Below are 56,295 nucleotides of genomic sequence, written 5' to 3'. Positions count from 1 at the left end.
TACGCCGATACCGCGGCAGGTACCGCACAATCTCCGGCCGAGCTGGCCGCGGTCAGTGATCTGGTGTGCGTGTGTGTCGTCGGCGATGCCGATGTCCGTGAGGTCGTCACCGGCGACAAGGGGGTGCTCGCCGCAATGGCACCCGGAACAACGCTTGCCATCCACTCGACGGTGCACCCGAATACCTGTCGGAAGATCGCCGAACTAGCCGCGCCCCTTGGTGTTTCAGTTATGGATGCCCCGGTGAGTGGTGGTGGTCCCGCAGCTGCCGAGGGCAGACTGTTGGTGATGGTCGGCGGTGCCGTCGAAGCGGTCGAGGCCGCGCGACCGGTTTTCGCGACCTACGCCGATCCGATCGTGCACCTCGGCGAGGTGGGCGCCGGACAGTTCGCCAAGCTGCTGAACAACCTGCTGTTCACCGCGAATCTGGCTACCGCACAAGGGACTTTGCGTCTCGGGGCCGAACTCGGTGTCGACCCCGGACGACTCGGGGAAGTCATCACCCACGGCACCGCCAGCAGTTTCGCGCTGGGCCGGGTCGTCGCCGCGGGCGGCACCCTCGACGCGCTGGCCACCCGAGCCGGTGACCTGCTGCGCAAGGATGTCGGCCTGATCGCCGAATTGGCCGACGCCGCGGGCGCCGCACCGGGAATCGAACTGGGTGCCGCCGATGCCGCGCTGGCCGTGATGCACCGCGAGCGTGCCGCGATACCGAGCCGGTAGGAGCCGGCATGCGTGTGGGATTCGTAGGCGCGGGGCGGATGGGCCGCCCGATGGTCGCGCAATTGGTCGCGGCCGGGCACACGGTGCGTGTACTGGCCCGCAGCGACCGGGCACACGCGGAGTTGGCGGCGCTGGGCGCTACTCCCGTGAACTCGGCGATCAAGGTGGCCCAGGCCGCGGAGGTCGTGCTCGTCTGTGTGTTCACCGACGAGCAGGTTCGCGAAATATGCTTGGACGGAACACTTCTCGGAGGACTTCCACGCGGAGCACTGATCGTCCTGCACACCACCGGCAGCCCCGAGACGGCCGATGCCGTCGCCGCCAGGGCGCGCGACCGAGGTATCGGCGTGGTCGATGCCCCGGTCAGTGGCGGCCCGCACGATATCGCCGCTGGCACGCTGACCGTGTTCCTCGGCGGCGCCGAATCCGATGTCGCCACCGCCGAGGCCGTTGTGGGCGCGTATGCCGACCCGATGCTGCACGTCGGAGCACTCGGGTCCGGTCAGCGCGTGAAGCTGGTGAACAACATCTTGTTCGCGGCACAGATCGGCTTGGTCGCCGAGGCCGTGCGCGTCGGCACCCAACTCGGCCTACCCGAGTCCGCCCTACTCGCCGCACTCCCCCACGCCAGCAGCGGCGGGCGGGCTATCTCGAGTGTCTCGGCCCGTGGATCGGTCGACGAGTTCCGTTCCACCGTCGGCGAATTCTTGCGCAAGGACATCGCGGTAGCCCATGATCTCGCCGCGACGCTCGGCGCCGATCTCGGCTTGCTGGGCCCCGCGCTACAAGCAGGCCTCGCCCCCATCGCATCCCGAGCTCCCACCGCGTAGCCTCCCGGACCGCTCGGCCCACGAACAGATCGCCCCTCAACCGGCTCGACCGATCGCCCACTCGGGTACCCGTGGTGCACCAGCACCACCGATGGCGGCGTACCGGTACGTCAGCGCCGAAGACCTCGACGACCTGGCCAGCTCCACCCTGCGCACCCGACCCCGGACCGCACTGGAGGCACTGCTCACCGGCGCCACCAACGGACCGGCCCATCAACCACTCACCCGCACGAACAGACCGGCCGGGGTGGATCACGCTGTGGTGCAGCATGATTCACCCGGCCGGTTGTTGTCGCTCACTCGATGACGATCGCACTCTCCGGGCAGGCGGAGACGGCGTCGGCCACCGCGTCCTCCAGGTGGGCGGGCACCGCGCCCGCGGCAGCTTCGGCGTATCCGCTGTCGGTCAGGGTGAAAACTTCCGGGCACAGCCCGAGGCAGGCACCGTGGCCGCGGCAGCGATCCGCGTCGACACTCACCTTCATCGGGCGTCCTCGGTCAGGTCCACTTCCAGATGCAGCGACGTGAGCCCCCGGAGGATGAAGGTGGGCAGATAGTGGTACTTGCGCGCGTCGGCCGGTCCGTGCACGCTCTCATCGATCCGCAGGTCGGTGGTGCGATCCAGCAGTCGCTCGATGGCGATCCTGGCCTCCGCGCGAGCCAGCGGCGCACCGGGGCAGGTGTGCACGCCACGTCCGAATGCGATGTGCTGGCGGGCATTATGGCGCGCCGGATCGAACGTCGACGGGTCGTCGAAGCGGCGCGGGTCACGGTTGGCGGCGCCGTTGACGACCATCAGCACCGTTCCCACCGGCACGTCGGTGCCACCGACCGTCGTGGTCGACTTCGCGAGCCGGAAGTCGCCCTTCACCGGGCTCTCCATCCGCAACGCCTCCTCGATGAAATTCTGGATGCGGCTCTTGTCCTCGCGCAGGTGCGCCTGGATATCGGGGCGTTCGGCGATCAATCTCATTGCCGAGCTGAGCAATCGGACCGTGGTCTCCTGACCGGCGGAGAAGACATTGGCGGCCACCCGCACGACATCGAGAACCTCCGGCTGCGAACCATCCGGGAACGTCGCGGTCGCCAGGCTGGTGAGGACGTCGTTGCGCGGGTTGCGCCGGCGATCCTCGATATAGGCCGAGAACCTGGCGTACAGGAACTCGATCGGGTTGTGGGACATGCCCTCCCCCTCGGTGCTGCCGACGTTGGCGCCTTCCCGGTGGGGGTCGCGCTGCAGCGTGTGCAGGAACTCCTCCTGGTCGTCGGCGGGGACACCGAGCAGATCCGCGATCACGTACAGCGTGAAGGGACCGGCGAACTCCCGCATGTAGTCACCGCCGTTGGCCAGGTAGTGATCGAGCATGCGGTCGGCCATCGACCACATCGCCTCCTCGTTCTCCTTGAGCCGCTTCGGGGTGATCAGCCGCATGAGCAGCGCGCGGTGCTCGGCGTGCATCGGCGGATCCATCGTCGGCAGCTGATCGCTCATCGGCAGGCTGTCGCGATGCTGTTCGATCAGGGCACCGACATCGCTGCTCTCGTCGAGCGGGACCGGGAACCCGGGGAAGGGGCCCGTCACAGCGATACACGAGGAGAAGCGTTCGACGTCGTTGTAGACCTCGAGCGCCTCGTCGTAGCCGGTCACCATCATCACCTCGTGATGGGGTTCCCGTGCTACCGGGCATTGTTCCCGCAGCGCATCGAAGTAGGGGTAGGGGTCTGCCACCAATTCCTGTCCGAGGAAGAAGTCCAGATCCTGGAAGTTGTTCACCACGCGACGGTCCCTTCGAGATTCCGGTCGACGCCACCCAGAGGCTGTCAGTGCCGGTTGACTTCCGTGATTGAGAATAAGCCTCTCACATGTGAGTATGAGATTTCCACAATGGCAGCTTCGCGTCAACCGGAGGACCGACCCCATGCCCCACGATCCCACCGCGGACCAGCGGTTTTTCCAGATGACCACCCGAGATTTCCTCGCAGGCACCGTCCCGATCGCCACCGTGCGCGTGCTCGCCGAAGCCGGTACCGGTTTCGATCGGGACTGGTGGCGGCGGGGTGCCGAGCTGGGCTGGACCGCCATGCTGGCGCCCGAGAGTCACGGCGGCGGCTCGGTCTCGGGCCATCCGATGACCGAACTCGCCCTGGTGGCAACCGAACTCGGCCGCGGCGCCGCACCCGGACCGTTCGTCACCACCAGCGCGGTACTCGCCGGGCTCGGCACCGCCGGCGACCGCTTCGCCGAGACGGTGGGCGCGATCGTGACCGGCGACACCGTCGCCACCTGGGCGGTCTACGAGCCCGGCATGGGTTTCGGCCCGCTCACCGGCACCGCCTACGGCACCCGCGCGGTGGCGACCGGTGACGGCTTCCGGCTGACCGGCGTCAAGGACCGGGTGGAGGCGGCCGATCAGGCGGACCTGTTCCTGGTCACGGCCACGGGCGACGACGGCCCGCTACAGGTGCTGGTGCCCGCCGACGCGCCGGGTGTCACCGTCAGCCCCAGCTGGACCGTCGATCTCACCCGCCGTACCTCGCGGGTCGCCTTCGACGATGTCGTCCTCGGCGCGGAGTCGGTGACACACACCGGAACCGAGGCCGTCACCGCCCTGCGCGCGCAGGCCGGAGCGGCCGCGCTGCTCACCGCGGCGGAATCCGCCGGTGCCGCCGACCGGGCGCTCGACAGCACGCTGACCTGGCTGTTCGAGCGCTACACCTTCGGCCGCCCGTTGGCCTCGTACCAGGCACTCAAGCACCGCATGGCCGACAACAAGACCTGGCTGGAGGCCTGCCACGCCACCGCGTTCGCCGGCGCGGCGGCGTGGGACGCCGGCGCGCCGGAAACCGCCGAGTACATCAGCATCGCGAAATCCTATGTCGGCGCCAAAGCCCCTGTGATCGCCCAGGATTGCGTGCAGTTGCACGGCGGCATCGGCGTCACCTGGGAACACGATCTGCACCTGTACCTGCGCCGGATCACCCTCGGCCGCGCGCTGTACGGCACGCCGGAGGAGCACCGCCGCCACATCACCGATCTGCTCGACACCGCGGCATGACCGCACCGTCCACCGAGGAAGGCTTCGCAGCTATGACCACCGAGATCGAGCCCGTCGCCCAGTTCCGTACCAGAGCACGGAATTGGTTGCGGGCCAACATGCCCCCGGCACCGGCGGTGGCGCCGCCGTCCGACACCGAGGCGGCCTGGGATCGCGCTCGCCAGTTGCAGCGCTTGCTCCACGACGGTGGTTTCGCCGGCATCTGTTTCCCCACCGAGTACGGCGGGCTCGGGCTGACCACCGACCATCAGGACGCGTTCACCGACGAGTCCCTCCCCTACGAGATGCCGCTGCTGCTGAACGTGCCCACCCTGGCCATCTGCGCCGCCAGCCTGCTCGATCTCGGCACCGAGGAACAGAAGCGAACCCACCTGCCCGCGGTGTTGCGCGGCGACGAGATCCTGGTGCAGTTCCTGTCCGAGCCGCGCGGCGGGTCGGATCTGGCTGGTCTCACCTCCCGCGCCGACCGCGACGGTGATCGCTGGGTCCTCAACGGTTCCAAGATCTGGAGCTCGGGCGCCTACGCCGCCGACTACGCCCTGTGCCTGGCCCGCACCGACTGGTCGGTGCCGAAACATCAAGGCCTGACCCTGTTCCTGGTCCCGGTGCACGCCGAGGGCGTTACGGTGCGGCGGATCAAGCAGGTCACCGGGTCGACCGAGTTCTGCCAGGAGTTCTTCGACGATGTCGAGCTCCCGGCGGACGCGGTGGTCGGTGAGGTCGACGCGGGCTGGGCCGCTGCCTCACGCCTGCTCTTCCACGAACGGGCCGCGCTCGGCGGCACCTCGCCCTACACCAGTGGCGCCCGGCCGCACCTCGGCGGCGAGGCCGACCAGTTGCTTCGCCTGGCGAAAGCCACTGGCCAACAAGATAATTCGCGGGTTCGCGAGGACATCGGCGAGGCACGGGCGATGAATGTCGTACGCGACCAGCTCATCTCGCACGTGACCCAGTCGATCACGACGGGCGCGCTACCTCCCGCGGCGGGCGCCATCCCCCGGCTCTTCTCCGCCGAGAACGCCTGGCTGCAAACCGATACGGCGGTGCGCATCGCCGGGCCGATGGCGGCCACACACACCCAGGGAGACGGCGCCGACACCGAAACCGTCGGACTCGACTATCTGTTCCGCGCGGCGTGGAGCCTGGCCGGTGGGAGCACCGAGATGGCGCGCAATGTGATCAGCGAACGTGTGCTCGGGATGCCGAGGGAGTCGGCTGCCGATCGCGATGTGCCGTTCAACGAGGTTCCGCACGGACGGTGAGTTCGCGGCTCCTCGCCTCCGTGGCGAGGAGCCGCCCCGCCAGCGGTGGAGCCGTTGTATTCGATGGTGAGTGTTTCGCTGCACGGCTGTTTCACCGAAGTGGTACTGACCGAGTTCCTCCGGCTCTCGGACTGACAGGTGAGCGTAATAGCCCTGCGCGCCATCGTCATCGGTGAGCGATGGACTTCCTTTCGATGAAGTTCGGGCGGTGGTTCGCGCTCAGGTACCGGTCCAGTGGGGTGCGCGCTTGTCTGCGAACGCCCGCGGGCCTTCTTGGGCGTCCGAGCTGTGGTAGCAGTGTGTCGAGGCGTGCCGTGCCGCCTGTAGTGCAGCCGATCGGCCCATTTCGGTGGCGAGCATGACCGTCTCCCTGGCGGCGCGCACCGACAGCGGGGCACCGGCCGCGATCTCCCGTGCCAGGTCGAGCGCGGCGGTCAGCAGGTCGGCGGGCTCGGCCAGGCGGTTCACCAGGCCGATCTCATAGGCCCGTCGCGCGTCGATCGACTTGCCGGTCAACAGGATCTCCATCATGATCCGCTGCGGGATCATGTGGATCAGCGGCGCGGCCCACGGCGAGCTGCGCCCCACCTTCACTTCGGTGATCGCGAAGGACGCGGTCGTCGAGGCGACACACAGATCGCACGCCTGGGCGATCATCCAGCCCCCGGCGAAGGCGACACCGTTCACCGCCGCGATCGTCGGTTTACTCAGTGCCACAGTGTCATACGGCACAGGGAACATGTCCGGTGGCGGCACCGTCATCGCGGTCTCCACCATTTCCTTCAGATCGCCGCCGGCGCAGAAGGCCGACCCGGCGCCGGTGAGCACGGCGACCCGCAGCGCGGGGTCGTCCTCGAATCGCGCCCAAGCGTCGAACAGCCCGGCCCGGACATCACGGGAAAGACAGTTGCGAGTTTCGGGGCGGTTCAAGGTGATCACCGCGATCCCGTCCGGGCGGGCCTCGAACAGCACAGCATCGTCGGTCATCAGAATCCTCTCCGCTGGATCTCGCGCGCCGCACGGTCCAGGTCGTCGCGAAAATCGGGGTGCGCGATCGCGATCAGCGCGCGCGCACGTTCGGCCAGCGTGCGGCCGACGAGTTCGGCGGCACCGAATTCGGTGACGATCACGTCCACCTCGGTGCGTGCGGTGGTCACCGGGCCGGACAGGGTGGCGGCGATCCGGCTGACCGTCCCGCCGCGCGCCGTGGACTGCAGGGCGATCACCGACCGCCCACCCGGCGATCGCACACCGGCTCGTACGAAATCGACCTGTCCGCCGGTGCCACCGAAATAGGCGGTGCCGCTCTGTTCGGCGTTGACCTGGCCGGTGAGGTCCACCTCCACGGCCGAGTTCACGGTGACCAGCCCACTGAGCCGGGCGAGGACGGCGGGGTCGTGGGTGTAGGCGGTGCTGCACATCCGGATTTGTGGGTTGCCGTCGGCGAAACGGTAGAGCTGCTCGGTGCCGATCAGGGCGCCGGTGATCGATACCCCGCGGTCGATCTCCTTGCGCGCGTTGGTGATCACCCCCGCCTGCACCAGGTCGACCAGGCTGTCGCCGATCATCCCGGAGTGCACGCCGAGATCGGTGCGGTCGCGCAGCAGACGCAGGACGGCGTCGGGGACCGCGCCGATGCCGACCTGCAGCACCGCGCCGTCGGCGATGAATTCGGCGACGTGCCGGGCGATCGCGTCGTCCGCGGGCCCGATGGTCGCGGGTGCCACGGACACCGGGTCACGCGACACCCGAACCGCGTAATCGATGTCGTCGGCGTGGATGCGCTCGCCCATCGTGCGCGGCACCCGGTCGTTCACCTCGGCCACGACCACCCGGGCCGCCCGCACCGCGGCACGCACGTGATCGCTGATCAAGCCGAGGCTGTGCGTCCCGTCCGCGGCGGCAGGCGCTACCTGGACGAAGGCGACGTCGCAGGCGAGCTCGCCCGCCTCGATCATCGGACCGATCCGGCTGACATGACACGGCACCACGCCCAGCCGATGCACCGCCGACAGTGACCGCAGCGCACCGATGGCGCCCATGCTCACCGGCTCGAACACCGCTGCCGCCGCCGGAGTGATCAACCCCGAGAAGCTGGTCGCGATGAACAGCGACAGATCTGGGATATCGCCACCCTGCGCGATGAGCAGCTCGATCAGGGAGGTCGGCTCGCCGCACGCCTGCCCCGCGACGATCCGGTCACCGGGACGCAGGATCGCCCGCAGATCGAGGTCGGCGGCGGACAACACAGCCGTCATCGGGCCCACCCACCACGGACGACCTGCTGGGCGGGCACCTCGCCGGCATTCCTCGACAACGCCGGTCCGGTGACCGCCGAACGTCCGAGGACCTCATCGGTATCGGCGCCGAGTCGGGGCGCCGGGCCAGCGACTCGACCCGGTGTCCGCGAGAACCAGGCGGGCGGGCCGGGAAAGCGAACCGGTCCGTGGGGAGTGTCAACGGTCTCGAAGAAGCCGACCGCGGCGAGGTGGTCGTTGTCGAAAAGCTCGTTGAGGGAGCGCACCGGCGCGGCCGGAATATCAAGGGCGCGTAGCAGTGTCAGCCATTCGGCGGTGGTCCGCTGGGCGAAGATCTCGCTGAGCCCGGCGTAGATGGTATCGATCCGCGCCGCGCGCTGGGCCAGCGTGGCGAACTCCGGGCCGGCCCATGGTGGGCGCACCGCGTCGACGAACGCTGTCCAATGTTTGTCGTTGTAGACCAGTGCCGCCAGGTATCCGTCGGCGGTGCGGTAGGGCCTGCGGTCGGGCGTGACCGCCCGTGGATAGACCGCGGGGCCGAGCGGTGGGTCGAACATGGCACCGTTGGCGTGCTCGACGAGCATGAACGCCGCCATGGTCTCGAACATGGCGACCTCGACCTCCTGGCCCTCGCCGGTGCGCTCGCGATGCAGCAGCGCCATCGTGGTGGCGTACACGGCGGTCAGTCCGGCGACCTTGTCGGCGATGATGCTGCCCACGTAACCCGGTGTGCCGGTGAGCATTTCCTGCGCGTAGGGCAGTCCGCACTCGGCCTGGACGGTGTCGTCGTAGGCGGGACGATCGGAGTCCGGGCCGCCGCGGCCGTAGCCGTAGCAGTTGGTGTAGACAATATTCGGGTTCACCTTCGCCACGTCCTGGTAGCCGAAGCCGAGACGCTCGATCGCCGCGGCCCGCATGGAATGGACGAACACATCGGCACCGGCGATCAGCGCACGCAGCGCGGCGGCGTCCTGCTCGGTGCGCAGGTCCAGCACGACACTGCGCTTACCCCGGTTGACGTTGACGAACACCCCGCTCATGCCCGGCTCCGGACCCACCGAGATGTAGCGGGTGTCGTCACCGCGCGGTGGTTCGACCTTGATCACGTCGGCGCCCATGTCGGCCATGATCTGCGTGCAGTAGGGGCCCATCACCATCGCCGTCAGGTCGATGACCCGCATCCCCGACAGCGGACCTGTGTGTTCCATCGTGTCCCCTTCGCCCATCACGCCCGTTCGGGCTAACTAGTGAATCCTTGCAAGGATAGTGCTATGAAAGAAGGCGTGGACAGCAACATCGGCAAAATCCGTGCTCCGCGCCCCATCGCGACGGTGCTCGACACCCCCCTGCGCACCCGCCCCGACGCCACCGCGCTGATCGCCGCGTCGGGCGCGTGGAGCTACGCCGAACTCGACGAGCAGGGGGCGCGGGCGGCCGGTGCGCTGTGGTCGCTCGGGGTCCGCCCCGGCGCCCGGGTCGCGGCCTGCCTGCCCAATGACCTCGGCATCGTCGCCGCGTTCCACGGCGCGCAGCGGATCGGCGCGATCTGGGCGGGTATCGGCGAGGCGAACGCCCCGGCCGAACAGCAGTACCTGCACGATCTCTGCGATCCCACCGTGGTTCTGGCCGGTCCGCAGTGGCGCGCCACCTCACCGCGAGCCGTGGATCCGGATTGCTGGGCCGACGAGCTCGCCCGCGCCGAACCCGCGCCCGAGATCACCCACGACATCGACGCCGCCGCGGGCATCGCGTTCACCAGCGGCACCTCCGGGCGACCAAAGGCCGTGGTGCACAGCCAGCGCAATCTGATGCTGCCCGGCGCCGTCACGGTCGACACTCGCGGGTGGGGCCCTGACCTGCGCCGGGGCGACAGTTTCCCGCTCACCATCCTGAACATGATGGTGTTGTCCACGCTCACCACGGCCCAGGCGGGTGGTTGCGCGGTGATCATGGACCGTCGCGACGTGGCCGGGGTGGCCGAGTGGATCGCCGAGCACCGGGTGACGGTGTGGAACGGCGCCCCGGCCCAGCTCTACGACCTGGCGCGCCGTCCGGACGCGAATCTCCTCTCCCTGCAAGAGATCTGGAGCGGCGGCAGCGATACCCCGGACGCGGTTCGCACCACCTTCGCCGACGCTCACGGGCTCGTACCCCGAACGACCTACGGCCTCACCGAGGCACCGACGGTGGTCGCCATCGACCCGCCCGGCACCGACTGGACGCGGGGGAGCAGCGGCCGGGTGCTCCCCCACCTCGACGTGGCTGCCTACGACGACGAGGGCCATCGCCTCCCACCGGGTGCACTGGGCGAGCTCTGCCTGACCGCAGCGAGCGACGGCCTGTGGGCCGGACTCTGGCGACCTCCGCTCGGCCACTGGTCCGACGGTGAGATACACCCACTTCCCTTGGGCCCCTTGGCTACCGGCGACATCGGCACGGTCGACCCGGCCGGACAGCTCGCGGTGCTTGACCGGAAGAAGATGGTGATCATCCGCGGTGGCGCGAACGTCTACCCACTCGAAGTGGAGCGGGTGCTGGCGATCCACCCCGACGTCACCAAGGTGGCGGTATGCCCCGTGCCGGACGAACGACTCGGACAGAAGGTCGCCGCTCTTGTCGAAACAAGCTCTACCACTATCGATTTCGATGAACTCGCGGCGCTGTGCCGACGCGAACTCGCCGGTTACAAGGTGCCCGAGATCTGGACGAGAGTGGATGCGCTGCCGATGAACGCCATGGGCAAGATCGAGCGCACCGGGCTCACCGCACTCGCGCAGCGGGCGCAGCGATGAGCGCCCTGCGGTTGTTCGATTTGACCGGCCGGGTCGCGGTGGTGACCGGCGCGTCGTCGGGACTCGGCGCCGCGGTGGCCGAGGCACTCGCCGAGCTCGGCGCCAGCGTCGCGGTCCTCGCCCGCCGCGCCGACCGGCTGACCGACCTCGCTACCCGCATCGACGGACTAGCGGCGGTCTGCGATCTGGCCGATCCGGCGCAGATCGCCACCGTGGTACCGACTGTCGCCGAACAACTCGGCCCGCCGACGATCCTGGTGAACGCGGCGGGCAACAGATTCACCACCGAGCGCGCCGAAGACGAACCACTCGACGCCGTCGAGCGCACCCTCGGCCTCAACCTGGTGGCCCCGCTCCTGCTGGCCCAGGCGATTTTCGCGCACATGCGCGACGCCGGGGGCGGTTCAGTCGTCAATGTTTCCTCGATCAGCGGCCGGGTGGGCATTCCTGGTATCCCCCAGGCCTCGTACGCGGCGAGCAAGGCCGGATTGTCCGGGCTCACCACCGAACTCGCGGTGCAGTGGGCCCGGCACTCGATCCGGGTGAACACCGTCGCGCCCGGCTTCTTCCGCAGCGAGATCACCGACAGCCTCTACGACAGCCCCCGCGGCGCCGAGTACCTGCGCCGCAACACCCCACTGCCCAGCGAAGGCACGGCGCAGGACCTGGTCGGCGCCATCACCTGGCTCGCCGGCGACGCCGCGCGCTACGTGACCGGACAAACCATCGTGGTCGACGGCGGCTGGACCGCGCGCTGACACCACCTCCGCCGACGGCGGGTTGACACCGAACACACCTGATGAAAGCATGATTATACCTAGTGGAGAATGTGATTCTCCACCTAGTGGAAGGGCCCTCCCGATGTTCTCGGCAATACTCCTCGATAAGAGCGGTTCGGAAACGAAGGTCTCGTTGACCCGTGTGTCCGACAACGAGCTCCCCGACGGTGACGTCACCGTCGACGTCGCGTACTCCACCCTCAACTACAAAGACGCGCTCGCCATCACCGGAAAATCGCCGGTGGTCCGATCGTTTCCCATGGTGCCCGGCATCGACCTGGCAGGCGTGGTCGCCGAGAGCAGCCACCCCAGCTGGTCCCCCGGCGACGCGGTGGTGCTCAACGGCTGGGGCGTCGGCGAAACCCACTGGGGCGGTCTCGCACAACGCGCCCGGCTGCGCGGCGACTGGCTGATCCCACTCCCGGACGCGTTCACCGCACGGCAGGCGATGGCGATCGGCACCGCCGGATACACCGCGAGTCTGTGCGTGGAAGCGCTGGTACGACACGGCGTCGATCCCGACGACGGCGAGGTCCTGGTGACCGGCGCGACCGGTGGTGTCGGCAGTGTTGCCATCGCCCTGCTCACCGCGATCGGCTACACCGTGGCCGCGGCCACCGGCAAGCCCGCCGAGGCCGGCTATCTGAAGGATCTCGGCGCGAGCACCATCATCGACCGAGCCGAACTCGTCGAGCGTGGAAAGGCATTGCAGAAAGAGCGCTGGGCGGGTGTGGTCGAGGCCGCGGGCAGCCACACGCTGGTGAACGCGCTCGCGCAGACCCGCTACGACGGTGCCGTCGCCGCGTGCGGTCTGGCCCACGGCATGGATCTGCCCGGCACGGTCGCCCCGTTCATTCTTCGCGGGGTCACCCTCTACGGCATCGACAGCGTGCAGGCGCCCACACCGCGCCGCACGCAGGCGTGGGCGCGGCTGGCCCGCGACCTCGATCCGGCCGCACTCGAATCCATCGCCACCGAAGTGCCGCTGGGCGAGGCGATCTCGGCCGCGAACCAATTCTTCGACGGCACCGTGCGTGGCCGTCTCGTCGTCGACGTCAACCGCTGAACTGGAGAATCCTGTGGCCACGAAAAGGCGCACCGCCGCAATCGAACTCGACCTCACAGATGTGGACCACCGCGTCGGCAAGCCGGTCGGTGGCGGGCAACTATGGGATCCGTGCAGCACCTCCGACATCCGCCGCTGGGTGATGGCGATGGACTACCCGAACCCGCTGCACTGGGATCACGAATTCGCGGGCAGTTCCCGCTACGGCGGGCTCGTCGCGCCCCAATCCATCGCGGTAGCACTGGATTACGGACACGGAGCCCAGCCCGCGTGTGTCGGGCGCATCCCGGGCAGCCATCTGATCTTCGGTGGCGAGGAGTGGTGGTTCTACGGCGCGCCGGTGCGCCCCGGCGACACCCTGTTCCAGGAGCGGCGTTTCCACGACTACTCGGTGGCCGACACGAAGTTCGCCGGACCCACGATGTTCTCGCGCGGTGACACCACCCACCGCAATCAGCACGGCGTGCTCGTCGCCAGGGAGCGCTCCACCGCCATCCGCTATCTCGCCGCGGAGGCCACCAAGCGTGGCATGTACGACAACCAGCTCGGTGCGGTGAAGCGGTGGACCCAGGACGAACTCGTCGATGTCGACCGCCTGCGCCACGAGTGGATCCTGTCCAACCGCGACGGGATCTCACCGCGTTTCGACGAGGTGAAGGTGGGCGACGTGCTCCCGCGCCGGGTGATCGGCCCGCACAGCATCGCCAGTTTCACCACCGAGTATCGGGCGTTCCTGTTCAACATCTGGGGCACCTTCGGCTGGACGGCGCCCGAGGGGCTCGATGACCCGTGGATCAATCAGGATCCCGGCTGGACCGACGGATTCGGGTTCGACGAGGAAGGCGCGCGGATCGACCCGCGCAAGCGCGACGGCCTCTACGTCGGCCCCTCGCGCGGCCATATCGATGCCGACAAGGCCGGTGAGGTCGGGATGGCGAGGGCCTATGGGTACGGCGCGACGATGGGTGCCTGGTGTACCGACTATCTCGCGTACTGGGCGGGCAACGACGGTCTGGTCCGGCACACCAAGGCCGACTTCCGTGGTCCGGCGTTCGAAGGCGACGTGACCTATTTCGACGCCGAGATCATCGGCAAGGAACCCGATTCCGCGTGGGGTGTACCCCTGGTCCAGGTGCGACTGAAACTCACCAACCAGGACAACGCCACGCTGGTGACCTGCACCGCCGAGATCGAACTGCCATGCTGAATTCGCCTGCCGCCGCGGCGATCGCGGTCGGCCCGCCGCTCTCCGACGAACCCGGCCTGGGAACGCTCACCCTGCCCGGTTTTCTGCGCGAGGTGACCGAGCGGTTCGGCGACCGGCAGGCGCTGCGCGCGCACGATGGCACCGGTGTGACCAGCTGGACCTACCTCGAGCTGTGGGACCGTGCGGTCGAGGTGGCGCGTGCCCTGCGTGCCTGCGGTGTCGGCAAGGACACGCGGGTCGGGGTCCTGATGACGAACCGGCCGGAGTGGCTGGCCGCGGTCTTCGGTACTTCCCTGGCAGGTGGGGTCGCCGTCGCACTGAGTACCTTCTCCACCTCCGCCGAGCTCGACCATTTGTTGCGGGTTTCCGATGTCTCGGTGTTGCTGTTCGAACGGCAGGTCGCGCGAACCGATTTCGTCTCGGTGCTCACCGAACTCGAACCGGCACTGGGTGATTCGTCTGGGGCCAGGTCAACGGCGTACCCGTTTCTGCGGCACCTCGCCGTAGTCGGTGAGTCGGCACCCGATACCGCGATCGAGACGTGGTCCGACTTCCTGGCTCGGGGCACGTCCGAACCGGCCGAACTGATTGCGGCCACCGCGAATTCGGTCCAGCCCAGCGACACCGCGGTGATCTTCTTCTCGTCCGGCACCACCAGCAAACCCAAGGGCATTCGCAGCGCCCATCGTGGTGTCGCGGTGCAGATGTGGCGATTCGGGCGCATGTTCGCCTTCGACCCACACGACACCGTGCGATGCTGGGCCGCCAACGGCTTCTTCTGGTCCGGCAATTTCGGGCAGGCGCTGGGCGCGACGCTGGCGGTGGGCGGAACCCTGGTGCTACAGCGCCTGTTCGACGCCGCCGAGGCGGTCGCGCTGTTCGAATCGGAGCAGGTCACCTTCCCGGTGGCCTGGCCGCACCAGTGGGCCCAGCTCGCCGCCGCGCCGAACTGGCCGGACGCCGATCTGAGCAGCCTGACATTCGTGGATCGCGGCACGCCGGCCGGCACGCACCCCACGGTGCGGACCGACTGGACCGAATGCGGCCACGCCTACGGCAACACCGAAACGTTCACGATCTCCACCTGCTACCCCGCCTGCACACCCGACGAGGTGCATGCGGGCAGCAGCGGAATTCCGCTGCCGGGGGTGCGGGTGAAGATCGCCGACCCGCTCACCGGGGCTGTCCTCGACCGCGGTGACAGCGGTGAGATCTGCATCAAAGGGCCCACACTCATGCTCGGGTACCTCGGCACCCCGCTGGACGAAACCCTCGACACCGAAGGCTATTTCCACACCGGCGACGGCGGTTACCTCGACGACGAGGACCGGCTGTACTGGACGGGCAGGCTTACCGACATCATCAAAACCGGTGGGGCCAACGTCTCGCCGCTCGAGGTGGACGAACAACTGGCCCGCTATCCCGGAGTGAAGATCGGGCGCACCGTCGGCGTTCCGCACGACACCCTCGGTGAGGTGGTCGTCGCCTGCGTGGTGCCGCGACCGGACACCCACCTCGACGGTGAGCTGCTGCGCGGATTCCTGCGTGAACGTCTCGCCAGCTACAAGGTGCCCCGGCATGTGCTGCTCTTCGCCGAGGACGACTTCTCGCTCACCGGCAGCGCCAAGATCAAGTCGGCCGACCTGCGGGAGCTCGCCGCCGCACGGCTGGCGCAGTAGCCCGGCACAGTCACCGAGCCGCACCCGCGGCGCCGACGATGTCGCCGCGGTACCGCCCGGTGATTGTGCGCGCGAGGGGTTCCCACGCCGACAACGGAGTCGGGGTCGGAGCCTCTCGCGCTTCGGCATCACCGCCCCGACGCGTCCAGCGGGACCAACGCGTCGCGTCCAGCGGCAACTACGCTTCGCGCGCAGCGGGACTACTGGTAGCTGGCGGGCTGTGTCTACTAGTGTGCCGAAGAAACTACGCGTCGCGCGCAGCAGAACTACGCGCAGCGCAACTACGGGCAGTGGGCAGTGGGCAGTGGGCAGTGGGCAGTGGAAACTTACACGTAGCGGGCAGCCAGTGTCTTCCGGTGGGTCGCCGGTGTGCCGAAGAGTGCGCGGTTCAGGGTCGCGCGTTTGAGGTGGACGTGTACGCCGCTGTCCCAGGTGTAGCCGTATCCGCCGTGCAATTGCATCGCGGCCCCGGCCACCCGCACCGCGGCACCGGTTGTGTACGCCTTGGCCACCGCTGCGGCGACTGCCGCGTCCGCCGCGCCGTCGACGATCGCGCGGACAGCGGCGTCCACCAGGTGCCGCGCGAGGGTCACCTGGACCAGCATGTCCGCGCAGGCGTGCTTCACCGCTTGGAACGAGCCCACCGGTCGGCCGAATTGTTCACGCACGCGCACATATTCGACCGTCGCCGCCAGCATGGCATCGGCCGAACCGAGGGAGTCGCACGCGATGGCCACGGCGGCTCGCGCCCGCAGATCCGCCGGTGTGCCTCGGAAACGCCACACGGCCCGCACCGCGGCTCGGTCGGCGATCACCGTTGCCGCCGACCGGGTGGCATCGACGAGTGGTACCGGAGTGATCGACAGGCCGGGGGTACCGGGCGCCACGGCGACGAGCAGCCAGGTCCCCGCATTCTCGCGCACGGGAACGAGCAGCAGGTCGGCCGCCGACGCGTCGAGCACGAACTCCGCCGAGCCGCTCAATCGAGGTTTGGCGGCGGATTCGAGGACGAATGCCGGGTCGGCGTCACTGCTCGCGTCTAGTACCAGCACCGGCAGCACTACCCCGGCGATCGTCTCGCGTACTACCCTGTCGCGCAGCGCATCCGCTGCCACATCGACCAGCGCGGGCACCGACAATGCCAGCACGGTGGGTAGTGCGGTAGCAGCCGCGGCGCGCCCCACCTCATCGAGCAGCACCGCCACTTCGGCGAAAGTGGCTCCCGCGCCGTCGAATTCGACCGGCGCCGCCAAGCCGGGCCACCCGGCACGAGTGACGGTCGCCCACGACACCGGATCGGGTCCCGCCTTCTTCAGCACTTCCCGTGCGAGAGTGCGTAGTTCGTCGTGGAACTCGGCGAATTCGTTCATCGTTGCCCCGCTGCTGGTTCCCGAGGCAGCCCGAGGCCGCGCTCGGCGATGATGGTCCGCTGGATTTCGCTGGTGCCACCGGGAATGGTCCACTCCCAGGAGCCGACGAAGTCCAGCACCCACGCACCGGACTCCCAACCGCCCGACATCGGCTTGCGCAATACCGTGTGCGCGCCGACACCGCCCAGCTCGGCGCCGAAATCGGTCATGCGTTGCAGCAGTTCGCTGTAGTACAGCTTGATGATGGACGCGTCGGCCGGGCCGACCGTGTTCGTTTCGTGCCGCAGCACCAGGTCACGGCACATCGCGCGCAGTCCGGTGAGCTCGATCTCCAACTCGGCGAGACGATCGCCGACCACCGGATCGTCCAGCGCCCGACCACCGGGGCCGATCCGCGCGGCATCGGCGACCAGCCACCGGAAGCCGGCATTGCCGAGTCGTTCGGCCAGTTCGAGCATGGTCAGCCCGCGCTCGGCGCCGAGCGTGCGCTGGGCGACCTGCCATCCGGCGTTCTCGGCGCCGACCAGATTGCTCGCCGGAACCCGCACCTGATCCAGGAAGATCTCGCAGAAGTGGGATTCGCCGGTGGCCTGCCGAATCGGTCGCACCTCGATACCGGGGCTGCGCATGTCGACCAGGAAGTACGAAATCCCTTGTCGGGCAGGAGCAGACGGGTCGGAGCGGGCGAGCAGCAGGCACCAGTGCGCGTACTGCGCGCCGCTGGCCCACACCTTCTGCCCGGTGATCACCCAGTCGTCGCCGTCACGGCGGGCCGTGGTGCGCAGCGCGGCCAGGTCCGAGCCCGCGTCGGGTTCGGAGAAGCCCTGCACCCAGATCTCCCCGTCGAGAATGGCGGGCAGGTGTCGCGCCCGCTGTTCGTCGGTGCCGGCCGCGAGCAGCGTGGCGGCCGCGTGATGGATGGCGACGAACGCGAGCACCAGGCGCGGCGCGTCGTGCGCGGCCAGTTCCTGGTACAGCACGATCTGGTGCGACACCGGCATGCCACCGCCGAATTCGGCGGGCCAGTGCGGCACCGCGAACCCCGCCGCGCGTAAGCGCTGGAACCAATCCTGTTGGAACCGCGCGAATTCCGCGTCGGAGGCGCCGGTCTGGGTCTGCCGCCACTCCGCCGGAATGTGCTGGCGGCACCACCGGCGGACGTGCTCGCGGAACTCGTCGAGATCCTCGGGCCAGGCGTGGGGCTGGATTACGGCTCGCGTCATCGGGTGTGCCGTCGCAACCCGCGCAGGCGCTCGCGGTGTTCGTCGGTCTGCATCGACACCACCTCGGCGGCGAATCCCGCTTGCAGCGGACCGGCCAGCGCCTGGGTGAGGTACATGTTCACCACCCGCTTGGTGCCGCGGATCGCCTCGACCGGCTGAGCTGCCAGGCGGTGCGCGAGTGTACGTGCCTCGTCCAGCAGGGTGTCCGGGGGCGTCGTCCGGCTCGCCAGGCCCACCGAAACCGCCGTGGCAGCGTCGATTCGGTCACCGGTGTAGAGGAATTCGCGGGTACGCAGAATCGGGGTGAGCAACGGCCAGAAGGCGGCGCCACCGTCACCGGCCACCAGCCCGACCGCGACATGCGGATCGGCCAGATATGCCGTCTCCGACATCAGCACCACATCGCAGAGCACCGCGATGCTCGCGCCGAGACCGACCGCCGCACCGTTCACCGCGGCGATGACCGGCAGCGGGAAGCGCAGCATCTCTTCGATGATCTCCGCGCCTTCGCGGATGCTCTCGTCCCTGGCCGCCGGATCGTCGAGAAAGGAGGTGATCCAGGCCAGGTCGCCGCCGGCGCTGAAGGCCCGGCCCGCCCCGGTCAGGATGACCACCCTGGCCTCGGTGTCGGCGGCCAGCAGTCGCCATACCTGGGCCAGCGCGCGATGGAGGTCGGCGTTCACCGCGTTGAGTTCGTCAGGGCGGTCGATCAATACCGTGCGGACCGGGCCGTCGGCGGTCACGGTGAGTCCGGGGGGCAGTGTGTCGGTCATCGGTTCACGCTCCCTGTGGGTCGGAGAACGGCCCGGCCAGCCCGCGGGTGCCGATCCGACGGGTGAGCAGGTCCTCGGTGCCGGTGATTCCCAACGGCAATCGACGCAGCGGCAGACTGTGCCGCGACAGCCACGACAGCGGGGATTCGTCACAGAAACCGAGCGCGCCGTGCACCTGATGCGCGACACGGAAGACGATCTCGGCGGCTTCCAGCGCGGCCAGCCGCAGCGCGAGCGCGTCGGCCACGGCATCGGGTTGCCCGGTCTGAATGCTCCACAGCGCGTAGCGCGCGAGCATCTCCACGCCCTTGCGCTCCACTTCGGCGTCGGTCAGCTGGAACTGCACGGACTGGAACTCCGCCAGCCGCTTGCCGAACTGTTCGCGCACGAGCACGTGATCACCGGCCAAGGCGAGCGCGCGATCCAGCATGCCGAGCAACGTCCAACACGGCAGTGCCACAGCCAGAGCCAGGTCATCGATACCGTCGGCGTCCATCGGCCGCACCGCAATCGGGGTGACGAACGCCGTCTCGCGTGCCGTCCCCCTCGCGGGCAACGCGGTGACCGAACCACGCCGCCCATCAGGGTCGATCGCCATGATCCGCAGCGTGAGGCCACCTACCGCGGCAGCGGGTTGCGGCCCCGCCACAACGAACAGAGCGTCGGCCCCATCCGGCCGGGCGAGCCGCTCCGCCACCGGATATGGAGTGGCCCAGTAACCCGCACTGCGGCACAACGCCGCGGCCGCCTCCAGTTCCACCGGATCCCGGCGCGGCGCCAGCTCCCACGCACCGAGGCGCGACAGCACCGGCTCGACCAGTGCACTCCGGTTCGCTGGTTCGATCTCCGCGGCACGCACGAGCTCGTCCCCACCCGCGGCACCCAGCGCACGCAGCACCTGCGTACCGAATTCGATTGCCTCATCAGCCAATTCGAGGTTCATCGGCCCCTCTCCCCGCGGCGGAGGTACAGCCGCCATCACACGCGAGCCCCGGTCTCCCTCTTGCGGCACCGCTGCCATACCCATGCGAGAACCCCCCTCTCCATCCAGCGGCGGTGCCGCCACACCCACGCGGCGACCCTGCTCTCCCCTCGGCGGCGGAACGGCCGTACTCACGCCGGAACCCCAGCTCGCCGAGTGCCGAACAGCAACGCGCGTGCCAGCAGGATCTGCTGCATCTCGATACTCCCCGAGGCCACGGTCGCCGCGTTGGCGTACCGCCAGTGATCGTCGACCGCCCGGCGGAACAGTCGCCGCGCGCCCTGTTCGTCGGGCAGGTGCGCGGCGAGTTCGGACAGCAGGGCCGCGCTCTCCTGATCCAGCCGGGTGACCGCGATGCGGTAAGCGGCGGCGTCACCGGGCGCGACGGCGCCCGCGCTCTGGGTGGCCAGCACCTGATAGGCCAGCAGCCGGGCCCGCCGGGCCCGGATGAGCATGCGTGCCCACCGGCCACGCAGCGCTGCCGGAATGTCGTCCCAGCGCGCACCGATCACGGTCGGTGCCAGCTGCAACAGCCGTTCGCAGCGGGCGTAGCGAGCGATGCCGACCCGTTCGAAGGCCAGCACCTCCTGCACCACCGCCCAGCCTTCGTCCACCCGGCCGAGCACATCGGCTGCCATGGCGGGTACGTCGTCGAAGAACACCTCGTTGAGGTGGTGCGGTCCGAGCATGGAACGAATCGGGTGTACCTCGATGCCCGGCGCCGACATCGGCAGCAGAAACACCGTGAGCCCCTGCTGCTTACGGCCACCATCGGAGGTGCGGGCCAGCAGGAAGCACCACTGCGCCATCGTGGCGTAGGAGGTCCAGATCTTCTGCCCGCTGATGCGCCAGCCGTTTCCGACGCGGCGCGCCGAGGTGCGCAGCGAAGCCAGGTCCGAACCTGCGTCCGGCTCGGAAAACCCTTGGCACCAGATCACTTCACCGCCTGCGATCGGCGGCAGATGCTCGTGCTGCTGTTCGGCGCTGCCGTGCCGCATGATCGCCGGGCCCACCCAGTTGACGCCCATGTACTGGGCCCCGCGCGGTTCGTGATGGGCCCACATTTCCTCGCGGACCACGGTCTGCTCCCACACCGAACTGCCACGCCCGCCGTAGCGTTGCGGCCATGCCGCGCAGAGCAACCCACGATCGGCGAGCACGCCACAGAACCGCTGCGCCGTCGTGAGGTCCGCGGGCTCATCAGTGAACGCGCCGAGGAAACCGTCGGGAACCTGTGTGGCGATCAACTCGCGGAGCTCACCGCGGAGACCTGCGGCGGCATCACCCATGGTGAAGTCCATGCCACGCACGGTATCCAATCCTCATAAGGATAGCAATATTTGTGGGGTCACCGGCGTCGCGACTAGACTGCCCGCCATGGCGGATGCGACGACTCGGGGAGCGGCACGCACTGGGCGGGTCGCATGACAGGCGCACGCCAGACCAGGGTCCCGCAACGCCGAATCGCCGAGACGGTCGCCGACGAACTCCGCGCCCGCATCCTCACCGGGGACACCGACTACCGGCTACCGACCCAGGACCAACTGGTCCAGGATTTCGGTGTCAGCTACCCGTCGATCCGTGAGGCACTGCGCATTCTCGAGACCGAGGGCCTGGTCACCGTCCGCCGCGGCAATGTCGGCGGCGCGGAAGTGCACCGGCCGGACGAGACCTCGGCGGCCTACCATTTGGGCCTCGCCCTACAGGGCGCCCGCGTGACACTCGGCGACCTCGCCGCCGGACTTCGGATGCTCGAACCCTTGTGCGCGGCCGCTTGCGCCGACCGCGCCGACCGCGCCACCACAGTGGTGCCCGCACTGCTCGAGAATGTCGAAAAGTCGGCGGCGCTACTCGGCAACGGCGTCGAATTCACCCACACCGCCCGCGAATTCCACGATCTGATCGTGGCCCACACGCCTAATCTCACGGTGCGCAACATGGTCAGCGCCCTGGTCACACTGTGGTCCACACAGGAAGAGGCATGGGCGCTCGAGCTCACCCAGCAGGGTGAGTACCCGTCGCACGAGGGGGCGGACGCGGCCGTGCGCACCCACCGGCGCATCGCGGGCGAGATCGAGGCGGGTCGCGCCGCCGAGGCCGAGCGGCTCTACCGCAGCCATCTCGCGGCCACCCAGAGCCTGGTGCTCGATCGGTTCAACTCCGACATGATCACCGCGTCCAAGCAGGGCGCGCGGCCACGGTCGAACACTCGACCCTGAGCCCGGCACATCACCCATACCCGGCGATTCGCCGATATCCGCACGCCTTACTCCGGCCGTTCGATAATCTGATTCTCATGTTCTCGCATACGCTGTTCTTGCAATTTCGACCCGAATGACGGCGTAGGTCCAGGTCAGCGCACCCCAGTACGTCACCCGCCGGGGTCACCTTGGCACATACCCCCCTGAGCTGCACATTCGAGGGCAGAATCCGATATTGCAATCCTTATGAGGATTGCCGTACTGTGGCCCGCAACACATCTGATCCGACCGTATGGGAGGGCCCCGTAGTGACCCGAGGGGCGCGCTACAGCAGCGATACACCGTTCACCGTCGCCGAAGGCTGGCGCCTGCAACGACTAACACCGCCGAGCCGACTCTTCGGCGCCAACGGACTGCGCACCGGCGCCGACGACCGCATCTATGTGGCGCAGGTGGCGGGCAGCCAGATCAGCGCACTCGACGTCGCCACCGGCCGGCTCGAGACCATCAGTGCCAAGGGCGGTGACATCGTCGCCCCCGACGATCTCGTCTTCGACACCGAGGGCAATCTCATCGCCACCGAGTACATGGACGCCCGCGTCAGTGTGCGGCACCCCGACGGCACCACCCGCGTCCTGCGCGACGACCTGCCCGGCGCGAACGGCATCACGTTCCACGAGGGCAGACTGTTCGTCAACGAGTGCCGGATCGGCGGGCGGCTCATGGAACTGCCGCTCGACGGCAGCGCGCCGCGCGTACTGGTCGACAACCTCCCGATGCCCAACGCGATGGAATTCGGCCCCGACGGACTCCTCTACTACCCCGTCATGGGCACCAACGACATCTGGCGCGTCGACCCGAACGGCGGCGAGCCCGAACGTGTCGTCGGCGATCTCGGCGTCCCCGACTCGGTCAAGTTCGACGCCGCGGGCTTCCTGGTGTCCACCCAGGTCGGCACCGGTGAGGTGCTGCGCATCGACCCGCGCACCGGCGACCGGCAAGTGCTGGCGAATCTCGCTCCCGGACTGGACAATTGCACGTTCGTCGGCAACCGGCTGTTCGTGTCGAGCTTCACCGGCGCGATCACCGAGATCCTCAGCCACGGCGCCACCGCACCGATCCTGGCGGGCGGACTGATGTGGCCGCTCGATCTCACCTTCGGCCACGACGGCAACCTCTACGTCGCCGACGGCACGTACTTCTACGTCCTGCGGGCGGGCGAGCTCGAACCGGTCGCCTCGCTGTTCAGCGTCAACACCCCTGGTTACGTGCGCGGCGCCACCTCGGTCGGCCCCGGCGAGTTCCTCGTCTCGACCTCGTCGGGTGAGATCGCCTACTACCGGCTGGGTCCTGAGCCGAGCACCGAGATCGTGGCGCAGGGCTACGACCAGCTCTACGGCATCGCCACCACCGCCGATCACGTAATCGTCGTCGCCGAGTTCGGTGCCGGCCGGGTCATGTCGTTGCACGGCGGCCGGGCCGAGGCGATCGCGACCGGGCTCGCTGGTCCGCTTGGTGTGGCTTTCGGACCGGACGACGCGGTCCTGGTCTCCGAATCTGGTGCGGGGCAGGTTGTTTCGATCAAGGACGGCCATGTCGACGTCGTGGTCGACGACCTCGATACACCGCACGGCATCCTGGTGCGCGGCACGCAATTGTTCGTCGTCGACGTGGGTCTGAAGGCCGTCATCGTTGTCGATCTGGAGACCAAAGCGCGCCAGACGCTGGCCGCAGGGCTGCCGGTCGGCGTGCCAGAGGGTGTGGTCGCCAAGCCGCTGCTGGGCACCCCGCCGTTCTCCGGACCGATGGGCCCGTTCGCGGGCATCACCGCCGGACCGGACGGCACCCTCTACCTCTCGGCCGACGCCGAGGGCAGCGTCCTCACCCTGAATCAGGAAGCGTGACAACGGCTATGGCGCACGACGGCCTCGGCCTCGACGGACGCATCGTCATCGTATCCGGCGCTGGCGGCGGCGGCATCGGCACCGCCGTCACCGCCATGGCGGCCCGCGCCGGCGCGACCGTCATCGCGGTGAGCAGGTCGACCGAGAACCTCGACACCCACATCGCGCCCCTGGTCGCCGAGGGGCTCCCGGTGATCCCGGTCGCCGCCGACGCGGGCACCGACAAGGGGATCGCGACCGTGCTCGACCGGGTCGACGCGGTCCCCGGCACCCTGCACGGACTGGTGAACGTGGCCGGTGGCGCCGACCCGTCGCAATGGATGCCCGCCGTCCGGATCACCCGATCCGACTGGCACGACCTGTTCGCGCGCAACCTCGACACGATGTTCTTCATGAGCCAGGCGGTCGCCAGGGAGCTGCGCGCACGCGAACTACCCGGTTCCATCGTGTCGATCTCCTCGATCAGCGGCATGAACTCCGCACCGTTCCACCTCGCCTACGGCACCGCCAAGGCCGCCCTGGTCGCCGCGACCAGGACACTCGCGGTGGAACTCGCGCAGGACGGGATCCGGGTCAACGCGGTGGCGCCCGGCGTCACCGAGACACCGGCCTCTCGCGCCTACGTCGGCGAGGACCCCGACCGCGATCGCCGCGCCATCACCATGGGCAGGCGCGGGCAACCGGACGAACAGGCAGGCCCGATCCTGTTCCTGCTCTCCGATCTGTCCACCTACATCACCGGCCAGACGCTGCTCGTGGACGGCGGCCTGAACCTGCGCTGGACCCATCTCGGCGAGGACCACACCTCGCTGTTCCTCGAGAACGAGGACTTCCGCGCCGCCATCACCCGCTGACCACCCCACGGTTTCTCCAGGAGGACCTCATGACCGAAACCGCCGAGACCACCGGCGATCCCGCCGCGGATCCGCTGTCGACCCCGAAGACGATCGGCGTCGAGGCCTACATTTCCCCGGAGTACGCCAGGGCCGAGGGCGACCGCCTGTGGGCCAAGGTGTGGCAGCAGGTCTGCCGGGTAGAGGAGATTCCCCGGGTCGGCGACTATCTGACCTACGAGATCGCCGCCGACTCGATCATCGTGGTCCGCACCGCACCCGACACCTTGCGCGCCTACCACAATGTGTGCGCGCACCGGGGTCGCCGGCTGGTGGACACTCCCCCTGGCGCGCACGACGGCCGCGGCCAGACCCGCCAGTTCACCTGCAGCTTCCACGGCTGGCGCTACGACCTCGACGGCCGCAACACCTTCATCGCCGAACGCGACGACTGGCCGTGCGGTCTCACCGAACGCAACGACGGACTCGCCACGGTGCAGATCGACACGTGGGGCGGCTGGGTCTGGATCAATATGGACCCCGAGTGCGAGCCGCTGCGCGACTACCTCGAACCCGCCGCGGGCCTGCTCGAGCATTTCGAGCTGGAGAAGATGCGCTACCGGTGGCGCAAATGGCTGACCTTCGACTGCAATTGGAAGGTCGCCTTCGAGGCGTTCATGGAGACCTACCACGTCCCCTACACCCACCCGGAGTTCTCGAACTTCGGCTCCTTCCTCGGCTGGGCCCGCGCACAGGGCAAGCACAGCAATATCGGCTACGACGCGCCGAAGGGGATGGAAGAGAACCAGGCGAAACTGCGGGTGGGCGGCGGTGCCGACGCCAGGGTCTCCACGGCCCAGTTGCAGAACTTCACCTGGGAGAACGCCAATACCAACACCACCCGCACGCTGGTGGACGTGGCCAACCGGCTCGTCGACGAGCTGCCCGAGGGCACCCCGTCCGATCAGGTGCTGCGCTACTGGCTCGAAACGGCCAGGGCCGAGGACCAGGCGCGCGGCGTCGACTGGCCAAAGGTCGAGCCCGACATCGTCGCCAAGAGCGGCACGGCCTGGCAGATCTTCCCGAACTTCCAGATCGGGCACGCGGTCAACAACATGCTTTGCTACCGGTTCCGCCCCTACGGCACCGATCCGGACAAGTGCATCTTCGAGGCCGCGGTGTTCGAGTTGTTCCCGGAAGGCCAAGAGCCGCAGACCGAATGGGAGTACACCCCGGTCGGTGACCCCGGCTGGCGCACCGTGCTGCCACAGGACTTCGACAATATGGCCGCCGTCCAGCAGGGCATGAAATCGCGGGGCTTCTCCGGTCCCAAGCCCAACCCCTATCGCGAGCGCAGCGTGGTGAACCTGCACCACAACCTCTCCCGGTACATGGACACCGGCGCGCCCCGTGATCTCGCCTGAATCATCCACCCCAGCAAGGAAATCCGTATGAGCGACTGCGCACCCACGCAGACCCCCGACGTCGACGTCGAGGCACTCCGGGCCGTCTATCTCACCGAACGCGACAAGCGCGTGCGCACCGAGGGCCAGGGCCAATATCTGGTGACCGATGACGACTTCACCGAATTCTACGAGGGCGACCCGTACACCACGGTGGTGCCACGGGAACCGATCACCGCCGAGATCGGCATCGCGATCCTCGGCGGCGGCTGGGCGGGTCTGCTCGCCGCGGCCCGGCTCGAGGAGGCCGGGATCACCGATTTCCGGATCATCGAGCTGGCAGGCGATTTCGGTGGCGCGTGGTACTGGAACCGGTATCCCGGCATCCAGTGCGACACCGACAGCTACGCCTACCTGCCGCTGCTCGAGGAAACCGGCTACATGCCGACCGAGAAGTACGCGCGCGGTGACGAGTGTTTCGAGCACGCGCAGCGCATCGGCAAGCACTACAACCTCTACGAGCGGTCGATCTTCAGCACACTGGTGAAGTCGCTGCAGTGGGACGATGAGCTCGATCGCTGGCGGATCGGCACCAACCGTGGCGACGACCTGCGCGCCCGCTTCGTGATCATGGCGCAGGGCCCATTCAACAAGCCCAAACTGCCTGGTATCCCCGGAATTTCGGAGTTCACCGGGCACACTTTCCACAGCGCGCGCTGGGATTACGAGTACACCGGCGGCACCATGGGCGGCGGCCTGGACAAGCTCGCGGGCAAGAAGGTCGCGGTGATCGGCACCGGTGCCAGCGGCATCCAGATCGTGCCGCACCTCGCCGAGTCCGCCGAGCACCTCTACGTCTTCCAGCGCACACCGTCCTATGTCTACGAGCGCGGTGACGTGCCGACCGACCCGGAATGGGCGGCCTCCGTGCAGCCGGGCTGGACCCGCGAACGCAAACGCAACTTCCACACCGCCGCGTTCGAGGCGTTCACCCCCGGCCAGGCCGACCTGATCTGCGACGGCTGGACCGAGGTCAGCCGCAACCTCGAGGCGCACCTGAGCGCCACCGGCGGGTGGGCGACGCTCACGCCGGAGAAGTTCATGGAGTTGCGCGAGATCGAGGACTACAAGGCGATGGAGCGCGTGCGCGCCCGCGTCGACGAGATCGTCACCGATCCGGCCACCGCCGCCGCGCTCAAGCCGTACTACCGATTCCTGTGCAAGCGGCCGTGTTTCAACGACCAGTACCTGCCCACCTTCAACCGCGACAACGTGACCCTGGTCGATGTCGCGAAAACCAAAGGCGTGGAACGCATCACGGCCACCGGTATCGTCGCCGACGGCGTCGAACACGAGGTCGACTGCATCATCTTCGCCAGCGGCTTCGAGATCACCACCGACTTGGACCGTCGCTTCGGCATCGCGCCGTTCGCCGGCCGCGAGGGCCTCTCGCTCTACGAGCACTGGGGCGAGGGCTTCCAGACCCTGCACGGCCTCACCACCCCTGGCTTCCCGAATCTGTTCTTCACCGGGTTCCTCCAGGGCGGGGTCACCGCCAGCACCACCGACATGTTCGACCAGCAGGCCGAGCACATCGCCTACATCCTGAAACAGGCCGTCGACACCGATGCCACCACGGTCGAGCCGACGGTCGAAGCCACGCGCGACTGGGTGCGCACGGTGCGCGAAACCGCCGTCGACAACAGCACTTTCCAGCGCGAGTGCACACCCGGCTACTACAACAACGAGGGCGAGAAACAGATCCGCTCGCACCTCGGCGAACCGTACTGGCCCGGCTTCTACGCCTTCGGTGACCTCTTGCAGGCGTGGCGCGACGGCGGCGATCTGCCGGGTCTGGAGCTGAGCAGATGAGCTTGCGCTTCGACGGTCGCGTCGCGGTGATCACCGGCGCGGGACGCGGTCTCGGCCGCGCCTACGCGCTGCTGCTGGCCGCGCGCGGCGCCAAGGTCGTGGTCAACGATCTGGGCAGCAGCGTGCGCGGCGACACCGTCGAGGGCGATCCCGCCGCCGAGGTGGTGGCCGAGATCCGGGCCGCAGGTGGCGAAGCCGTCGCGTGCGGTGAATCGGTCGCCACGCCAGCGGGCGGACAAGCGATCGTCGACGTCGCGCTGACGAATTTCGGGCGGCTCGACATCCTCGTGCACAACGCGGGCAATGTCCGCTACGGCTCCCTGCGCGAGCTGAGCTACGACGATTTCGAATCGGTGCTCGACGTGCATCTGCGCGGGGCCTTTCACGTGGTGCGCCCGGCATTTCCGGTGATGGCCGACGCCGGGTACGGCCGCGTGGTGCTCACGTCCTCGATCGGCGGGCTCTACGGCAACAAGGGCGTCGCCAATTACGCGGTCGCCAAGGCCGGGATGATCGGGCTGTCGAATGTCGTCGCGCTCGAGGGCGCCGAATCGGGCATCACCAGCAATGTGATCGTGCCCGCCGCGGTGACCCGGCTGGCCGACGGTCTCGACACCTCCGCCTATCCACCGATGGGACCCGATCTCACCGCCCCAGCAGTCGGCTGGCTGGCCCACGAATCCTGCTCGATCACCGGCGAGATGCTGGTGGCCGTCGCCGGACGGGTGGGCCGCGCCTATATCGCCGAAACCCCGGGGGTCCATCGGCCCTCGTGGACGATCGAGCAGGTCGGCGAGCAGATCGACGCGATCCGCGACACCGCGAATTCGTGGATCCTGCCGCCGGTTCCGGCCGGTCACACCGAACACCTCAGGAAGAGTTTCGCGCTAGTCACGAAAGGCTAACCGGCATGTCGGTCAAGGTCTATGAACGGATCCTTCAGCTGTTCGAAGCCGAAGGCATCAACACGATTTTCGGTATCCCCGATCCGAACTTCGTGCACATGTTCCATCTCGCCGAAGAACGCGGCTGGAACGTCATCGCACCCCATCACGAGGAATCGGCCGGTTTCATGGCCGAGGCGGTCTCCCGGATGACCGGTAAGGCCGCGGTGTGCATCGGCACGCTCGGGCCCGGTGTCGCCAATCTCGCGGGCGCGATGATGTGCGCGATGGTGGAGCATTCGCCGGTGATCTTCCTCGGCGGTCAGCGGGCCAGGATCACCGAGCAGCGGGTCCGCCGCGGCCGGATCCAGTTCGTGAAACAAGCTGCGCTGTTCGAGAATTCGGTGAAGTACAGCGCCAGTATCGAATACGCCGATCAGACCGACGAGATCATCCGCGAGGGCCTGCGCAAGGCACTCAGCGGAACCCCCGGCCCGGTCTACATCGAATACCCCTCGCACGTCATCCAGGAGGAACTCGACGTGCCCGCGCCGCTGCCGCCCGCGAGCTACCGCCTGGTGGGCCAGACCGCGGGCGCGGACAAGGTCGCCGAGGCGGTCGAGCTGTTGCGTGCGGCGAAGCAGCCGATCCTGCTGGTCGGGCACGGTGTGCACACCTCGCGCGCCGGTGCGTCGGTGCGGGAACTGGCCGAGCTGCTGGCGGTTCCGGTGATCCAGACCTCCGGCGGCACCTCCTACATCGAGGGCCTCGAGGACCGCACCTTCCCGTACGGTTTCTCGCCGGCGGCGGTCGACGCCGTGGTGGGGTCGGATCTGTGCCTGGCGATCGGCACCGAGCTGGGTGAACCCGTGCACTACGGGCGCGGACGGCACTGGGTGGCGGGCGAGGCGAACCGGAAATGGATTCTGATCGAACAGGATCCGGCCGCGATCGGGGTGAATCGGCCGATCGATGTGCCACTGGTCGGCGACCTGCGCGCGATCGTGCCGCAATTGGTGGAGGCGCTGCGCGACACCCCGCGCACGGCCACCCCCGAGCTGGCGGGCTGGATCGAGCAGGATGCCGCGCGACTGGCCGAACTCGCCGAGACCGCACCGTCCGGGCGCACCCCGGTGCATCCGGCGCGGCTGATCGTGGAGGCCACCAAGGCCTTTCCCACCGACGGCATCATGGTGCGCGACGGCGGCGCCACCACCATCTTCGGCTGGACCTACTCCCAGGCCAAGCCGCACGATGTGATCTGGAACCAGAACTTCGGTCACCTCGGCACCGGTCTGCCCTACGCGGTCGGCGCCTCGGTGGCCGAGGGCCGCACCCGCCCGGTGATGCTGATCTCCGGCGACTCCTCGTTCCAGTTCCAGATCGCCGAACTGGAAACCGCTGTGCGACTGAATCTTCCGCTGGTCTCGGTGGTCGCGGTCGACTACGCGTGGGGGCTCGAGGTGGGCGTGTACAAACGCACCTTCGGACAGGGCTCGCTCGAGACCGGGGTGCACTGGAGCACCGAGACCCGCCTGGACAAAGTCGCCGAGGGCTTCGGCTGCTACGGCGAATACGTCGACCGTGAAGAGGACATCGCACCGGCGATCAAGCGGGCCTACGCCAGCGGCAAACCCGGTGTGATCCACGTGGCGGTCGACCCTAAGGCGAACTCCGAGGAGATGCCCTCCTACGACGAGTTCCGCACCTGGTACGCGGAAGGAACCCAATAATCATGCCTGCCATCTCCACGTTCTATATCGGCGGCAAGTGGATAGAGCCTGTCGGTACAACGACTTTCGACGTTGTCGACCCGGCTACCGAGGAGGTCTACGGCACCGTCGCGGCGGGCACCGCGGCCGATGTCGACCGCGCCGTGGCCGCCGCGCGTGGCGCGTTCGCGAGCTGGTCGCGGAGCTCGGTCGGCGAACGCCTCGAACTGCTGGCCGCGATCGGTGACGAGTTCGAGCGCCGCCGCGGTGACATCGCGGCGGCACTGACCGCCGAGATGGGTGCCCCGGCGGCGCTGGCCAACGGGTTCCAGCTGAATCTGGTTGCCGGACATCTCGATACCGCGATCGAGGTGTTGCGCGACTACGCCTTCACCGAGCAGCGCGGGGCCACGCTGATCGCCCGTGAGCCGATCGGCGTCGCGGGGCTGATCACGCCGTGGAACTGGCCGCTGAGCCTGATCGCGGTGAAGGTGTTCCCCGCGTTGGCCTCCGGGTGCACGGTCGTGCTCAAGCCATCGGAGCAGTCGCCGTTCAGCGCGCAGATCTTCGCCGAGGTCCTCGACGTCGCCGGGGTGCCCGCGGGTGTGTTCAACCTGATCCACGGCGACGGCCCCAGCGTGGGCGCTCCCCTGGCCGCGCACCCCGATGTCGACGTCATCTCGTTCACCGGCTCCACCAGGGCCGGGATCGAGGTGGCCCGCAATGCCGCGCCGAGCGTCAAACGGGTCACCCAGGAGCTCGGCGGCAAGAGCCCCAATATCGTGCTCGACGACGCGCAGTTCGCGGCGAATGTCGCGGCGGGCATCGGCCCGCTGATGATGAACTCCGGCCAGACCTGTAGCGCGTTGACCCGGATGCTCGTGCCGCGCGCCCGAATGGACGAGGCGATCGCGGCGGCGAAGTCGGCCGCCGAGCAGCTCACCGTCGGCGATCCGAACACCGAGGTCACGCTCGGCCCGGTGGTATCGAAGGCGCAGTTCGAGAAGGTGCAGGGCCTCATCCAGCGCGGTATCGACGAGGGAGCGACCCTGGTCGTCGGCGGCACCGGACGCCCGGACGGGCTGGCGAAGGGCTACTACGTCAAGCCGACGGTGTTCGCGAATGTCACCAATGACATGACGATCGCGCGCGAGGAGATCTTCGGCCCGGTGCTGACGATCCTGGCCTACGACAGCATCGACCACGCGGTCGAGATCGCCAACGACACCGAGTACGGGCTGGCGGGCAATGTCGCGGGCGCCGACCTCGACCAGGCGCGGGCCGTAGCGCATCGCATCCGGGCCGGGTACGTCTCGATCAACGACGGGTTCGACTTCCACAGCCCGTTCGGCGGTTTCCGCAAGAGCGGCAACGGCCGCGAATGGGGTGCGTTCGGTTTCGACGACTACCTCGAGATCAAGGGCATCCTCGGGTACGCGCCCGCGGAATGAACGCATGCGAAAAGCGCCGGAATCGTTGCGATCCGGCGCTTTTCGCGCGCTGTCAGGACAGGCCGAGGTCCCTGGCGACGATCATCTTCATCACCTCGCTGGTCCCGGCGTAGATCCTGGCCACCCGCGCATCGGTGAACAGCCGGGCGATCGGGTACTCCATCATGTAGCCGTAGCCGCCGAACAGTTGCAGGCAGCGGTCGACGGTGCGGGCCTGCACCTCGGTGCAGAACAGTTTCACCCGGGCCGCATCGGCGCCGGAGAGCACACCGTCCACCAGATCCGCGACGGCCCGATCGATCATGGTCTGGGCGGCCTCGACTTCGGTGGACAGCGCGGCCAGCTCGAACTTGGTGTTCTGGAACGAGGCGACCGGGGTACCGAAAGCCTTACGCTCCCTGGTGTATTCGACGGTGGCCGCGATCGCCGCGCGGGCCTGGGCGACCGAGCCGACCGCGACGGTGAGCCGTTCCTGGGGCAGGTTGTGCCCGAGATAGCCGAACGCCGCGCCCTCCTCCCCCAGCCGGTTGGCCACCGGCACCCGGACGTCGGTGAACGACAATTCCATCGTGTCCTGCACCTTGCAGCCCATCTTCTCCAGCTCCCGGCCGCGTTCGAAGCCTGGCATCCCGTCCTCGACGACCAGCAAGGTGAGGCCGGCCCTGCGGTTGTCCGGGTCGGTCGCCGTCCGCGCCACGACGATCACCAGATCGGCGAGCAGGCCGCCGGTGATGAAGGTCTTCGCGCCGTTGAGCACGTAATGGTCGCCGTCGCGCACGGCACTGGTGCGCATTCCGGCCAGGTCGGAACCGGTGCCCGGCTCGGTCATGGCCACGGCGGTGAGCAGTGACCCGGCCGCCAGACCAGCGAACCAGCGCTCGCGTTGCGCGGCATCGGCGTAGTCGAGGAAATACGGCAGGATGACGTCGAGCTGGGTGCGGACCGTGCCCATGGTCACCAGGGCGCGGGCGGCCTCCTCCTGCAGGACCACGTTGTAGCGGTAGTCGCGCAGGCCCGCGCCGCCGTACTCCTCGGGCAGCGCGATGCCGAGCAGCCCGAGTTCGCCCATCTCGGTGAAGATCTCGCGCGGCATCCGGCCCGCGCGTTCCCAGTCCGCGTAGTTCGGGGCGATGCGTTTCTCGACGAAACCTCGGACCAGTTCCCGGAAGGCCTCGTGATCGGGGGTGAACAGTTCTCGACGCACGTGATCCCCCTCAGACCAGCTCGACAACGGTGGCGTTGGCTGTGCCGCCGCCCTCGCACATGGTTTGCAGGCCGTAGCGAATCCCGTTGTCGCGCATGTGATGCAGCATGCGGGTGAGCAACACCGCGCCCGAACCGCCGAGCGGATGTCCGAGTGCGATCGCCCCGCCGAGCGGGTTGAGCCGGGCCGGGTCGGCGCCGGTCTCGGCCAGCCAGGCCAGCGGCACCGGCGCGAAGGCCTCGTTCACCTCGTACACGCCGATCTCGGGCAGTGTGAGTCCGGCTTTGCGCAACACCTTCTCGGTGGCCGGGATCGGACCGGTGAGCATGAGGACCGGGTCCGATCCAGCGACCGCGCCCGCGCGATAGCGGGCCAGCGGGGTGAGTCCCAGTTCCCTGGCGTTCTCCGGGGTAGTGAGCAGCAGTGCGGCGGCGCCGTCGGAGATCTGAGAGGAGTTGCCCGCGTGGATGACTCCGTCGTCGCGGAAGGCCGGTTTCAGTTTCGCCAGCTTCTCCGTGCTGCTCCCCCGCCGAACACCCTCGTCGGTGTCGACCACGCCATCGGCGGTGGTCACCGGCACGATCTGCGCGGTGAACGCGCCCGCGTCCTGCGCGGCGGCGGCCAGTTCGTGCGAGCGCACCGCGAACTCGTCCAGGAGGGTCCGGTCCAGGCTCCACTTGTCGGCGATGAGTTCGGCCGAGAGTCCCTGGTTGAAGGAGAACCCGTCGTAGCGGGCCAGTGCGCGCGGACCATACGGTGCGCCACCGGCTTTGGCGGCACCGAGCGGCACCCGGCTCATCACCTCGACCCCGCCCGCGACCACGACCTCGGCCATGCCCGACAGCACGGCCTGGGCGGCGAAGTCGACGGCCTGCTGACTGGACCCGCAGGCGCGGTTCACGGTCGTGCCGGGCACACTCTCCGGCCAGCCCGCGGACAGCACCGCGTAGCGGCCGATATTGCTGGATTGGTCGCCGACCTGGGAAACACAGCCCCACACCACATCGTCGACGAGGGCCGGGTCGATGCCGGTGCGGTCGGCCAGTGCGGTGAGGACAAGGGCGGACAGGTCCGCCGGGTGGACACCGGCCAGACCACCATTGCGTTTGCCGACCGCGGTGCGGACCGCGGCGGCGATGACTACCTCGGGCATGCCTATCTCCCGTTCTCGGAACTCGTGGGACGGATCGGTGGACGATGCACCGTCCACCGCCCGGTGAACTGTGGTTCGCGCCGTTCGGCGAACGCGGCGAATGCTTCCGGCGCGTCGGCGGTGGCGAAATTCAAGCCCTGCGCACGGGTTTCGGCGGCGAGCGCCTGACGCAAGGTGGAGTCGGCGCCCTCATGCAGTAGCGCTTTGGTCTGTGCCAAGGCGACCGGTGGGCCCGCGGCGAGTCGGGTGGCGAGTTCGTCGGTGAACGTGTCGATCTCATCGGCGGCGCGCACCCACGTGACCAAGCCCAGCTCGTGTGCTTCGACGGCGGTGATCGTCTCCGCCAGCAGCGTCAGCCGTTTTGCCTGCTGCATCCCGACGAGCCGGGGCAGCAGCCAGGAACCGCCCAGGTCGAGAGTGAGCCCACGGGCCGTAAACACTTGCGCGAAGTTCGATTCCGGAGTCGCGACCACCAGATCGCACCCCAGCGCCAGATTCCACCCCGCCCCGATCGCCGGACCCGCGACCTTGGCGACCGTAGGCAATGGCAGCTCGTGCAGCAGGGTCGCCACGTCGCTGAGCGGGCGCATGCGATAGATCGGGTGCGCGTTGTCGGGCACCGAGATATCCGCCCCGGAGCAGAACGCACTTCCCGCACCGGTGAGCACCAGTGCGCGCACGCTGCGATCGGTCGCGACCACGCGCAGCGCCTCGGCCAGCGCGGCGAAGAGTTCCGCATCGATGGCATTGCGCCGATGCGGACGATTCAAGGTCAGGTTTCGCACACCGTCCCGGTCGGTGGTCAGCAGGACCGGGTCCGCGGTCATGTCCCGACCTCGGTGCGGACCTGCCCGCCGATCACGGCGGTGGCGCGCATCTGGTCTATTTCTGTTGCGGTGCAGCCTATTTCACCGAGAATTCGGTCGGTGTCGGCACCCAGGGCGGGGACCGGTCCCATGGGCGGGTCGTAGCCGGTGACCACCGCGGGTGGGAGGAGTGAGGTGATGGGTCCTGCGGGGGTGTCGATTTCGCGCCAGCGGCCTCGCTGCTCGAGTTGTGGGTGGGCCAGGACTTCGCTGGGGCGGTTGTAGCGGGCGTTGCCGATTCCCGCGCTGTCGGCGATCTGCTGGATTTCCACCAGATCGTGGCCCGCACACCATGTGGTGATCGCCGCGTCGAGTTCGGCGCGATGGGCGGTGCGGCCGGGGTTGGTGCGAAACCTGTTGTCGGCGGCCAGGTCCGGGCGCTGCAGGACGGTCGTGGCCAGGCGCTGCCATTCGCGGTCGTTGGTGGTGCCGAGCACGACGGTGTGGCCATCGGCGGTCGGGTAGGCGCCGTAGGGGGCGACCGCGGGTGAGCTCATGCCGAGCGGGATCTGGTCCACACCGGCATGGCGGGCGTAGGTGAGGTGGTAGCCCATCATCTCGGCCATGGTGTCGAACAGGCTGATACCCATATCCGCACCGATCCCCGCCTCGGCACCGGCGTCACGGCGGTACAGACCCATCATGATGGCAAGGGCGGCATAGAGCCCGGTGGTCACATCCGCTACCGGCGGACCGGGTTTGGCGGGCTGTCCGGCGGTGCCGGTCACCGCGCACACCCCGGCCTCGGCTTGGACGAGGAGGTCGTAGGCGCGTTTGTGCGACAGCGGCCCGTCCCGGCCGAAGCCGTCGATCTCCATCGCGACGAGCGACGGATACCGCTCGGCCAGCGCCGCCGGGGACAGACCGAGCCGGGCGGTGGCTCCGGGTGCGAGATTGCTCACCAGCACATCGGCCCGGCTCAGCAATCGGTGCAGAACATCCAGTCCCGCCGTGGTTTTCAGATCGAGGGCGATCGATTCCTTCCCGCGATTCACCCAGACGAAGTGGGCGGCCTGGCCGAGCACCACATCGTCGTAGTGCCGGGCGAAATCACCGCCCGCCGGATGCTCGACCTTGATCACCCGCGCCCCGAAATCGGCCAGCGCGCGCGTGCACATCGGCGCCGAAACAGCCTGCTCCAGCGCGATCACGGTGATCCCCGCCAGCGGCGCCGCCGCGGGCGGGTCGACAGGAGCCATCAGATCACCGTGCCGCCGTCCACCGGCAGCACCTGCCCGGTGATGAAGGAGGCCGCATCGGAGGCGAGGAACACGAACGCGCCCGCCACCTCGTCCGGTTCGGCCCAGCGGCGCAACAGGATTCGGTCCAGCATCTGCGGTGCGAAGCGATCGTCGGTGCGGATGGCCTGGGTCATCGTGGTCGCGGCCAGCGGCGCCACCGCGTTCACCAGGATCTGCTTGCGCGCCAGTTCCTTCGCCATCGACTTGGTGATGCCGATGACCGCCGCCTTGGCCGCCGAGTAGTTCACCTGACCGAGCGTGCCGACGATGCCCGCGGCCGAGGTGACATTGATGATGCGCCCGGTGCCGTCGGTCGGCAGATACGCCAGCGCCGCCTGGACACACTGGATGGCGCCGAGCGCGTGGATGTCGAACAGGCGCCGCACCGAATCTGCGGTGGTCTTGGGCAGCATCGCCGGTGCGGTCACCCCGGCGTTGTTAACCAGGATATGCAGCGAGCCGGCCGCCAGTGCCGCCGCCCGCTCGGCGGCCTCGGCGGCCGCGTCGGCATCGGTCACGTCGAAGGCGAAACTGGCTGCAGTGCCACCATTTCCGGTGATCTTCTCCGCGACGGCGGCCGCGGCCGCGCCGTCCAGGTCGGTCACCAGCACCGCGGCACCGGCCGTGGCAAGCGCCTGTGCCACGGCGGCGCCGATGCCGCCGGCCGCCCCGGTCACCAGCGCGGAACGCCCGGTGAGGTCGAACAGAGTCTGTGCTGCCATCAGTAGCTCCTCGGTAGGCCAAGGGCGTGGGTGCCCAGAAAGCTCAAGATCATTTCCTGGCTCACCGGCGCGATCCGCATCACCCGCGACTCCCGGAAGTACCGGGCGACGTGATATTCCTCCGCGTACCCCATCCCACCGTGGGTCTGCAGGGCGCGGTCGGCCGCGGTGAAGCCCGCGTCGGCGCACAGGTATTTGGCCGTATTCGCCTCGCGCCCACAGGATTTGCCGTTGTCGTAACGCCAGGTGGCCTTGCGCAGCACCAGCTCCGCCGCGTCGAGCCGGGCGAGCGAGTCGGCCAGGGGGAACTGGACGCCCTGGTTGCTGCCGATCGGCCGGTCGAAGACGATCCGCTCCTTGGCGTAGCGCACCGCCCGGTCGAGGGCGACCCGGCCAAGGCCCAGCGCTTCGGCCGCGATCAGCATGCGCTCGGGATTGAGTCCGTCGAGCAGGTAGCGGAAGCCGTGTCCTTCCTCACCGACCCGGTCCTTGACCGGCACCCGCAGATCGTCGATGAACAGCTCGTTCGAGCTCACCGCGTTGCGGCCCATCTTGGCGATCGGGCGGATGTCGACGTGGTCGCGATCGAGATCGGTCAGGAACAGGGTCATCCCGTCGGTCTTCTTCTCGACGTCGTCGTAGGGCGTGGTCCGGGTCAGCAGCAGGATCTTCTCCGACTCGAGCGCCTTGGAGATCCAGACCTTGCGGCCGTTCACCACATAGTGGTCACCGTCGCGGCGGGCCGAAGTGGTGATGCGCGAAGTATCAAGTCCGGCACCGGGTTCGGTCACACCGAAGCACACGTGCAGGTCACCGGCGGCCACCCGCGGCAGGGTGCGCCGCTTGAGTTCCTCGGAGCCGTGCACCACCACCGGCTGCATCCCGAAGATGGACATGTGGATCGAGCTCGCCGCGTTCATCCCGCCGCCGGAGCGCGACACTTCCTCGGCCAGCAGGGTGGCCTCGGTGATGCCGAGGCCGTGCCCGCCGTACTCGGTGGGAATGGTGATGCCGAGCCAGCCGCCGCTCGCGATCGCCTGGTAGAACTCGGTCGGGAACTGGTGGTCGCGGTCGTGTTCGAGCCAGTACTGGTCGTCGAACTTGCGGCACAGCTGCGCGACGGTGGAGCGGATGAGCTCCTGATCCTCGGACAGGTCGAAATGCATGCCTTCGGACATTGTTTCGGTCTCCTCAGTCGACTGATCCGGACGGGACCGGTTCCCGCACTGCCCGTCCGGCGAGACCGTCCAGCTCGTAGGACTGCCGGGCCAGCCAGAACCGCAGGAAGTTGGTCAGCGAATAGCGCAGGAACACCGCAGAACCGACGACCGCGGCGGCCACCCCACCCAGTGCGAGGACGATGGCGTCGCGCTGGGCCAGCGGGTCGGTGCTGCTGTGCGACATCAGGTAGGCCAGCGCGGCGAGTACCGGCCCGGCCACCATGAGCACCACACCGGTGCGCAGCCACAGCCCGGCGCGACCGGCCGAGGGGTCGGGGATCTTCAGTTCTCGCAGGTCGCGGGCGAAACGGTCCGCACGGGATTCGGTCATGATGGGTCACTTCCTAGATAGAGGGCAGCCAATTCGTTGCGGAGTTCGCTGTCGGGGGGTCCTTGCCGCAGCACCCGCCCGCGCACCAGCACGGCGGCGTGATCGGCGATGTCGAGCACGGCCGCGGCGAACTGCTCGACAACGAGCACCGCGACACCGTGGCGGGCGATCTCGGCGACCTGCGCGTAGAGGCTCTCCACCACGAGCGGGGCCAGGCCCATGGACAGTTCGTCGAGCAGCAGCACGGCCGGGTCGGTGGCCAGTCCCCTGGCCAGCGCGAGCATCTGCTGCTCCCCACCGGACATGGTGCCCGCGACCTGGCCGGCCCTGGTGTGCAGGATCGGGAACCGGTCGAACGCGAGTTCCTCGATCTCGGCGCGGGTTCGACCGGTGCAGGTCATCATCCAGAGGTTCTCGCGCACAGTGAGATTGGGGAACACACCCCGGCCTTCGGGGATCAGGCAGACCCCGGCGGCCGCCAGATCGCGAGCCGCGACGCCGGTGACATCGCGCCCGGCCAGCTCCAGCGCACCCGCGGTCGGCGGATGAGTACCCGCCACCACGTTCAGTGCCGTGGTCTTGCCCGCGCCGTTCGGTCCGAGCAGCGCGACGACCTGACCCGCCGCGACGGCGAGATCGACGCCGTGCAGCACGGTGATGGCACCATAGGCAGCCCGGACGCCACGCAACGCCAACAGCGTTGCGGGAGTGGAGGTTTCGATGGAGGCCGTGGGGGCCTGGCGCACGGTGGTCACAGGTCCCCCAGATAAGCAGCAAGGACAGCCTCGTCCGAGCGGATGGTCGCGGGTGGGCCGGACGCGATCACCCGGCCGAGATCGAGCACGTACACCTCGTCGCAGACGTTCATCACCAGGCCCATGTCGTGTTCCACCAGCAGCACCGCGGTGCCCTCCTCGGCGAGCGCGCGCAGCAGGGCCCCGAAGCGCTCGGTCTCGGTGTGGTCCTGGCCCGCCGCGGGTTCGTCGAGCAGGAGTACGCTCGGCCGCCCCGCGATCGCCCGGCCAACTTCGACCAGACGTCCTGTCCCCGTGGGTAATTCGTCGGCGCAGGCATCGGCCACCGACGCGAGGCCGAACCGGTCGATGATGTCGTCGACTACCCGGCCGGCCTTGCGACGGTCCGGGCCGAGTTCGGCGGCGACGAGCAGGTTGTCACGCACACTGAGCCGACCGAACAGTTCCAGGCGCTGGAACGTGCGCGACAGCCCGTGCCTGGCCCGGCGGGCCGGCCCGAGCCGGGTGACATCGCGACCGCCCAGCGCCACCCGCCCGTGCACCGGGGTGCGCAGGCCACAGATCACGTCGAACAGCGTGCTCTTGCCCGCGCCGTTGGGCCCGATCAAACCGGTGATCGTCCCGGCCTCGGCGCGCAGAGTGGCCGCGTCGAGGGCGCGGTGTCCGCCGAAGACGACCGACACCTCGTCAACTCGCAGTAATGACGGCACGGTCGAGCACCTCCTCGTCTTGCGCGGTCCACGGCCGCCTGATGCCCCACCACTCGACCGGCACCACCGATGGATCGGCGGCGGGCCGCGTGCGAGCCGAACTCCAGATCCGCGCCGCCACGACGGCGACGACGACACCGGCGGTGAAGCCCCAGCCGTCGATCGCCTCGAGCAGCCGCAAACCCCACAGCGCGAGCACGGCGAGCACCAGCAACGGAGTCACCACCCGGTCGCGCAGCATGGGCAACCACTCCCGGCGCATCGGGGCGATCGCGCCGTCCTTCAGCACGCCACCTCCGAAGAGAATGCCGCCCAACGAGGGCAGCACCTGCGACAGGTTCAGCAGACCGGGCCACAGCACCGGGATCACGTTCAGCGGACCGGCGAACACCAGGCCGGTGAACATGCCCGCCCCGATCACCCCGAGCCCGGCGATGGTGACGATCAGGAAGATCGGCAGCCCGGCCACCAGATTGAACTGATCCGGCGCTACCGCTTGCATCTGCATGCCGTAGAGCGCACCGCCCAGCCCGGCGATGGCCGCAGAGAGGGCGAACACCGTCACCCGCGCCACCAGCAGGCCGCCGCCGAGGGTGGCGTAGGCAGCCTCGCTGTCGCGTAGCGCGATCAACCGCCTGCCGTATCGGCTGCGCCGCAACAGCGAGACACAGAGGCCCGCCACCGCGAGGCAGACCGCCGCGAACACGGTGATCCCGGCGGTGGTCTCCACCTTCAGCCCGAACAGATCCGGTCCGACGATCGACACCGAGCCCTGATCGAACAGCGCGATCCGCACCCCGAAGACGTCGAAGGCGGGCAGCGTGAAGATCCAGCGGTCGAGCACGACCGCGAACGCCGCGGTGGCAAGGGCCATATAGACACCCGAAAGCCGCAGTGCCGGAATCGCGATCACCGCACCGACCAGTCCCGCGATCCCCATGGCGGCAGGCAGCGCCCACCACTGACCGTCCGGTCCGAGATGCCCGTAGGCCACCGCGCCGATGCCGGCCAATCCGAGCTGGCACAGCGAGATCTGGCCCGCGAACCCGAGCAGCGGCACATACGACAGTGCGATCACACCCCAGGCGAACATGGCGCCATAGGTGATCAGATCCGGTTCGCTCAGCATGGTGGCCAGCATCAATCCGAGCGTGACGATCACCGCCGCGAGCACGGCCGAGCCACCGAGGGTGGGCAACGGCACCGCGCCCACCCGGCGATCGCGCCCGCGCAACCGGCCGTGCGGGAACAGCAGCAGCGCCACGAACAGCAGCAGCGCGGGCGCCGCGAGCCGCAGCCCCGGCAGGTACTCGTTCTGCGGCAGGTACCCGGTCAGGTAGCTCTCCAGCAGACCGACCACCACCGCACCGACGAACACCATCGGCAGATTGCGCAACCGGCCGAAAATGGCCGCGGTGTAGGCACTCACGATGAGCAGCGACAGTTGCGCCGCGTCGAGGGTGACCATCGGCGCGATCAGGATGCCGCCGATCGCGGCCAGTTCGATACCGAGCATCCAGGCGATCCGGTTGGCTCGCCGCGGGTCGGCGCCGGTCAGCCCGACCAGGGCCCGGTCATCGACCGTGGCCCGCATCTCCACGCCGGTTCTGGTGCGGTACAACAGTATTCGCAGGACGAGCGCCACCGCGATCGCCACGCCGATGGTGAGCGCCTGATGCCAGGTCAGCGTCACCACGCCCAGGTCGATCGAGGGCTGGTCCGCGAAGAACCGGGGCAGCGACCGCGATTCGTTCGGGTTCCAGACCCAGCGGGCCAGCACGATCAGCCCGCTGAGCAACGCGATCGTCATGACCAGTTTCTCGGCGTCACCCAATCCCTGTGTGGGAGCGAGGGTTCGGCCGAAGAACAGCCCGAAGACCGGGGCGAAGACCAGCAGTACCGCCGCCACCGCGAGCGGGACCGGCCAGCCCCAGCCCACCGACAACTGCCAGTAGACGAAGGCCGAGACCATGCCCGCCGCACCGTGGGCGAAGTTGAACACGCCGGTGGTGGTGTAGGTGAGCACCAGTCCGCTGCCGATCACGGCGTAGATCGCGGCGGTGCTCAGGCCGACGATTCCGAAAGCGAGGAATTGCTCCATCAGTGGGCGTACTCCGTCACTTCAGATCGTTGATGCTCTTGCCGACATCGGCCAGAGTCATCGGCACGCCGAAGTTGCCGCGATAGGAGTACGGGGTGAAGCCGCACCGGAACAGCCCACCGGTGTTCGGGGCGAACTCCGCGGCCTCCCAGCCGCCGGGCCTGGCCTGCTGCACGTTGAAGCAGCGCGGCTGATCGGCCATCGACTTGGACAGATCCGCCGGCGCCTGCAGTCCGCCCGCGTTCCACGAGGTCTCCTTGCCCGCGGCCTGGTATACGCAGGCGCGGGTCAGATCGTCACCACAACTGGTGGCGGACTTGGCGAACAACAGCCAGGACTGGAACGCCTTCAACCCCTGGAAGGTGATGGCGCTACCGGGTGCGTACTGGGCGAAGAGGTCTTTCACCTTCTGCACCGCGGGCACCTGATCGGCCGCGTCGAGGGGTGCGATGCCGCTCATGTCGAGCACGTTGTTCTGGAAACCCAACGAGCCCTTGGCCGCGTCGAGGAAGACCTGGTTGTAGGAGTTGGAGTTGGCGTCGATCCAGTCGAGCTTGTAGTCCATGCTGGTGAGCACGTCCTGCAGTTTCGCCAGGTAGCGGAAGTCACCGTAGAAGATCAGGCCCTTCACCCCGGCCACCTTGATCGCCTGGGCGTAGGGGGTCCAGTCCGACACCCCCGAGATCGGGTACAGGTCGTTGTAGGCGATCTTCGCCCCCGCGGCGGTGAGCGATTCGGTGAGCTTCTCCCCCATCACCTTGGTGATCGGGGAATCGCCGTTGATCATGCCGATCGCACCCTTGGATCCCGGATAGGCCTCGTTGATGAGCCAGTCCTGGAATCCCGTGTAGGGGTTGACGTTCTCCGACATCGCCGAGCCCGCGCCGCGTTGCAGATCCGAACCGGTGTTGGCGGTCTGGGAGACCTGCGCGGGAAACTCCGGCAGCAGGCACTGCAACCGGTCCTTGACCCCGAGACCGTCGAGGGCCGCACTCCCGCCGACCAGGACGAAGTCCTCGCGGCAGGCCTCGAGCATGCGCTGGCGGACCTCCATCAGTTTGGTGTCGCGCAGGTTGGTGACGATCTTGCGGCCGTTGATACCACCTGCGGCGTTACACCAGGACGTGAAAACCTTTGCCGCGTCGACGAAGTCGGGGTTCTTCGTGAAACCGATATCGGAGAATACCCCGACCTCGATCTCGGTCGCGGTGACGCCCTGCGACGTGGCAGGCCCCGGCGTGCCCGGCTTGCAGACATCGGTCAACGTCCCGAAGTCGCCGGCGACGGCCGCGGTGGTGCCGCCGGTTCCGTCCTCGCGGGCGCCGCCGTCTCTGCCACAGCCCGCTACCAGAAGCGCGAGGGCCATCAGAGCGACAACTGTTCGCTGTGGTTTCACGGTCTTTCCTCCTCTATGAGCGGTGGCACGTCGATCGACTCCTGCCGCCCACTCGATGCAACGGAAACTATCTTCTCAGCAACCGATAATCAATATGCGGCTTTGAGAGAACATGGATCTGCGGCACTCGTGGGCCCACCGGACAAGGTCGCGGGCGCGGGCGATCGACGCTCGCGTTGACAGCACGTCAACGGCATGGAAATCTAGTGATCAGTTTTGGAGAACGTAATTCTCGCAAACATTGGACCGAGCAAAGGGAATCCCTTGGCACACTTCACGAAACCAGCGGCAGGGAGCTGGACGCAGAACTATCCCGAGCTGGGCACCGCCCCGGTGGACTACACGGACTCGATCGACCCCGCCTTCTACGAGGACGAGCGCCAGGCGATCTTCCGCAAGAGCTGGCTCAATGTCGGCCGGGTGAACCGATTGCCCAAGGTGGGCAATTACTTCACCAAGGAACTCGCCTGCGTCGGCACCTCGCTGATCATCGTGCGCGGCGCCGATCAGACGATCCGCGCGTTTCACAACATCTGCCGTCATCGCGGCAACAAGCTGGTCTGGGACGACTACCCCAACGAGGAGACCTCGGGCACCTGCAGGCAGTTCACCTGCAAGTACCACGCGTGGCGCTACGGCCTCGACGGTGAACTGACCTTCGTGCAGCAGGAGGGCGAGTTCTTCGACCTGGACAAGCAGAAGTTCGGCCTCAAGAACGTGCGCTGCGAGGTCTGGCAGGGCTTCATCTTCGTCAACCTCGACGAGAACGCCCGCCCGCTCGACGAGTACCTGGGCCCGCTGGCCAAGGGCCTGGAGGGCTACCCGTTCGAGCAGATGACCGAGGTCTACAGCTACAAGGCCGAGATCGGCGCCAACTGGAAGCTGTTCATCGACGCCTTCGCCGAGTTCTACCACGCACCGGTGCTGCATCAGAAGCAGGCGGTCAAGGACGAAGCCGACAAGCTGGCCGGTTTCGGCTACGAAGCGCTGCACTACGAGATCGCCGCGCCGCACTCGATGATCTCCTCCTGGGGTGGCATGGCGCCGCCGAAGGACCCGTCGGTGGTGAAGCCGATCGAACGCGAACTGCGCAGCGGCCTGTTCGGGCCGTGGGACCGGCCTGACATCGAGGGCCTGGAACCGCTACCGGAGGGCCTCAACCCGGCGCGCCACAAGGCCTGGGGCATCGACGAATTCGAGTTCTTCCCGAACTTCTCGCTGCTGTTCTGGGCGCCCGGCTGGTACCTCACATACCACTACTGGCCGACCGCGGTGAACCGGCACATCTTCGAGGCGAGCCTGTATTTCGTGCCCGCGAAGAACGCGCGCGAACGGCTCGCGCAGGAACTCGCCGCGGTGACGTTCAAGGAGTACGCGCTGCAGGACGCGAACACCCTCGAGGCCACCCAGACCATGATCGCCACCAGGGAGGTCACCGACTTCCCGCTCAACGATCAGGAGATTCTGCTGCGCCACCTGCACAAGACCACCCAGAAGATCGTCGAGGAGTACCGCAATGACCGCGTCGGCTGAATCACCTACGCTCCCTACCGAATTCGCCGATCTGGCGCGCTTCTCGGACTGGATCCTGGCCACCGAGCCGGAGCGCTACGCCAAGCGCCTCGCCTCGACCATGGACGAGATGCAGGATCTCTACGACACGATCTTCCCCCGCCTGCAGACCGCGCTCGACTTCGTCGACAAGCACGACTGGCACGACCTGCCCGACGAGGCACGCCACCTGTTCCACCTGCTGCAATCGCTGGTGATGGTGTCGTTCCCGATCGAGGTCTGGAAGCAGCCGCGGGTGCCCGATGCCGGTGCCGCCTACCTCGACATCGTGCGCGAACCGGTGGTCTGAGGCGGTGGCAACGCACACCCTGCGAGCGGCCGGATTGCTCGATGTCGACACCGGCGAGATCATCCGGCCCGGCATCGTGCGGATCGAGGGCGACCGGATCGTCGGCGTCGGCGGTGCCACCGAGGGCGAGGTCGTCGAGCTCGGCGACCTCGTCCTGCTGCCCGGCCTGATGGACATGGAAGTCAACCTGCTGATGGGTGGGCGCGGGGAGACCGGGCTGGCGTCCAGCGTCACCGACGATCCGGCCCTGCGCGTATTGCGCGCGGTGGGCAATGCCCGGCGCACGCTGCGGGCCGGTTTCACCACCGTGCGCAACCTCGGGCTGTTCGTCAAAACCGGTGGCTACCTGCTCGATGTCGCGCTGGGCAAAGCCATCGACGCGGGCTGGATCGACGGCCCGCGCATCGTGCCCGCCGGGCACGCGATCACCCCGACCGGCGGGCATCTCGACCCGACCATGTTCGCCGCCTTCGCCCCGGACGTACTGCATCTGACGATCGAGGAAGGAATCGCCAACGGTGTCGACGAGGTACGCAAGGCGGTGCGCTACCAGATCAAGCACGGGGCGCAGCTGATCAAGATCTGCGTTTCCGGTGGGGTCATGTCGCTCACCGGAGCACCTGGCGCACAACACTATTCGGACGAGGAACTGCGCGCGATCGTGGACGAGGCGCATCGCCGTGGACTGCGGGTGGCCGCGCACACCCACGGCGCCGACGCGGTCAAGCACGCGGTGGCGGCCGGGATCGACTGCATCGAGCACGGCTTTCTCATCGACGACGAGGCCATCGCGCTGATGGTCGAGCACGGCACCTGGCTGGTGCCGACCACCCGGCTGGCCGACGCGATGGATGTCTCGAAGGCCGCCCCGGCGTTGCAGGCCAAGGCGGCCGAGATGTTCCCCAAGGCGCGCACCTCGGTGCTCGCCGCCTATCGCGCCGGCGTCAAGATCGCCGTCGGCACCGACGCGCCCGCGATTCCGCACGGCCGCAACGCCGACGAGCTGGTCGCCTTGGTCGAGCGCGGCATGACACCCCTCGACGTGCTGCGCGCGGCCACCGTGCACGGGGCGGAACTGATCGGCGTCACCGACCGCGGACGGCTCGCCGAAGGGCAGCTCGCCGACATCATCGGCGTCCCCGGCAATCCCGTGGACGACATCACCCACACCCGCAACGTGCAGTTCGTGATGAAAGGCGGCAAGATCCATGTCCAGAACTGACGACCTGCTCGAGATCCAGCAGGTCCTCGCCCGCTACGCGGTGACCATCACCAAGGGCGACATCGACGGCCTGATCGCGGTGTTCGCCCCCGACGGCACCTACAGCGCCTTCGGCGACACCTACACCCTCGACCTGTTCCCCGAACTCGTCGCCGCCGCGCCCAAGGGGCTCTTCCTCACCGGCACACCGGCACTCGATATCGACGGCGACACCGCGACCGGCACCCAGCCGCTGTGTTTCGTCGAGCACAGCACGCACGACATGCGCATCGGGTACTACACCGACACGCTCGTTCGTGGCGAAGACGGGTGGCGGCTGCAGACCCGCCGGATGACGTTCATCCGGCGCAGCGGCGAACACGATTCGGGCATCCCGCACGCGTTCGAGCGTTCCAAGGCATGACCGTCGGCACCGGCGCGACCGCGAACCAGCCTGTGCTGCAAACGATCTCGGAGTTCAGGACCGGCCTGCGCGCCTGGCTCGACGCCAACGACCTGACCCCGGCCCCGGACCACTCGCTCGACGGCCAGGTGGTACAACTGCTGCGGGTGCGGCGCGCGCTGTTCGACGCGGACTGGATGCGCTACGGCTGGCCCACCGAGATCGGCGGACTCGGTGGGCCTGCCGCCCTGCGTGCCGTGCTCGGCGAGGAGATCGCCACCCGCGACCTCGCCGAGCCGGGCATCTGGTCGATGATCGAAGTTCTCGCGCCGACGATGATCTCGTACGCGCCGCCCGCACTGGCCGCGCGGATGGTGCCGTTGCTCCTGTCCGGCCGGGAGCAGTGGTGTCAGGGCTTCTCCGAGCCCGGCTCGGGCAGCGACCTCGCCTCGCTCAGCACGAAAGCGACACTGCGCGAACAGGATTGGGTGATCTCCGGGCAGAAGGTGTGGACCAGTCTCGCGCAGTACGCGGCCCGCTGCGTACTGCTCACCCGGACCGGGCCAGGTCACGGGGGCATCACGGCGTTCTTCGTCGACATGGACACCCCGGGAATCACGGTGCGGCCCTTGCGGACCATGCACGGCGTCGACGAGTTCGCCGAGGTGTTCTTCGACGACGTGGTGGTCCCCGGCGACCGGATGCTCGGCTCCCCCGGCGACGGCTGGCAGATCGCGATGGATCTGCTGCCGCACGAGCGGTCCACCTGCTTCTGGCACCGGATCGCCTACCTGTTCACCCGGCTCGATCAGGTGCTCGCGCAGGCCGACGACCACGACGACGCCGCACTCGGTGCCGCCTATCTCGCGCTGCACACCGTGCGCTGCCGTTCGCTCGGCACCCAGCGCCGACTCGCCGATGGCGACCGGCTCGGGCCGGAAACCTCGATCGACAAGGTGCTCCTCGCCGGCGCCGAACAACAACTGTTCGACCTCGCCCGCGATCTGCTGCCGGGCGCGGTCGAACTCGACGACGGCCCGTGGCGCACCGAGTTCCTCTATTCGAGGGCGGCGACGATCTACGGCGGGACCGCCGAGATCCAGCGCAACATCATCGCCCGCAGACTCCTCGACCTCGGGAAGGACTGACCGTGCCCGACCACCCCGGCCTCGACGCGAGCGAGCGTGCTCTGCTCACCACAGAGGTCCGCCGCGCCATGTCCGAACGCACCGGCCACGCCCTCGACATCGCGTTGACCGAGCTCGGCTGGCCCGAAATACTCACGGCGGCACCCGAACTCACCGGTCCGGTGCTGTTTCGGCTGCTCGGCGAAACCGGCGCACAAGCGCCACTCCTGCTCGACGTACTCGACCACGCCAGAACACACTCGCCGCCAGCACTCCCCGTACGCGATCACGCCGGCGCAAGCTCGCCGACGGCGCTGGAGCATGTCGGTGCGGACGCAGCCGTCCTCCCCTTCGCGGGTGGACGCTGGGTCCGGTGGGAACGCACCACTACGGGAACCCCTCCACCGCAGGGTGATTCGGTCGACCCCGACCTCCCCTTGTACCGCGCATCCGCGGGGATCACGCCTGCCGCGTACCCACTCGCCGAGAGCAGGCGGGTGCTTGGCTGGTGGTTGCTCGGCACCGGGCACGCCATGCTCGCACTGGCCCGCACCCACGCGCTCGAACGGGCCCAGTTCGGCCGCCCGCTAGCCTCGTTCCAGGCGGTACGCCATCGCCTCGCCGAGACCCGGGTGGCCCTCGACGGCGCCGAGGCGGCACTGACCATCGCCGACGAGGTCGCGCTCGACCCCACCCGCGCCGCGCACCACGGCACGGCCGCGCTGCTGGCCAAGGCGGCCGCCGGACAGGCGGGCCTCGCCGCCGCGCGACACTGTCAGCAGGTGCTCGGCAGCATCGGTTTCACGGCCGAACACGCGCTGCATCGGCATGTCCGCCGCACACTGGTGCTCGACGGTCTGCTCGGCAGCGCACGCGAACTCACCCACGAAGCGGGCGCATCGATCCGGTTGTCGGGCAACGCCGTTCGGCTCGCGGAACTATGACCTGGCCTCGATCGCACGGCTGGTGGGCGCCGCCCGGCGATCAGCTCAGCAAGACAACGAGCTGCCGGTACCGGTGCGGCACCGAGAGCTCGGCACACGACGATCGCCCGGTACCGATGCGGTACCGGGCGATCACGTGCGTGTTCAGCAGGCGGTAGAAGTCCCACCCTGGATCGCGATCAGCGCGCAGAAGGTGGCCGCGGCGACCTTCCAGGTCGCGCCCTGTTTCACCGCCTGCCCGGTCTGGTCCGGCAGCACCGGATTGCCGCCCATCAGCAGCGTGTAGCCCACGTCGGCGCTCGTCGCACCGGTGGACTTCACCGAGGCCACGGTGACCGTGGTGCCCGAGGACTGCGGATTCTGCGACTGGGCCTGCAGGATCGGCAGGAAAACGTCACCGCTCTCCACCAGCGCGGCCCGCTCGGCCGGCGGCACATTGCCGTCGAAGAAGGTCGTGTATGCCTTGGTGATGGCCGCCGTGGCGGTGGCATCGGCGGTCGCGGCGGCGGCGCTGGTGGTCGCAGCGGCGGAGGTGGACGGTGCTGCGGCCGTGTCGTCGTCGGAGCCGCACCCGGCGAGGGCTGCGACGAGACCGCAACAGAGGGCGACGGTACGGAACTGGGAGGTGCGCATGAAACTTCCTTGTCTCACTGGATGTTCGCTTTCATGTCATCCATGCCGATCAGGATCGGATATCCGTTGACGCTCAACGCATTTCCGTGCCCGGTCTGATGGATGTCGAAGACCGACTGGATGGCGGCGTAGAAGCCCTGCACATCCAAGGTCTGGTTGACCGCCCGCTTGGCCTGGCGCAGCCCGAACGCGGGCATCGACGCGATCCGGGCGGCCAGCTGCCGGGTGTGCTCGTCGAGATCGGCGCGCGGCACCACCGCGTTCACCATGCCGACCTGCTGGGCTTCCTCGGCGGTCACCGGGCGGCCGGTGAACAGGATCTCCTTGGCCTTGCGCGCTCCGAGTTCCCAGGTGTGGCCGTGGTATTCGACGCCACCGATGCCCATCAGGACCACTGGATCGGAGAACAGGGCGTCCTCGGCGGCCACGATCAGATCGCACGGCCAGACCAGCAGCAGCCCACCCGCGATACACCGGCCCTGCACGGCCGCGATGGTCGGCTTGGGCACATTGCGCCACCGCAGCGAATACTCCAGGTAGCGGCGCGATTCCAAGCTGTAGATCCGGTCCAGGGTGATCTTGCTCGGGTCGGGCCACGACTTGTCCTTGAGATCGTGGCCCGCCGAGAAGTGCTTACCCTCGGCCCTGAGCACGATCACCGCGACCTCGTCGGAATCGGCGGCGCGCATCCAGGCCGCGTCCAGCTCGTCGAGTAGCTCACCGTTCTGGGCGTTGGCGGCATCGGCCCGGTCCAGGGTGATGGTCGCGATGCGGTCGGCGACTTCGTAACGGATGTACAAAACGGTGCTCCTAGCCGGACGGGGGTGCAATCTGACGAGAATACCATTCTCCCATGCAGGAAGTAACAGTCTCGTGACTGCCGCGACATCCGTCGCATGGCTACACAGTTAAACGACGTTCTCCGGTACAGTGCATCCATGTTCTCTTCGCATGTCCGGGGATCGAGGCGCCCGTGACCAGCCCGAGCGAGAAACCCGCCTGGAAGCAGCGCGCGGTCGAACGATCGCTGCGTACAGCGACGCTGCGTGCCGAGGAGCGGGTGCAGCGCTTCCTCGATGCCGCCCAGGCCATCATCACGGAGAAGGGCAGTACCGACTTCACCGTGCAGGAGGTCGTCGACCGGTCACGTCAGTCGCTGCGCAGCTTCTACCTGCAGTTCGACGGCAAACACGAACTGCTGCTCGCCCTGTTCGAAGACGCGCTGGCTCGCACGTCCGAACAGTTGCGCGCCGCGGCCGACGGACAGACCGACCCGATGGACAAGCTCCAGGTGACCGTCGAGTTGCTGTTCGAGTTGTGCCGGCCCGATCCCGCCGCGCAACGGCCGTTGTTCACCGACTTCGCACCGCAGCTGCTGGTTTCGCACCCGGGGCATGTCAAAGTCGCGCACGCGCCGGTCCTCGCCCTGTTCACCGAATTGATGGACCTCGCCAAGGAAGCAGGCGAGATCGGCCCCGACATGAACGCCCGCCGCGCCGCGGCCATGGTGATGCAGACCGTGATGTTCACCGCGCAGTCCACCGGCGCGGTCGACCAGGAGACCCAGTACCCGATCACGGCCGCCGAGGTCTGGAACTTCTGCGCACACGGGTTCGCCCGCTCCTGATCCCGCGAACGCCCGGCAGGTCGGTGAAAACCGACCCGCCGGGCGTCGGACTACCGCGGTAGCGACATCAGCCGGCAGGCACTTCGATGACCGTCGCCGATCCCATCCCGCCCCCTGCGCACATCGCGGCGATACCGAATCCACCACCGCGACGGCGCAATTCGTGGACCAGGGTGACGATCATCCTGGCCCCGGTGGCCGCCACCGGATGGCCCAGCGAGCACCCGCTGCCGCTGTAGTTCACGATCTCGGGATCCAGGTCGAGCGCGCGGATGGCCGCGAGCGGCACCGAGGCGAACGCCTCGTTGATCTCGATCAGCCGCACCGACGACAGCGAGATTCCCGCCCGGCGCACCGCCTTCGTGATCGCCTCGATCGACGCCAGGCCGGTGAACGCGGGGTCGACCCCGACCGATGCCCACCCGCGGATATAAGCGAGCGCGGGCAGGCCGAGCCGTTCGGAGGCGATCGCCAGTGCGGCCGCGCCGTCGTTGGCCCCCGAGGCGTTGCCGGCGGTGATCGAGAAGCCGTCGATTTCCGGGTGCAGCACTTTCAGCGAGGCCAGCCGCTCCAGGGTGGTGTCGCGGCGCGGATGCTCGTCGGTGTCGAAGAGTCCGTGCGGGGTCTCGACGGCGATGATCTCGTCCTTGAACAGGCCCGCGTCGATGGCGGCGATCGCGTGGCGATGCGAGCGCAGTGCCCAGCGATCCATGTCGTCGCGGGTGAGCCCGGCCCGCACCGCGGTGTTCCAGCCGACCGTGATGGACATGTCCATGGCCGGGGCATCCGGACGGTCCGGGTGACTCGGTGAGACCCACGGGTCGATCCACTCGTCGGGTCCGACCCTGAATCGTGCTCGGGGCGCGGTCGATTCGCTGTTCACGCCGCCGGCGATCACCAGCTCGTCCATGCCCGCCCTGATACTCGCCGCCGCCGTCTGCACGGCCGACATCCCCGCGGCGCAGTGCCGGTTCTGGGCCAGACCCGGCGCCGCGGTGAGACCCGCGGTGACGGCCGCGTGCCGCGCGATCACGCCGCCGCCGTAGCGCCCCTCGCCGAGGATCACGTCGTCGATCCGGTCGGCGTCGAGATCCTCGGCCACCGCACCGACGACGTGGTTCGCGAGGTCGAAGGCGGTGGTGTCGCGCAGTGTGCCCTTTCGGGCGGTGCCGATGGGCGTCCGCAGCGCGGAGACGATGACAGCTTCGGGCATGGGGGCCTCCTGGGGTGGATTGCCGGTAAAGGGCTGACTGCCCAGTGTGAGAATAGTATTCTTTCTCATAGAGATTGCTATTCGCAAGGAGGGCTCACTACATGCAGATCAGTGGAAGTTCCGCGGTCGTGGTCGGCGGCACCGGCGGCCTCGGTGAGGCGACGGTCCGGCGGCTGCACGCCGCCGGCGCGAAAGTGGTGGTCGCCGATGTCGCCGACGACAAGGGCAAGGAGCTGGTCGACGAACTCGGCATCCGCTACGTCCATACCGATGCGACACAGGAGGATTCGGTGCGCGCGGCGGTCGCGGAAGCGCAATCGCTGGGCCCGCTGCGCATCTCGGTCGACACCCACGGTGGTCCCGCGACGGGCGGGCGGCTGATCGGCAAGGACGGCTCGGCGCTCGAGCTGGCGGGCTTCCGCACCACCATCGAGTACTACCTGACCGCGGTGTTCAATGTGCTGCGCCTGTCCGCCGAGGCGATGGCCACGACCGAACCCCTCGAGGAAGGCGCGCGCGGGGTAATTGTGAACACCGCCTCGATCGCGGCCTTCGAAGGCCAGATCGGTCAGCTCCCCTACGCCGCCGCGAAGGGCGGGGTGGCCGCGATGACCCTGGTCGCCGCACGCGACCTCTCACCGTTGGGCATCCGGGTGGTGACCATCGCCCCCGGCACCGTCAACACCCCCGCCTACGGCAAGTCCGCCGACAAGCTCGAAGGCTACTGGGGCCCGCAGGTGCCCTTTCCCAAGCGGATGGGACGCTCCGACGAGTACGCCCAGCTGGCGACCGCGATCGTCGAGAACGACTACCTCAACGGCGAAGTCATCCGCCTCGACGGTGCGCTGCGTTTTCCGCCGAGGTAGGCAGGCACCGCACCGGAGGGAACGGCCCTCCGGTGCACGGCCGCGCGCTACTTCCCGGCGGTGAGCCGGTCGATGATCGTGCGGAAGTCCGCGGTCTGGAACGAGAGGTCCTCGGCCGTGTTCGCGTAGTCGAGGGTGGCGAGCACGGCGCGTTCGAGATGCAGGTTTAGCAGCCGCTTGGTGCTCTCCACGGCCTGCCTCGGCAGTTCCAGCACACGTTTCGCGCAGGCCAGCGCCTCGGTGAGCGGTTCGGCCACGACGTGGTTCACCAGGCCCATCTCGCGGGCCCGTTCGGCGGGGATCTTCGCACCGGTCAGGGCGTACTCCTTGGCCAGCATCAAACTGGTGTGCAACGGCCAGGTTAGCGGGCCACCGTCGGCGGCGACCAGGCCGACCTGCACGTGCGGGTCCTTGAGGTAGGCGTCCTCGGCGATGTAGGCGATATCGCTCAAGGCCACCAGACTGCAGCCGAGCCCGACCGCCGGGCCGTTCACCGCGGCGATCACCGGCACCCGGCAGCGCACCATTCCGAGCACGATCTCGCGGCCGTGCGCGATGGTCCGCGCGCGCAACTCGGCGTCGCGGGACAGTTCGGCGAGATAGGCGAAATCCCCACCGGCGGAGAACGCCTTGCCCGCACCGGTGAGGACCGCGGCCCGTGCCTCGCGGTCGGCACCGAGCTGTGGCCACAGCGCCGCCAGGCCCGAGTGCAGTGCGTCGTTGACGGCGTTGAGCGCGTCGGGCCGGTTGAGCGTGATGATCCGCAGTGGGCCGTCGGCCTCGACGCTGATCTCGGTGGGCAGGTCGTACATGTCAGGCTCCTAGGTCGAGGATGCGCGTGGCGATGATGTTCTTCTGAATCTGCGAGGTGCCGCCCATGACGCTCTGGGCGCGGCTGTAGAGGTAGCTGCCGAACATGTCGTCGTCGCCGGTGCCCGCGACCGCGAGTGCGGCGTGGCCGACGGACTGCTCCACCCAAGTCATCAGCAGCTTGTCGAGCGAACCGTCGGGGCCGTGCACTAGACCGTCGAGTTGTTCGGAGAGCCTGCGCCGTACGTGCAGCCGGAGCATCTCCGATTGCACTGCGGCCCAGGCGAGTTCGCTGGGCACCGGACCGGTCACCCGGGACTCGAGCTGGCGGACCGTCTTCGCGTAGCGGGCCGCGAAGCCAAGGGTGGCGGGTTCGCGTTCGTGCCCGACCACGGTCATCGCGAGCTTCCAGCCGTCGCCGGGCGCGCCGACCAGCTGATCGGCGGGCACCCTGGCACCGTCGAACCGCACCTGCCCGAATTCGCGGGTGACGCCGCTGATCATCCGCAGCGGCCGCTGTTCGATCCCCGGCTGACGCATCGAGACGATGAACCCCGAAATGCCTTTGTGCCGAGGCACATCCGGGTCGGTCCGCGCGAGCAGCAGACACCAGTCGGCGACATCGGAGTAGCTGGTCCAGACCTTGTGCCCGTGCAGGACGTAGTCGTCGCCGTCGCGGGTGGCGGTCGTGCGCAGCGCGGCCAGATCCGAACCCGCGTCCGGTTCGCTGAAACCCTGGCACCAGCGCTGCGAGCCGTCGATCATGCCGGGCAGGAAACGTTGCCGCAGTGCGGGACTCGCGTGCGCGCCGAGCCCGTGCACCAGATATCCGAGGCTGGGCCGTTGCGGTGCGCCTGCCGCGGTCAGTTCCTCGTCCAGGATGACGTCGTACACCGGCGCCAGTCCGTGACCGCCGTACTCCGTCGGCCAGGAGAGTCCGAAGAAACCCGCGCCGTACAGCGCCCGGTGCCAGTCCCCCGCCTTGGCCCAGTACTCGTCGCCGGTGGAGGGAAAGGACGCGGCGGTACCGGCCAGCCACTCCCGAAGCCGCGCGCGAAACGCGGCCTCTTCGGGCGAATCACGATAGTCCACAGTCGATTTCCTCCAGACGGGTAGCGAACAGTTCGGTCGAGGTGAGCACCCGGCGCAGGTACACATGGGCCAGGCACTCCCAGGTGTTGCCGATGCCGCCGTGCACCTGGATCGAGGTCTCGCACACCGTGCGGGCGGCGCGTGCGGTGTAGACCTTGGCTATCCGGGCGGCCCGCAGCGCCTCGGCGGGCGGCAGTTCATCGACCGCCCATGCGGCATAACGCAATACGCTGATCGAGCCCTCGATCAGCGCCAGGCTCTCGGCGAGCAGATGCGCCACGGCTTGATAGGAGCCGATGGCATGGCCGTATTGTTCGCGGACCTTGGCGTATTCCACCGCCAGCTGCTGCACGCCGCGGGCCGCACCGAGCAGATCCGCGGTCGTCATGGTGACGGCCAGCGCCTGCCAGTGGATCAGCTGCTCCGGCGACAGGTCACCGAGCAGCTCCGGTGGGCCCGTGAGTTCGGCGGTGCGCCTGGTGAGATCGGCGCCGGGCAACGCCGGCCCGACCGCGCGGGCGAACAACTGCCTGTCGTCGAGGAGCAATGCCCGATCGCG

The 56,295-nt window shown here is 68.4% G+C and carries 53 protein-coding genes (2 of these 53 cut by a window edge); 26 read left to right on the top strand and 27 right to left on the bottom strand.

Annotated features, from left to right (window positions below; genetic code table 11):
- From ACFVJ5_RS04990 to ACFVJ5_RS04980, 3 genes are all read left to right on the top strand, one after another.
- On the top strand, positions 1 to 723 hold the 3' portion of the coding sequence (locus tag ACFVJ5_RS04990) for an NAD(P)-dependent oxidoreductase (RefSeq protein WP_379218565.1). 114 nt of this gene lie to the left of the window's left edge; only the last 723 of its 837 coding nucleotides appear in the window; its start codon lies beyond the left edge, outside the window; the stop codon is at positions 721 to 723.
- An 8-nt stretch (positions 724 to 731) separates the two neighbouring features.
- Positions 732 to 1,553, top strand: coding sequence for an NAD(P)-dependent oxidoreductase (locus ACFVJ5_RS04985; RefSeq protein ID WP_379218564.1), 822 nt, complete (start codon positions 732 to 734; stop codon positions 1,551 to 1,553).
- Positions 1,554 to 1,644: 91 nt separating this feature from the next.
- A complete protein-coding gene (locus tag ACFVJ5_RS04980) occupies positions 1,645 to 1,860 on the top strand; it encodes a hypothetical protein (protein ID WP_379218563.1) in 216 nt (71 codons plus the stop codon).
- Here the strand turns inward: ACFVJ5_RS04980 and ACFVJ5_RS04975 are convergent.
- Both ACFVJ5_RS04975 and ACFVJ5_RS04970 read right to left on the bottom strand, forming a co-directional pair.
- On the bottom strand, positions 1,850 to 2,038 hold the full coding sequence (locus ACFVJ5_RS04975) for a ferredoxin (RefSeq protein ID WP_379218562.1): 189 nt from the start codon (positions 2,036 to 2,038) through the stop codon (positions 1,850 to 1,852). The two genes, ACFVJ5_RS04980 and ACFVJ5_RS04975, sit on opposite strands and share 11 nt — an antisense overlap.
- Positions 2,035 to 3,330 carry a cytochrome P450 gene (locus tag ACFVJ5_RS04970; RefSeq protein ID WP_379218561.1) on the bottom strand — a complete coding sequence of 432 codons (1,296 nt, stop codon included), beginning with the start codon at positions 3,328 to 3,330 and terminating at the stop codon, positions 2,035 to 2,037. Before ACFVJ5_RS04970 ends, ACFVJ5_RS04975 begins: the two co-directional genes overlap by 4 nt.
- A 142-nt stretch (positions 3,331 to 3,472) precedes the next feature.
- Here ACFVJ5_RS04970 and ACFVJ5_RS04965 point away from each other — a divergent pair, with 142 nt between their 5' ends.
- Together ACFVJ5_RS04965 and ACFVJ5_RS04960 are read left to right on the top strand one after the other, a co-directional pair.
- Entirely contained in the window at positions 3,473 to 4,609 is a 1,137-nt protein-coding gene (locus ACFVJ5_RS04965) for an acyl-CoA dehydrogenase family protein (protein ID WP_379218560.1), read from the top strand.
- On the top strand, positions 4,606 to 5,871 hold the full coding sequence (locus ACFVJ5_RS04960; RefSeq protein WP_379218559.1) for an acyl-CoA dehydrogenase family protein: 1,266 nt from the start codon (positions 4,606 to 4,608) through the stop codon (positions 5,869 to 5,871). The genes ACFVJ5_RS04965 and ACFVJ5_RS04960 overlap by 4 nt, the downstream gene beginning before the upstream one ends.
- Positions 5,872 to 6,090: 219 nt before the next feature.
- Here ACFVJ5_RS04960 and ACFVJ5_RS04955 read toward each other — a convergent pair whose 3' ends face one another.
- Genes ACFVJ5_RS04955 through ACFVJ5_RS04945 form a run of 3 tightly spaced genes read right to left on the bottom strand, consistent with a single transcriptional unit; the run spans position 6,091 to position 9,337 of the window.
- On the bottom strand, positions 6,091 to 6,858 hold the full coding sequence (locus tag ACFVJ5_RS04955) for an enoyl-CoA hydratase/isomerase family protein (RefSeq protein WP_379218558.1): 768 nt from the start codon (positions 6,856 to 6,858) through the stop codon (positions 6,091 to 6,093).
- Positions 6,858 to 8,129 (bottom strand): acetyl-CoA hydrolase/transferase family protein, encoded by a 1,272-nt coding sequence (locus ACFVJ5_RS04950; protein ID WP_379218557.1) that lies wholly within the window; start codon positions 8,127 to 8,129, stop codon positions 6,858 to 6,860. The genes ACFVJ5_RS04955 and ACFVJ5_RS04950 overlap by 1 nt, the downstream gene beginning before the upstream one ends.
- Entirely contained in the window at positions 8,126 to 9,337 is a 1,212-nt protein-coding gene (locus ACFVJ5_RS04945) for a CaiB/BaiF CoA transferase family protein (RefSeq protein ID WP_379218556.1), read from the bottom strand. The genes ACFVJ5_RS04950 and ACFVJ5_RS04945 overlap by 4 nt, the downstream gene beginning before the upstream one ends.
- A 63-nt stretch (positions 9,338 to 9,400) precedes the next feature.
- On the opposite strand from ACFVJ5_RS04945, the gene ACFVJ5_RS04940 reads away from it, so the two are divergent.
- The 5 genes from ACFVJ5_RS04940 to ACFVJ5_RS04920 all read left to right on the top strand — a co-directional run bounded on the left by ACFVJ5_RS04940 (position 9,401) and on the right by ACFVJ5_RS04920 (position 15,652).
- Positions 9,401 to 10,921, top strand: coding sequence for a class I adenylate-forming enzyme family protein (locus ACFVJ5_RS04940; protein WP_379218555.1), 1,521 nt, complete (start codon positions 9,401 to 9,403; stop codon positions 10,919 to 10,921).
- Entirely contained in the window at positions 10,918 to 11,679 is a 762-nt protein-coding gene (locus ACFVJ5_RS04935) for an SDR family NAD(P)-dependent oxidoreductase (RefSeq protein ID WP_379218554.1), read from the top strand. The genes ACFVJ5_RS04940 and ACFVJ5_RS04935 overlap by 4 nt, the downstream gene beginning before the upstream one ends.
- Positions 11,680 to 11,782: 103 nt before the next feature.
- Positions 11,783 to 12,766 carry an MDR family oxidoreductase gene (locus ACFVJ5_RS04930; protein ID WP_379218553.1) on the top strand — a complete coding sequence of 328 codons (984 nt, stop codon included), beginning with the start codon at positions 11,783 to 11,785 and terminating at the stop codon, positions 12,764 to 12,766.
- A gap of 13 nt (positions 12,767 to 12,779) precedes the next feature.
- Positions 12,780 to 13,973 carry a MaoC family dehydratase N-terminal domain-containing protein gene (locus ACFVJ5_RS04925; protein ID WP_379218552.1) on the top strand — a complete coding sequence of 398 codons (1,194 nt, stop codon included), beginning with the start codon at positions 12,780 to 12,782 and terminating at the stop codon, positions 13,971 to 13,973.
- Positions 13,967 to 15,652: a class I adenylate-forming enzyme family protein gene (locus ACFVJ5_RS04920; protein WP_379218551.1), complete on the top strand. Its 1,686-nt coding sequence runs from the start codon at positions 13,967 to 13,969 to the stop codon at positions 15,650 to 15,652. The genes ACFVJ5_RS04925 and ACFVJ5_RS04920 overlap by 7 nt, the downstream gene beginning before the upstream one ends.
- 326 nt (positions 15,653 to 15,978) lie before the next feature.
- Here the strand turns inward: ACFVJ5_RS04920 and ACFVJ5_RS04915 are convergent, their stop codons facing one another.
- The 5 genes from ACFVJ5_RS04915 to ACFVJ5_RS04895 all read right to left on the bottom strand — a co-directional run bounded on the left by ACFVJ5_RS04915 (position 15,979) and on the right by ACFVJ5_RS04895 (position 21,301).
- Entirely contained in the window at positions 15,979 to 17,022 is a 1,044-nt protein-coding gene (locus ACFVJ5_RS04915; protein ID WP_379218550.1) for an acyl-CoA dehydrogenase family protein, read from the bottom strand.
- Positions 17,019 to 18,245 (bottom strand): acyl-CoA dehydrogenase family protein, encoded by a 1,227-nt coding sequence (locus ACFVJ5_RS04910; protein ID WP_379218549.1) that lies wholly within the window; start codon positions 18,243 to 18,245, stop codon positions 17,019 to 17,021. Before ACFVJ5_RS04910 ends, ACFVJ5_RS04915 begins: the two co-directional genes overlap by 4 nt.
- Positions 18,242 to 19,018 carry an enoyl-CoA hydratase/isomerase family protein gene (locus ACFVJ5_RS04905; RefSeq protein ID WP_379218548.1) on the bottom strand — a complete coding sequence of 259 codons (777 nt, stop codon included), beginning with the start codon at positions 19,016 to 19,018 and terminating at the stop codon, positions 18,242 to 18,244. Before ACFVJ5_RS04905 ends, ACFVJ5_RS04910 begins: the two co-directional genes overlap by 4 nt.
- 4 nt (positions 19,019 to 19,022) lie before the next feature.
- Complete coding sequence (locus ACFVJ5_RS04900) at positions 19,023 to 19,961, bottom strand: acyl-CoA dehydrogenase family protein (protein WP_379218547.1); 939 nt, start codon at positions 19,959 to 19,961, stop codon at positions 19,023 to 19,025.
- 170 nt (positions 19,962 to 20,131) lie between these two features.
- The gene (locus ACFVJ5_RS04895) at positions 20,132 to 21,301 is read right to left on the bottom strand and encodes an acyl-CoA dehydrogenase family protein (RefSeq protein WP_379218546.1); all 1,170 of its coding nucleotides are present in this window, start codon (positions 21,299 to 21,301) and stop codon (positions 20,132 to 20,134) included.
- 123 nt (positions 21,302 to 21,424) lie between these two features.
- Between ACFVJ5_RS04895 and ACFVJ5_RS04890 the strand changes: the two genes are divergently transcribed.
- The 8 genes from ACFVJ5_RS04890 (at position 21,425) to ACFVJ5_RS04855 (ending at position 32,260) form a co-directional block, all read left to right on the top strand.
- On the top strand, positions 21,425 to 22,219 hold the full coding sequence (locus ACFVJ5_RS04890; protein ID WP_379218545.1) for a FadR/GntR family transcriptional regulator: 795 nt from the start codon (positions 21,425 to 21,427) through the stop codon (positions 22,217 to 22,219).
- A gap of 290 nt (positions 22,220 to 22,509) precedes the next feature.
- Entirely contained in the window at positions 22,510 to 24,105 is a 1,596-nt protein-coding gene (locus ACFVJ5_RS04885) for an SMP-30/gluconolactonase/LRE family protein (protein ID WP_379218544.1), read from the top strand.
- Positions 24,106 to 24,113: 8 nt separating this feature from the next.
- Positions 24,114 to 24,959, top strand: coding sequence for an SDR family NAD(P)-dependent oxidoreductase (locus tag ACFVJ5_RS04880; RefSeq protein ID WP_379219784.1), 846 nt, complete (start codon positions 24,114 to 24,116; stop codon positions 24,957 to 24,959).
- Between the two features lie 29 nt (positions 24,960 to 24,988).
- A complete protein-coding gene (locus ACFVJ5_RS04875; protein ID WP_379218543.1) occupies positions 24,989 to 26,362 on the top strand; it encodes an SRPBCC family protein in 1,374 nt (457 codons plus the stop codon).
- Positions 26,363 to 26,389: 27 nt separating this feature from the next.
- The gene (locus ACFVJ5_RS04870) at positions 26,390 to 28,213 is read left to right on the top strand and encodes a flavin-containing monooxygenase (protein ID WP_379218542.1); all 1,824 of its coding nucleotides are present in this window, start codon (positions 26,390 to 26,392) and stop codon (positions 28,211 to 28,213) included.
- A complete protein-coding gene (locus tag ACFVJ5_RS04865) occupies positions 28,210 to 29,118 on the top strand; it encodes an SDR family NAD(P)-dependent oxidoreductase (RefSeq protein ID WP_379218541.1) in 909 nt (302 codons plus the stop codon). Before ACFVJ5_RS04870 ends, ACFVJ5_RS04865 begins: the two co-directional genes overlap by 4 nt.
- A 5-nt stretch (positions 29,119 to 29,123) precedes the next feature.
- A complete protein-coding gene (locus ACFVJ5_RS04860; RefSeq protein ID WP_379218540.1) occupies positions 29,124 to 30,830 on the top strand; it encodes a thiamine pyrophosphate-binding protein in 1,707 nt (568 codons plus the stop codon).
- A gap of 2 nt (positions 30,831 to 30,832) precedes the next feature.
- Positions 30,833 to 32,260 carry an aldehyde dehydrogenase family protein gene (locus tag ACFVJ5_RS04855; RefSeq protein WP_379218539.1) on the top strand — a complete coding sequence of 476 codons (1,428 nt, stop codon included), beginning with the start codon at positions 30,833 to 30,835 and terminating at the stop codon, positions 32,258 to 32,260.
- Positions 32,261 to 32,312: 52 nt separating this feature from the next.
- Here ACFVJ5_RS04855 and ACFVJ5_RS04850 read toward each other — a convergent pair whose 3' ends face one another.
- Genes ACFVJ5_RS04850 through ACFVJ5_RS04800 form a run of 11 tightly spaced genes read right to left on the bottom strand, consistent with a single transcriptional unit; the run spans position 32,313 to position 43,959 of the window.
- The gene (locus ACFVJ5_RS04850; protein WP_379218538.1) at positions 32,313 to 33,464 is read right to left on the bottom strand and encodes an acyl-CoA dehydrogenase family protein; all 1,152 of its coding nucleotides are present in this window, start codon (positions 33,462 to 33,464) and stop codon (positions 32,313 to 32,315) included.
- A 10-nt stretch (positions 33,465 to 33,474) separates the two neighbouring features.
- Positions 33,475 to 34,617, bottom strand: coding sequence for a thiolase family protein (locus tag ACFVJ5_RS04845; protein ID WP_379218537.1), 1,143 nt, complete (start codon positions 34,615 to 34,617; stop codon positions 33,475 to 33,477).
- 2 nt (positions 34,618 to 34,619) lie between these two features.
- Positions 34,620 to 35,444 carry an enoyl-CoA hydratase/isomerase family protein gene (locus tag ACFVJ5_RS04840; RefSeq protein ID WP_379218536.1) on the bottom strand — a complete coding sequence of 275 codons (825 nt, stop codon included), beginning with the start codon at positions 35,442 to 35,444 and terminating at the stop codon, positions 34,620 to 34,622.
- On the bottom strand, positions 35,441 to 36,682 hold the full coding sequence (locus ACFVJ5_RS04835) for a CaiB/BaiF CoA transferase family protein (RefSeq protein WP_379218535.1): 1,242 nt from the start codon (positions 36,680 to 36,682) through the stop codon (positions 35,441 to 35,443). The genes ACFVJ5_RS04840 and ACFVJ5_RS04835 overlap by 4 nt, the downstream gene beginning before the upstream one ends.
- Complete coding sequence (locus tag ACFVJ5_RS04830) at positions 36,682 to 37,446, bottom strand: SDR family NAD(P)-dependent oxidoreductase (RefSeq protein WP_379218534.1); 765 nt, start codon at positions 37,444 to 37,446, stop codon at positions 36,682 to 36,684. Before ACFVJ5_RS04830 ends, ACFVJ5_RS04835 begins: the two co-directional genes overlap by 1 nt.
- Positions 37,446 to 38,624 carry an acyl-CoA dehydrogenase family protein gene (locus ACFVJ5_RS04825; protein WP_379218533.1) on the bottom strand — a complete coding sequence of 393 codons (1,179 nt, stop codon included), beginning with the start codon at positions 38,622 to 38,624 and terminating at the stop codon, positions 37,446 to 37,448. Before ACFVJ5_RS04825 ends, ACFVJ5_RS04830 begins: the two co-directional genes overlap by 1 nt.
- Before the next feature lie 13 nt (positions 38,625 to 38,637).
- Positions 38,638 to 38,997 (bottom strand): hypothetical protein, encoded by a 360-nt coding sequence (locus ACFVJ5_RS04820; protein ID WP_379218532.1) that lies wholly within the window; start codon positions 38,995 to 38,997, stop codon positions 38,638 to 38,640.
- A complete protein-coding gene (locus tag ACFVJ5_RS04815; protein ID WP_379219782.1) occupies positions 38,994 to 39,743 on the bottom strand; it encodes an ABC transporter ATP-binding protein in 750 nt (249 codons plus the stop codon). Before ACFVJ5_RS04815 ends, ACFVJ5_RS04820 begins: the two co-directional genes overlap by 4 nt.
- Positions 39,744 to 39,748: 5 nt before the next feature.
- A complete protein-coding gene (locus ACFVJ5_RS04810) occupies positions 39,749 to 40,462 on the bottom strand; it encodes an ABC transporter ATP-binding protein (protein ID WP_379218531.1) in 714 nt (237 codons plus the stop codon).
- Positions 40,440 to 42,563 (bottom strand): ABC transporter permease, encoded by a 2,124-nt coding sequence (locus tag ACFVJ5_RS04805; protein ID WP_379218530.1) that lies wholly within the window; start codon positions 42,561 to 42,563, stop codon positions 40,440 to 40,442. The genes ACFVJ5_RS04810 and ACFVJ5_RS04805 overlap by 23 nt, the downstream gene beginning before the upstream one ends.
- A gap of 16 nt (positions 42,564 to 42,579) precedes the next feature.
- A complete protein-coding gene (locus tag ACFVJ5_RS04800) occupies positions 42,580 to 43,959 on the bottom strand; it encodes an ABC transporter substrate-binding protein (protein WP_379218529.1) in 1,380 nt (459 codons plus the stop codon).
- A gap of 264 nt (positions 43,960 to 44,223) precedes the next feature.
- Here ACFVJ5_RS04800 and ACFVJ5_RS04795 point away from each other — a divergent pair, with 264 nt between their 5' ends.
- From ACFVJ5_RS04795 to ACFVJ5_RS04770, 6 genes are read left to right on the top strand one after another with little or no spacing between them, the layout of a single operon-like run.
- Positions 44,224 to 45,492, top strand: a complete 1,269-nt coding sequence (locus ACFVJ5_RS04795) for an aromatic ring-hydroxylating dioxygenase subunit alpha (protein WP_379218528.1) — start codon at positions 44,224 to 44,226, stop codon at positions 45,490 to 45,492.
- The gene (locus tag ACFVJ5_RS04790; protein ID WP_379218527.1) at positions 45,476 to 45,820 is read left to right on the top strand and encodes a hypothetical protein; all 345 of its coding nucleotides are present in this window, start codon (positions 45,476 to 45,478) and stop codon (positions 45,818 to 45,820) included. The genes ACFVJ5_RS04795 and ACFVJ5_RS04790 overlap by 17 nt, the downstream gene beginning before the upstream one ends.
- Positions 45,821 to 45,824: 4 nt before the next feature.
- Positions 45,825 to 47,042, top strand: coding sequence for an amidohydrolase family protein (locus tag ACFVJ5_RS04785; protein ID WP_379218526.1), 1,218 nt, complete (start codon positions 45,825 to 45,827; stop codon positions 47,040 to 47,042).
- A complete protein-coding gene (locus ACFVJ5_RS04780; protein ID WP_379218525.1) occupies positions 47,029 to 47,445 on the top strand; it encodes a nuclear transport factor 2 family protein in 417 nt (138 codons plus the stop codon). Before ACFVJ5_RS04785 ends, ACFVJ5_RS04780 begins: the two co-directional genes overlap by 14 nt.
- On the top strand, positions 47,442 to 48,572 hold the full coding sequence (locus ACFVJ5_RS04775) for an acyl-CoA dehydrogenase family protein (protein ID WP_379218524.1): 1,131 nt from the start codon (positions 47,442 to 47,444) through the stop codon (positions 48,570 to 48,572). The genes ACFVJ5_RS04780 and ACFVJ5_RS04775 overlap by 4 nt, the downstream gene beginning before the upstream one ends.
- Positions 48,569 to 49,495: an acyl-CoA dehydrogenase family protein gene (locus tag ACFVJ5_RS04770; RefSeq protein ID WP_379219780.1), complete on the top strand. Its 927-nt coding sequence runs from the start codon at positions 48,569 to 48,571 to the stop codon at positions 49,493 to 49,495. Before ACFVJ5_RS04775 ends, ACFVJ5_RS04770 begins: the two co-directional genes overlap by 4 nt.
- Before the next feature lie 144 nt (positions 49,496 to 49,639).
- Here ACFVJ5_RS04770 and ACFVJ5_RS04765 read toward each other — a convergent pair whose 3' ends face one another.
- The gene (locus ACFVJ5_RS04765; protein ID WP_379218523.1) at positions 49,640 to 50,128 is read right to left on the bottom strand and encodes a hypothetical protein; all 489 of its coding nucleotides are present in this window, start codon (positions 50,126 to 50,128) and stop codon (positions 49,640 to 49,642) included.
- A 14-nt stretch (positions 50,129 to 50,142) separates the two neighbouring features.
- The gene (locus ACFVJ5_RS04760; protein ID WP_379218522.1) at positions 50,143 to 50,928 is read right to left on the bottom strand and encodes an enoyl-CoA hydratase; all 786 of its coding nucleotides are present in this window, start codon (positions 50,926 to 50,928) and stop codon (positions 50,143 to 50,145) included.
- 173 nt (positions 50,929 to 51,101) lie between these two features.
- Here ACFVJ5_RS04760 and ACFVJ5_RS04755 point away from each other — a divergent pair, with 173 nt between their 5' ends.
- Complete coding sequence (locus ACFVJ5_RS04755; protein WP_379218521.1) at positions 51,102 to 51,755, top strand: TetR/AcrR family transcriptional regulator; 654 nt, start codon at positions 51,102 to 51,104, stop codon at positions 51,753 to 51,755.
- 67 nt (positions 51,756 to 51,822) lie between these two features.
- Here ACFVJ5_RS04755 and ACFVJ5_RS04750 read toward each other — a convergent pair whose 3' ends face one another.
- The gene (locus ACFVJ5_RS04750) at positions 51,823 to 52,968 is read right to left on the bottom strand and encodes a thiolase family protein (protein ID WP_379218520.1); all 1,146 of its coding nucleotides are present in this window, start codon (positions 52,966 to 52,968) and stop codon (positions 51,823 to 51,825) included.
- Positions 52,969 to 53,069: 101 nt separating this feature from the next.
- On the opposite strand from ACFVJ5_RS04750, the gene ACFVJ5_RS04745 reads away from it, so the two are divergent.
- Entirely contained in the window at positions 53,070 to 53,834 is a 765-nt protein-coding gene (locus ACFVJ5_RS04745) for an SDR family NAD(P)-dependent oxidoreductase (RefSeq protein ID WP_379218519.1), read from the top strand.
- Positions 53,835 to 53,881: 47 nt separating this feature from the next.
- Here the strand turns inward: ACFVJ5_RS04745 and ACFVJ5_RS04740 are convergent, their stop codons facing one another.
- The 3 genes in view from ACFVJ5_RS04740 to ACFVJ5_RS04730 are tightly spaced (at most 1 nt apart) and all read right to left on the bottom strand, a layout consistent with a single transcriptional unit that may run on beyond the window.
- Entirely contained in the window at positions 53,882 to 54,646 is a 765-nt protein-coding gene (locus tag ACFVJ5_RS04740; RefSeq protein ID WP_379218518.1) for an enoyl-CoA hydratase/isomerase family protein, read from the bottom strand.
- A gap of 1 nt (position 54,647) precedes the next feature.
- Positions 54,648 to 55,736: an acyl-CoA dehydrogenase family protein gene (locus ACFVJ5_RS04735; RefSeq protein ID WP_379218517.1), complete on the bottom strand. Its 1,089-nt coding sequence runs from the start codon at positions 55,734 to 55,736 to the stop codon at positions 54,648 to 54,650.
- A protein-coding gene (locus ACFVJ5_RS04730; RefSeq protein ID WP_379218516.1) for an acyl-CoA dehydrogenase family protein crosses the window boundary here: on the bottom strand, positions 55,723 to 56,295 show its 3' portion. Its footprint extends 324 nt past the window's final position; the window shows 573 of its 897 coding nt (coding positions 325-897); the start codon falls outside the window, past its right edge; it ends in the stop codon at positions 55,723 to 55,725. Before ACFVJ5_RS04730 ends, ACFVJ5_RS04735 begins: the two co-directional genes overlap by 14 nt.

The sequence above is a fragment of the Nocardia sp. NPDC127606 genome, assembly GCF_042671725.1.
In the GTDB taxonomy this organism is placed as follows: domain Bacteria; phylum Actinomycetota; class Actinomycetes; order Mycobacteriales; family Mycobacteriaceae; genus Nocardia.
Note: the sequence above shows the minus strand (reverse complement) of the source record. Positions and strands in the feature narration are given on the sequence as shown.

Excerpts from the sequence above, each read along its gene's own strand:
- ACFVJ5_RS04985 (WP_379218564.1), top strand. The coding sequence starts at position 732 with ATGCGTGTGGGATTCGTAGGCGCGGGGCGGATGGGCCGCCCGATGGTC.
- ACFVJ5_RS04980 (WP_379218563.1), top strand. The coding sequence starts at position 1,645 with ATGGCGGCGTACCGGTACGTCAGCGCCGAAGACCTCGACGACCTGGCC.
- ACFVJ5_RS04975 (WP_379218562.1), bottom strand. The coding sequence starts at position 2,038 with ATGAAGGTGAGTGTCGACGCGGATCGCTGCCGCGGCCACGGTGCCTGC.
- ACFVJ5_RS04965 (WP_379218560.1), top strand. The coding sequence starts at position 3,473 with ATGCCCCACGATCCCACCGCGGACCAGCGGTTTTTCCAGATGACCACC.
- ACFVJ5_RS04960 (WP_379218559.1), top strand. The coding sequence starts at position 4,606 with ATGACCGCACCGTCCACCGAGGAAGGCTTCGCAGCTATGACCACCGAG.
- ACFVJ5_RS04955 (WP_379218558.1), bottom strand. The coding sequence starts at position 6,858 with ATGACCGACGATGCTGTGCTGTTCGAGGCCCGCCCGGACGGGATCGCG.
- ACFVJ5_RS04950 (WP_379218557.1), bottom strand. The coding sequence starts at position 8,129 with ATGACGGCTGTGTTGTCCGCCGCCGACCTCGATCTGCGGGCGATCCTG.
- ACFVJ5_RS04945 (WP_379218556.1), bottom strand. The coding sequence starts at position 9,337 with ATGGAACACACAGGTCCGCTGTCGGGGATGCGGGTCATCGACCTGACG.
- ACFVJ5_RS04940 (WP_379218555.1), top strand. The coding sequence starts at position 9,401 with ATGAAAGAAGGCGTGGACAGCAACATCGGCAAAATCCGTGCTCCGCGC.
- ACFVJ5_RS04935 (WP_379218554.1), top strand. The coding sequence starts at position 10,918 with ATGAGCGCCCTGCGGTTGTTCGATTTGACCGGCCGGGTCGCGGTGGTG.
- ACFVJ5_RS04930 (WP_379218553.1), top strand. The coding sequence starts at position 11,783 with ATGTTCTCGGCAATACTCCTCGATAAGAGCGGTTCGGAAACGAAGGTC.
- ACFVJ5_RS04920 (WP_379218551.1), top strand. The coding sequence starts at position 13,967 with ATGCTGAATTCGCCTGCCGCCGCGGCGATCGCGGTCGGCCCGCCGCTC.
- ACFVJ5_RS04915 (WP_379218550.1), bottom strand. The coding sequence starts at position 17,022 with ATGAACGAATTCGCCGAGTTCCACGACGAACTACGCACTCTCGCACGG.
- ACFVJ5_RS04910 (WP_379218549.1), bottom strand. The coding sequence starts at position 18,245 with ATGACGCGAGCCGTAATCCAGCCCCACGCCTGGCCCGAGGATCTCGAC.
- ACFVJ5_RS04905 (WP_379218548.1), bottom strand. The coding sequence starts at position 19,018 with ATGACCGACACACTGCCCCCCGGACTCACCGTGACCGCCGACGGCCCG.
- ACFVJ5_RS04900 (WP_379218547.1), bottom strand. The coding sequence starts at position 19,961 with ATGAACCTCGAATTGGCTGATGAGGCAATCGAATTCGGTACGCAGGTG.
- ACFVJ5_RS04895 (WP_379218546.1), bottom strand. The coding sequence starts at position 21,301 with ATGGACTTCACCATGGGTGATGCCGCCGCAGGTCTCCGCGGTGAGCTC.
- ACFVJ5_RS04890 (WP_379218545.1), top strand. The coding sequence starts at position 21,425 with ATGACAGGCGCACGCCAGACCAGGGTCCCGCAACGCCGAATCGCCGAG.
- ACFVJ5_RS04880 (WP_379219784.1), top strand. The coding sequence starts at position 24,114 with ATGGCGCACGACGGCCTCGGCCTCGACGGACGCATCGTCATCGTATCC.
- ACFVJ5_RS04875 (WP_379218543.1), top strand. The coding sequence starts at position 24,989 with ATGACCGAAACCGCCGAGACCACCGGCGATCCCGCCGCGGATCCGCTG.
- ACFVJ5_RS04870 (WP_379218542.1), top strand. The coding sequence starts at position 26,390 with ATGAGCGACTGCGCACCCACGCAGACCCCCGACGTCGACGTCGAGGCA.
- ACFVJ5_RS04865 (WP_379218541.1), top strand. The coding sequence starts at position 28,210 with ATGAGCTTGCGCTTCGACGGTCGCGTCGCGGTGATCACCGGCGCGGGA.
- ACFVJ5_RS04860 (WP_379218540.1), top strand. The coding sequence starts at position 29,124 with ATGTCGGTCAAGGTCTATGAACGGATCCTTCAGCTGTTCGAAGCCGAA.
- ACFVJ5_RS04855 (WP_379218539.1), top strand. The coding sequence starts at position 30,833 with ATGCCTGCCATCTCCACGTTCTATATCGGCGGCAAGTGGATAGAGCCT.
- ACFVJ5_RS04845 (WP_379218537.1), bottom strand. The coding sequence starts at position 34,617 with ATGCCCGAGGTAGTCATCGCCGCCGCGGTCCGCACCGCGGTCGGCAAA.
- ACFVJ5_RS04840 (WP_379218536.1), bottom strand. The coding sequence starts at position 35,444 with ATGACCGCGGACCCGGTCCTGCTGACCACCGACCGGGACGGTGTGCGA.
- ACFVJ5_RS04835 (WP_379218535.1), bottom strand. The coding sequence starts at position 36,682 with ATGGCTCCTGTCGACCCGCCCGCGGCGGCGCCGCTGGCGGGGATCACC.
- ACFVJ5_RS04830 (WP_379218534.1), bottom strand. The coding sequence starts at position 37,446 with ATGGCAGCACAGACTCTGTTCGACCTCACCGGGCGTTCCGCGCTGGTG.
- ACFVJ5_RS04825 (WP_379218533.1), bottom strand. The coding sequence starts at position 38,624 with ATGTCCGAAGGCATGCATTTCGACCTGTCCGAGGATCAGGAGCTCATC.
- ACFVJ5_RS04820 (WP_379218532.1), bottom strand. The coding sequence starts at position 38,997 with ATGACCGAATCCCGTGCGGACCGTTTCGCCCGCGACCTGCGAGAACTG.
- ACFVJ5_RS04805 (WP_379218530.1), bottom strand. The coding sequence starts at position 42,563 with ATGGAGCAATTCCTCGCTTTCGGAATCGTCGGCCTGAGCACCGCCGCG.
- ACFVJ5_RS04790 (WP_379218527.1), top strand. The coding sequence starts at position 45,476 with ATGACCGCGTCGGCTGAATCACCTACGCTCCCTACCGAATTCGCCGAT.
- ACFVJ5_RS04780 (WP_379218525.1), top strand. The coding sequence starts at position 47,029 with ATGTCCAGAACTGACGACCTGCTCGAGATCCAGCAGGTCCTCGCCCGC.
- ACFVJ5_RS04775 (WP_379218524.1), top strand. The coding sequence starts at position 47,442 with ATGACCGTCGGCACCGGCGCGACCGCGAACCAGCCTGTGCTGCAAACG.
- ACFVJ5_RS04765 (WP_379218523.1), bottom strand. The coding sequence starts at position 50,128 with ATGCGCACCTCCCAGTTCCGTACCGTCGCCCTCTGTTGCGGTCTCGTC.
- ACFVJ5_RS04750 (WP_379218520.1), bottom strand. The coding sequence starts at position 52,968 with ATGCCCGAAGCTGTCATCGTCTCCGCGCTGCGGACGCCCATCGGCACC.
- ACFVJ5_RS04745 (WP_379218519.1), top strand. The coding sequence starts at position 53,070 with ATGCAGATCAGTGGAAGTTCCGCGGTCGTGGTCGGCGGCACCGGCGGC.
- ACFVJ5_RS04740 (WP_379218518.1), bottom strand. The coding sequence starts at position 54,646 with ATGTACGACCTGCCCACCGAGATCAGCGTCGAGGCCGACGGCCCACTG.